The following is a 57,671-nucleotide window of genomic DNA, read 5'->3' as shown; positions in this document are numbered from 1 at the left end:
ATTTACGGCTCATGCTCGTCTTCTCTGCTTCCATCCCGGCACATCGGCGTGCGGGTTATTTTTCCTGACTGCCGGTTATATCAAAGTGTCCGCGCAATGCTACCGGCAAGTGATCGATTATACCTCTCACAAGCAACCGATCCGTTAATCGCATCCTTTACTCTTCGCTTATAAAAGCCATGACCTTGCTTTTAAAACCCGGTATCTAGGATACGAAGCGTTTGAATATTCCGAAATCGGGGGCATTTTGCGGAAAACCGGTTGCCGCAAGGGTTATATCACAGGGATCATAGTGCAGGTCATCATCGCGATGATTTTCATGACCCGCCCTGCCCTTGCTTATATGGGCCCTCATGAACTTGTCATCGGATCCTATTCCGCCGATCAGGATGATATTGACCTCGCACCGCTGATCGAACGTCTGTCAACCAAACGGCAGGTTCGAACAGCCGCCGATGTCGCCATGCTCCCGGCAGACGATTTCACACCGCTTATGGGATCAACCGGCCCCGGTTACACGCTTGAAGCCGTCTGGTACCGGATGCAGATCCTTGTCACAAAGGACGGCGAAAAACCGCTTGAACTCAAACGCTATCTTGAAATTTCACCGCCTTATCTGAACCGGATAAGGCTTGCGATCCTTGATGCCGAGACACGGATAACCGTCTGGAACGATGTCGTTGGGGATCATATCCCCCCGAACCCATCCGAAGCCCGGGGCCGCCAGCATCTAAGCGCATGGCCCAACCTTCCGGCAGGAAAATACTGGCTGGTGATCAGCGTTTCAAGCAACAGCGCCCAGCTTTTGAATGCGTCTATAAAATCCGATACATCCCTGATCACCGAAAACGTGCAGGATACGTTTCTGTTCGGGCTTTATCTTGGCATCCTTTTAATCGGCTTCATGGTCTATTTCACGCTGGGCCTGCTGATTCGCGACCGGGCGATTGTCTGGTACGGGCTTTATGTTCTGGCCCTGTTTGCCGGAACGGCGGGCATTTCTGGCTATGCCCAGCTTCTTCTGTCCGGCACATGGCAATTTGCCAGTGATGCCATCACCGGTGCCGGCACGGCCTTCTCGCTTGCGACCAGTGTGATGATGTGGGCCTACATCATTGAACTGGACAAATACAAGCGCACCGTATTCACAGCTCTTGCGGTTTACGCGGCACTTGCAAGCCTGTGTTCCCTGACATCGGTCAGCGACCTGTACATCCATTTTGCGCGCAGCTTTTTCCTGTTCCATATCGGTGTGCTGCTGATCCTCTATGGCTATCTGTTCTATTTTGGTGCGACCAAGCCCGATGCGCGAAAGCTTCGGATCTATTTCGTCGCATTGGGATTGCCCGCCGCTGCGGCAATCGTGCATCTGCTGATGCTGATGGGCCTTGTTCCGGCCAACAGATTTACCAGCAACTGCTATCAGGTGGCATCGCTTGTGCACCTGCTATTGCTCGGCATTGCGATGGCAGGCCGGACATACGCACTTGCCAGCCAGCGCGTCACAGCCGTTCAAAACAGCACGCGCGCCAATCAGCTCGCCGACGAGCAGCGCGAATTCATCACCATGCTATCCCATGAATTCCGAACACCACTGGCCATTATACAGCGCGCCGCCGAAATGGTTTCGCTTCATGTTCGCGACGCCCCGGAAGCCATAACCAGCCGTATCGCAACCATTCGCAGAAATGCGACCCAACTGTCTGAACTGGTGAATGTGTTCCTGACAAAGGAAACACTTGATAGCACCAATTTCCGTATTTCCCCCAGACCAACCGTTCTGGCACCGTTCCTGCGCGACCTTGTCCTCCGACGTCAGCGCGAGACGCCCGATCATGACATTGAGCTGGAAGAGGTGGATTTTACCGTCGCAAGCATCGACAGAACCCTGATCGAACGCGCGATATGCAATCTGATTGAAAACGCGCTTAAATATGCCCCGGATGCCAGTGTTCGCATCGGCTTCACCCACCGCAGCGATGGAAATGTCTATATCCGCGTCACCGACAATGGGCCGGGAATTTCGCCCGATGATCTGTCGCTTGTTGCCGACGCATTTTACCGTGGCAACAGATCGGGCAGCACCCATGGCGTCGGTCTGGGTCTGCATATCACCAACCGGATCATCATCGGGCATATGGGCCGCATGACAGTCAGCGTCGGCGAAAACGGTGGCACCACCATCCTGATCCGCCTGCCCTATGACCGCGAACTGACCAAAAATAACATTGAAGCGGCGCGCACCACCAATCTTGATCCCCCGACGGCACCTGCCTCCGACCCGGAAAATGCGTCATGAGTCATCCGAAAAACAGACCGATGCTTTTCTGTTTCCGGCTTCTGCTGGCGCTACTGACCATGCTGTCGGTCACGGCCCTGCTGTCCCCGGCCACGGCAACGGAGGTCGGCAAACTGACCCTTCTGCCGGACATCGCGGCCCCTGTGAATTTGCATGATCACGTTCTGTGGCTTGAAGACCGGACAAACGATCTGACACTCAATGACGTTTTGAACCTGCCAATCGATGATTTCACCCCAAGTACCGGCGTGCCAAGTTTTGGCTATACGGGCGATAGCGTCTGGTACCGGCTGCAACTGTCTGTTCCGCAGGGCCTGACACAATCCCTGCAACTTGAAATTCAGCCAAACTACATGAATTTCATCGATGCCTATCTGATCAGGCAGGGAACATCGCGCCATCTGTGGCAAAGCCATATGGGCGATCATGTCCCGGCAGGCCTGCGCCCCACCCGCGGCAGCCAGCATGTCGACCGCTTCCCGCCACTCGAACCAGGTGATTATACTCTTTTCATCCGCACCAAATCGAACAGCACCCAGTTATTGATCGCCAAACTTTGGCCAACCGATCAGCTTATTTCCAGTCTGACGCTCCGCGACGGGGCAATGAGCATCTATTTCGGTGTCATCCTGATGCTCGGCGTGGTTTACACGGTTCTGGGCTCTCTCGTCCGGGATCGTGCGATTGCGACATATGGTGTCTGCGTTATTTTGATTGGCACACTGGCATCCGCGGTCAACGGGCTTGTGCTCGCGGTCATTCAACCCGAATGGCCCTATGCCAATGACCTGATTGTCGGGGTGACCAATGTCGTCGGCTCGGCTGCCTCCATTTTTCTCTGGTTCTATATTCTTGATCTTGGCAAACAGAATGTTGTGATCACGCGGATCGCTAAAGTCTATTGCGGGCTTTCGGTTGCCTGCGCTCTAACCGTGACCACCGATTTTTATGCGCTTTACGGCACATATATCGTGCCGCTGCATGCCGCGTTACTCACGACACTGTCCCTGATTGTTGCCTACCGGATCATCCGGGCACCAAGGCAGTGGCTTTTGTGGGTCTATCTGGTTGTCATTGTGATCCCGATCGGCGGGGCCGTGCTATTGCAACTGACCCATGCCGGGTTGATTGCCGCCACGCCGTTCCGGCTTGGCCTGCATCAGTTCACACTGTTTTTCCATATGTGCGCGATGGGCATCCTCATGGGTTTCCGCCTTTCGCAGATCGAAAAGGAACGCATGAACATGCTCAGGGTTACCGCGGCAACAACATCGCTTGTCGGGGAACAGCGAAAACTGATTTCCATGCTCTCGCACGAATTCCGCACACCGCTTGCGGTTATTCAACGGTCTTCCGAAATGCTGCTGCTTCGGCTGCGCGATGCCCGCAGCGACGTCACCGACCGCCTGCAACGCATTCAGGATCAGGCACGCAAACTATCGCGTCTGGTGGATATTTTCCTCAACAAGGATGGCATCGATGACGGTGACTTTGCGCTGGCCCGCGAACTGGTGCCGGTCAATCGTCTGCTGACGGACTTTGTCGCAGATACATCGCGCGCCGATGCCGAAATCACTCTGGAATGCGTCGGGACCGAACAGCTTGAAACCTATGTCGATGCCACACTGGTCGGGCTTGCGATCACCAACCTGATTGAAACCGCACGGCGCTACGCCCAAGGATCTCCAATCCATATCACTGTTCGTCGCAATGGCGAATGGCTGGTGGAAATCGATATTCCCTGCCACGGCAAAGATTTGAACAACCAGGAAATCCTGCGCATCAGTGACGCCCTCTTCCGCCAGGATATCGGGCCAACCGCAATGCAGAATGCGCTGGGGCTTCATATCTCGCAGCGCATCGTTGATGCACATGGCGGATCGATCAAATTGCGTGACAAGGGCACCGACGGGATCGAGCTATGCCTGTTGCTGCCATGCGAAGACAGCACCGGGTCGTTCGACATCTGAACGGATAACAGTCAATCAGGCGGTTTCGCCAGCACCCACAATGATACCGGGCGAAGTAAAGGCATAGCCCCGCCCATATGCGGTCCGAACCGGCAATTCATCGCCCGTTTCGCGCAGGACTTTCTGACGAACGCGCCGGATCGCCGTATCAAGGTTACGGCAATTTTCGGCCGTATCGGCCTTGCCCAGCGCCATGACGATTTCCGGGCGTGTCAGCCACGCCCCGTTTGCTTCGACCAGCAATTGCACGATGGTGCGTTCCGTCGCGGTCAAAGTCGAAGAACCGCCGCCCGAATTGCTCAGCGTCCAGTTCAGCATATCAAGGGTCCAGGTTCCGTCTTTTTCCGGGTCTTCAACCGCATCGTCATCTTTTTTGCCAACCCGGCGCAACAACGGGCGCAGGGCCGCCTCGATCACCGAAAGCGGACTGTCTTTCGTCAGGTAAACATCCGCACCGGATTTATACCCCGTAAGATGATGATCCATCCCCGCAAGGGATGTCAGCATCATGATGCCGCAATCAAGGTTGGCGCGCGCATATTTGGCCAATTCATAGCCATCGGCATCCGGCAGCATGATATCGAAAATGACCGCCGCAGGTGTTTTGGATTTCAGCGCGCGATGAAACGCTGCGCCGGTTTCACAACCGACAACATCAAAACCGCACATCTCGAGGTATTCGCACAAATCCCGATTAAGATCGGCATTGTCCTCGACCACGAAAACACAAGTCGCCATCGTTTCCTGACCCGCAGCCTTTTCCGGCTGTTCAACGCGCGCGTGCGCGCTGTATCCATTCATTCAACTTCGCCTTCGCTGTTTGCACGAAACCAACCATTTGCGCGATCTTCCTGATCGCAATTCTCTTTATCTTTAATGGTATGTGGCGATTGGGTAAAATCCGCAAGCCCCAAGCACGATCTGTCAGAAATTGCCAGATTCACCGGACCAAAAAAGACCCGCAATTCTGGCACCCGAAAATGCACCAGAACGGCGGGCCTTTTATAATTCGTTGTTCAAACCGGTCAACCTATACATCCATAGATTGCAGGCCAAAAACAGCTATACCATCGATGTCGCAGTCGCGACCGAAATCGACTGAACCGTGTCATGAACATCATGCACCCGGATCATCTGAACACCGTGCCGCCATCCATTGACCGCCGATGCAATCGATCCGCCCAGCCGCTCTTTCGGGGATGCTGCCGGATCAATCTTGCCGATAAATGATTTGCGCGACGTGCCCAGCAACACCGGGCATCCCAACCCATGAAAAATCGCCAGACGTGATAGCAGTTCCAGATTGTGCGACAGCGACTTGCCAAAACCAATGCCCGGATCGACACAGATACGATCGCGCGCAATCCCGGCCCGTTCGCAACTTTCGATCCGGTCCAGCAGATAGTCATACACATCCAGAACCGCACAATCATATTGCGGGTTTTCCTGCATGGTGCCCGGTTCGCCCTGCATATGCATCAGCATCACGGGCCTTCCCGATGCCACGGCGACTTCCATCGACCATTCATCGCCTTCAAGCCCGGTCACGTCATTGATGATCGCCGCACCAGCCTCAATCGCGGCCTCCATCACGCTTGCATGGCGGGTATCGATGGAAACGCAATGGCCGTCTTCGGCCAGGGCCCGGATCACCGGAACAACGCGGGCGATCTCGTCGGCTTCGGACACGGCTTCCGCCCCCGGCCGGGTCGATTCCCCGCCGATATCAAGGATGGATGCCCCCTGTGCCGCCAGGGCGCGCGCGCGCGCAATCGCCTGATCGGTGCTGTTGTAATCGCCGCCATCCGAAAAACTGTCCGGCGTGACATTGACAATGCCCATCACATGACAGGACGCCATATCAAGCCCGGCAAAATCGGCGCGTTTGGTTGTCAGACGGTTCAGGACATCATTGATTTCATCCACCCGCCCGGAATTCTGGACCCAGCCTTCAAGGGCCAGCAACGGCAGGATCATGCTTTCGGCACCGCCACCGTCGCGACGGCGGATGATTTCAAGCGCGGAAAAGCCGCGGCGCGATCCGGCAAGTGGTAACGTATTGGGATCATCGGCATGGTCGATGAAACCGGTAGGTGCGTAATATAACGGTCCGTCAAAATCAGCAAAGCCCCGCACATCGGCGGGGCTTCGCAGGACCGATCCTTCGATCTTGTCCATCAGTCTCTTTCAGTTAGCTGCCCGGCTGTGGCTCCGGGGACAAATCCCCGCCACCTTCACCCGGGTTTTCCTTGCGCGCACCACCGGTGGTCGGAACCGTCGAACGGCGTCCGCCGCCCGCGTCCTTGCCACCACCATTGGAATGGCCCGCACGGTTGATTTCCTCGCCGCGCAGAAGCGCATCGATTTCCTTGCCCGACAGGGTTTCGTATTCCAGAAGCCCCTTGGCAAGAACATGCAGATCGTCAAGATGCTCGGTCAGAACCCGCTTGGCGAAAACATAGGCCTCGTCGGAATAACGACGGACTTCCTCATCGATCAGCTGGGCTGTTTTTTCCGACACATTCTTGTGCTGGGCAACGCTGTGACCCAGGAACACTTCTTCCTGATTATCCACATATTTGACATTGCCAAGCTTGTCCGAAAAGCCCCATTCGGTCACCATCTTGCGCGCATACTGCGTCACCATATTGATGTCCGAAGATGCACCCGTGGTGACCTTGTCCTTGCCAAAGATGATTTCCTCGGCAACGCGGCCACCCATGGCAACCGCCAGGTCGGAAATCAGCTGTTCGTAGGATTTGGAAACCTGATCGCGTTCCGGCAGGCGCATCACCATACCCAGCGCACGACCGCGCGGAATGATGGTTGCCTTGTGGATCGGATCGGATGCCGGGGTATGCAGCGCAACAAGCGCATGACCACCTTCGTGATAGGCCGTCAGCTTCTTCTCGTCGTCGGTCATGATCATGGAACGGCGTTCCGCCCCCATCATCACCTTGTCCTTGGCGTTTTCAAAATCGGCCATGGTGACGACACGCTTGCCAAGACGGGCGGCAAGAAGCGCTGCCTCGTTGACAAGGTTTGCCAGATCCGCACCCGAGAAGCCCGGCGTGCCACGCGCAACCGTGCGCAGGTCAACATCCGGCCCCAACGGAACCTTGCGGGCGTGAACACCAAGAATACGTTCACGACCTTCAAGATCGGGGTTCGGCACAACAACCTGACGGTCAAAACGACCGGGGCGCAGCAATGCCGGGTCCAGAACATCCGGACGGTTGGTTGCTGCCACAAGGATAACACCCTCGTTGGCCTCAAAACCGTCCATCTCGACCAGAAGCTGGTTCAGGGTCTGTTCGCGTTCATCGTTTCCGCCGCCAAGACCGGCACCACGATGGCGGCCAACGGCGTCGATTTCATCGATGAAGATGATGCAGGGCGCGTTCTTTTTGCCCTGTTCGAACATGTCACGCACACGCGATGCGCCGACACCAACAAACATTTCCACGAAATCGGAACCCGAAATCGTAAAGAACGGCACATTGGCTTCACCGGCAATCGCACGTGCCAGAAGCGTCTTACCCGTACCCGGAGGTCCGACAAGAAGCATGCCTTTGGGAATTTTACCGCCAAGGCGCTGGAATTTCTGCGGATCGCGCAGGAAGTCGACGACTTCTTCAAGCTCGCCCTTGGCTTCCTCGATCCCGGCTACGTCTTCAAAGGTCACCCGACCGGATTTCTCGGTCAGCATCTTGGCCTTTGATTTGCCAAAGCCCATGGCCTTGCCGCCGCCGCCCTGCATCTGACGCATGAAGAAAATCCACACACCAATAATCAGCAGCATCGGGAACCAGCTGATCAGCGCGCTCATAAGCGGCGACAGGCTTTCTTCCGGCTGGGCAATAATACGAACGCCCTTGTCGTTCAGACGTTCGACAAGGCTCGGATAATCAGGGGTATAAACACTAACGGTCCGGTTATCGCGGGTTTGCGCTGTAAGAGTGTTGCCCTGGATCGTAACTTCTGAAATCTGGCCGCTGTCAACTTCGGCCAGGAAGTCCGAAAACGCCAGCGTTGACTGGCCGCTCCGTCCTGATGGCGACTGAAACAGGTTAAACAAAGCCACCAAAAGGATGGCTATGATAACCCACAGTGCGAGATTTTTTCCCATATTCATTCCAAGCTACTGATCGCAATTTGTGTTCGCCATGACGCGCAATCGCCCTGCGCACGGCCTGACCATCAGATAATGATAAGGTACCTTTACGCAAGTAGGACGTCGGGTTTCGGCGACGATTTAAACCCACTTTCCCACAAAGGTGTCGGGGGTGCAAACCGCCATCGCATGCCGATTGCGTTTTCTACCCCCATCGGGGCCGTGCGGCAACCGGCGGCGGATAATACGTCGGAAATGCCTGAAACCTCAAGCCCGCCAACGGAAAGCAGAACTTCTTTATCATAAAGTGCGGGTATGGATGCAAGGGCCGCGCGCGGTAAATGATCCACAAATGGCGCGATTTTGCCAATGGCGGTCCGAAAGGCACGCGTGTGAAACGCATCACAAGCCGACAGCGGCGCAATCACAAACCGCCCCAAATCACTGTAATCCGCGGTTACCCCCGCGCCATGATCTGCGAAAAACAGCTCGAACCGATTGTCCCAACGCTGCCCGAAACCATCGCGCATCCAATCGGCGTTGATGCGAACCGGATGGGCATCCACGCGCCCGATCTCTCTATAAACCAGCAAAATGCCTCCCCGGCGATGCAACACGCATCCGCCCAGACTGACCCGCGCATCTTCCTTCTCGTTGATTTGCAGCAGGGCCGCCGTCAACGCGCCCAGTGCCGGCATATAATTTTCCCCGCCAACCACCCGGACAATATGCCCAAGGGCATAGCGTGCGGTTACTTCATCACCGCCAACATCCCGCCATTTCGAATAATCGATACGTGCAATACCGCAATTTGTAATCTGCACTGCCGATGCCAGAAGATCGGCAATCCGGTATTCCGCGGTCTGGCGTGCATCGGCACCGCTTTGAACCATCTCTTTTTTCGGGCCGTCCATCATCGGGTTGTGTCTGATGCGCACGCGCTCAAAACGGACATTGCGGTTGGACGGGTCTTCGATCCAGTCCTGCTGGCGGGTCCGAAGCGTTGCAATCAGATCAACCTTGGCCACGGGCAGCAAAGGCCGCAACACTCTTGCATTGCGCAGATAACGCCGCGCCGCCATCCCGGCCCGGCCGATCACGCCACTCTCGCGCTGTTGCCGCATCACAAGCGTTTCATGCTGATCATCGCGATGATGGGCGACCAAAAGGTGCAGGATGCCCATTTCCCCCAACGCGCGGTCCAGCAGGTCATAGCGGGCCTTGCGCGCCGCTTCCTGAATACCACTTTGCGGTTTGGCCCCGTCCCAGCGCAAAATACGATGATCAATGCCATGTTTTCGAAGCTGCTCCCCAACCCGGATCGCTTCCTCTGCCGCCTCCGCACGCAGGCCGTGATCAACCGTGATGGCGGTCAATTCGCCGCCCTTTGACCCGCACCATTCATGCGCCAGTAACGCCAACGCCATGCTGTCCGCGCCACCCGAAACCGCCACGGCAATTTTCGGCCGATCTTCAAACGGGCCAAAAACATTCATCAGGCGCGAAAAGACAACGGCGTCCAATGGGGTTCCATCGGACGCCGGATCGGGATTGATCATATTTTCAGATTGGTCTGCCATCAGACTGCGATCAGGAACAGCCGCGGTTCTTGCGTTCCTGACGGGCACGGTCAAGCACGACCGCCGACGCATTCGGGAAGTTTGAAATCAGATGGCCAAACGTCGTGCAGGCATCGTCCTTCTTGCCCAGATTGCCAAGCGACATGCCAAGTTTAAGCAGGTTATCGGCCGCTTTACTGCTATCGGGATAGGTCTGGAAACCTTCGGTAAACGCGACAGCCGCCTGATCATACTGTTCGCGAACATAAAACGTTTCGCCAAGCCAGTATTGCGCATTCCCGGCCAATGCATTGTCCGGATGGCTTTTGACAAACGCGGCAAGGGCGGTTTCCGCCGCCGCAAAGTTCTGTTTGCGCAAAAGATCAAAAGCATAACGATACTGTTCTTCCGGTGTCCCGGCCGGAAGGGCACCACTGCCACCAGATGCGGCCGCGGCAGGTGCCTGCCTACCTGCCCCTGTATTGGATGGGCCGGACGGAACAGAGGGCGGCGAACCTTCATTCTCGATCACACCGAACAATTGGGTACCACGGTCATCAACCCGTTGCCCCGTACCGGCGGTATTTGGCTGGGCATTCGATGCGCTCGCACCGTTTGCCGCCGCTCCGGCCGCCGCCGATGGGGCAACAGCACCAGTCTGCGTGCCACCAGCATTGGCGCCACCTTCAAGTTGACCAAGGCGGAAATCAACATCGGAAACCAGACGGTCAAGGCGATCTTCAATCTTGCGAATGCGGAAGTCGAATTCTTCGATCTGGCCGGTAAGCTGGGTCACCGCGCGTTCGATCTCGTTGATCTGAACCTGCTGGCGCGCCGCGGCCGGACTTCCATCACTTGAACCACCATCGGCAACACCACCCGAAGGAACACCCTCGCGGTAGACGTAACGCTGCAACAGATCAAGATCCTTGCGCAACTGTTCGACCTGACGGGTCATGTTGGATTCTTGCGCCCGTACCGGTGCACCGCCAGGAACAGTCATCCCCAGCAGCGCCGCGACGGCAAACACCGACAGATAGCCGACCGGGCGACGGCGCAGCGCCCCCTGTTTTCCCCCAACGGTTGGTGAATGCGCCGCTGCGGAAATCTGGTACGGCAGGGCGTCATTGCGATAACCGGTTTTCGGGCCAACTCGGATCATTTTCGGGTCCTTCGTCGTAATTTCGAACATCACATTCCTGATATCATCAAGGAACATCCAGGGTCAGAACCCCTTAATTTGGTTGCAATGGTCAATCAGATTTGTGCGGATACGCGAAGCAAAATCGCAGGAAGATATATATCTTTCAAGGTTTTGCGACAAAGTAGCCCGTGCAAATCTGATTGATCCGAAGGACAGGTGTTATATTTGCGAACTCCGACGTCAAATCCCTTGTCCGGGATGCCAACCCGCACCGCGGGCTTTTCCTTGGATTTCGCAAATATAACACCTGCCATTCCAATCAAATTAGGGGGTTCTGACCCTATGTTGCAACATTTTGAGGCGGCAAAAATAAGGCGCCTGTCCCTTTCGGAACAGGCGCCTTGAAATTCAGGCTTTCACCTGCACGCGCTTAACGGATAACCGAAACAGAGCGGCGGTTTTTAGCCCAGCTTTCTTCGTCGTGACCAAGCGCGACCGGACGTTCTTTACCATAAGAAATGGTTTCGACACGTGACGGATCGATGCCAAGCGCAACGAGGTAATCTTTCACGGAGTTCGCGCGACGCTCACCCAGTGCAAGGTTGTATTCACGGGTACCGCGTTCGTCGGCATGGCCTTCGACAACCACTTTGTACTGCGGGTATTTTTTCAGCCAGGCAGACTGAAGTTCCAGCGTACGGCGTGCTTCGCCCGACAGGTCATATTTGTCGAAGCCAAAGAATACGCGATCGCCAACATTAACCGCGAACCATTCCGGGCTGCTTTCCGAAAGCGTGCTCGAAGTGGAAGACGGCTGATTGGTGGTCGAAACACCTTCGCCAGCAGAAGTTGCCGAGCTGTCAGGTGCGGTTTCACAGGCAGCCAGAAGTGCGGCAGCAGCAAAAACACTCAGAATCCGAAGTTTCATTTAAGTTTTCCCCTTAACACCGGACGCATTCGCCCGATTGTGGTGTTTTCCATGTCTCGCGACACCGAAAATGCCCGCGATTAATGCGAATCGCATTCAGTGCTTCGCGATGACTATACTCTTGAGATATCAGGGAATCAAGGGTGACCATGCCGGATCCGATCCATCCGCCGGTGTCACGATCTCGCGCTCGTTAAAACCGGTCAAATCGATCGAATACAGACGATAGCGATCCTTGGTCCCGTCCCTGGACGGGTGCTGGCGGTGATACATCAACACTCTTCCGTTCGGTGCCCATGTCGGGCCTTCGACAAGGAAGCCCTCGGCCAAAAGCCGCTCTCCACTGCCATCTGGACGCATGACACCGATATAGAACCGACCTCCTTGTGACTTGGTGAATGCGATCAGGTCACCGCGTGGCGACCAGACCGGTGTGGCATAAAGACCACCACCGAAACTGATGCGCTGGACACCGCTTCCATCCGCATTCATCACGTAAAGTTGCTGTGATCCGCTACGGTCCGAGTTGAACGTAATGCGCGAACCATCAGGAGAATATGACGGCGATGTATCAACTGCAGGATGCCGCGTCAACTGGCGTTTTTCGCGCGTACGCAGATCCAGCTGGTAGATTTCACTATTGCCGTCCAAAGCCTGGGACATCACCACGGAATTGCCGTCTGGGGCAAAACGCGGGGCAAAGGTCATGCCCGGGAAATCGCCAAGCAATTCAAGCTCGCCGGTATCGATATCCAGAACATAGACACGTGGTTTATCGTTGAAGTACGACATATAAACCACTTCCTGGGCCGTCGGAGAAAAACGCGGGTTCAGAACAAGAAACTTGCCGTCCGACAGGAAACGGTGGTTCGCACCGTCCTGATCCATGATGGCCAGCCGCTTGACGCGTTTATCGCCCGGGCCCGATTCGGAGACATAAACGATACGGGTATCGAAATAACCCGATTCCCCGGTAATGCGTTTATAGATCTCGTCGGCAATCTTGTGTGCGATACGCCGCCAGTTGTTCGGCTGGGTGCGATAGGCCACCCCTGCCATCTGGTTTTCAGCCAGAACATCCCAAAGGCGGAATTCGACACGCAGAAGCCCGTTCGGTTCGGTAACAACCCGGCCATTGACGAGTGCCTGCGCATTGATCGCGCGCCACTCGGCAAAGTTCGGATTGACCGCCAGCGAACTGGCACTCTGGATAAAGGCTTTTTCGTCAATTGGCGCAAACAGACCCGATCGCGCCAGATCGGCACTGATCACCGACGTGATGTTCTGACCGACTTCGGTTTCCGAAACACCTTCACCCGGGAAACGGGTAACGGCAATCGGCATCGGTTTGACTTCACCCCGGGTGATGTCGATACGGAGTTCGGCATGCGCCGGTGCCGAGGGTACAACGGCCAGGCCAGCGACAACGGCAAGGGCACACAGTCCGGCCAGACTGCGTGTAACCCAATCTCGTTTTGATGCGTTGGTCTTGATGGTCATCCTGCCTCGCTATTTTCCACGCGTTTTGAGGGACTTATGATTTTATTCATTACAGGCCCAGCATTTCACGCATGTCAAAATTGAACGTGAATGTGCGCCACATTTCGTATTTATCCAGCGGCAGTTTTAGAGGACTGCATTGCGGATTTAGCACAGCTCGAAGAGCACTTTCTGCAATCGTACGGCGTGAAGGATCACCACCAATCTCGCCAGAGTTGCTAATTCGTGCCTGCCGGACGGTGCCGTCCGGATTGGCACTGACATGTATTTCGACCGCAAAGTTCCCGGCTTCCTTGGCTCCGGCCGGTGGGCTCCAGCAGCGTTCGATCTGTCTTTTGACGGCGTCAAGCTCGCTCATAGTCAAACGCGCGTCCAGACGGGTCGCAACCACCTCGCTTGCATTGTCTTCGGGCGTATCTTCCGGTGTATCCTGTGGTGTCGGCTGTGCGCTCGGTTCGGTTTTGCGCACATCCTTCAGAATATCGGCAAGTGTCCGCTTCGGCTCCGGGTCGGGCTGCTTCTTCGGCTCGGGCTTCGGCTCCGGCTTTGGCTCTGGCTTTTTGGCCTCAACCGGCTTTGGTTTCGGCTTTTCCGGGGTCGGGGTCGGTTCCTTCTTCACTTCCGGTTTCGGAACGGGTTTGGGTTCCGGTTTCGGCTGTGGTTTGGGCTCGACCTTCGGCTCCGGTTTCGGCTCAGGCTTCGGTTCCGGCTTGGGCTCTGGCTTTGGCGCAGGCTTGGGTTCCGGTTTAGGGGTCGGTTTGGGTTCCGGCTTCGGAACCGGCTTTGGCTCTGGCTTTGCAACCGGTTTCGGTTTCGGCTTTTCTTCGGCTTTCGGCTTTGGCAGCGCCTTGGTCGGAGCAGCCGAGAATTCATCGACTGTCACCACCTCGACCGAAATCGATTGCAGTTCCAGCGGCGTTTCCTCGAACAGTTCCGGCAGGCCTAACCAGGCAATCAGAAAGATCACCAGGTGGGCTGCCAGAGAAATCAGAACACTGCGAAACATGTCGGTTTACTTGCCCTTTGCGGGCAGCTCCGCGATCAGCGCAACTTTGCTAAACCCGGCCTCGTTGATCAGGCCCATGACTTCCATCACACGGCCATAATCAATTGCCCGGTCACCGCGCACGAAAATACGGGTATCTCGTTTATTCTCGGTAATGGCCGAAAGCTTTTCGACCAGCGTGTCCTGGGCGACTTCACTGTCCATGATATAAAGGGTGCCATCCCCCGTGACCGATACGACAAGCGGTTCGTCCTGACCGGTCATCGGGGCGGCCGATGTTTCCGGCAGGTCCACTTCGACACCGACCGTCATCAAAGGTGCCGCCACCATGAAAATCACCAGCAGAACAAGCATCACGTCAACCATCGGGGTGACGTTGATGTCGCTCATGGCGCGGCGGCGGTTGCTGCGGCGACCGCGGCGGCGTCCTCCGCCGGATCCGGATGCGAGTTGAGCGCCCATATCAGTCTCTCGCGTCGTCAAGCTGGCGTGACAGGATCGACGTGAACTCGTCAACAAACGCTTCAAGGCGATTGCCATACCGGTTCAGGTCACTGGAAATCTTGTTATAGGCCACCACCGCCGGAATTGCCGCGACAAGGCCCATCGCCGTTGCAAGCAGTGCCTCGGCAATCCCCGGTGCGACAACCGCAAGCGACGTGTTTTTCGAGGCCGCAATCGCCTGGAAGGAAACCATGATCCCCCAGACCGTCCCGAACAGGCCGACAAACGGTGCGGTCGAGCCAACAGACGCAAGGAAGGTCATATAACGTTCAACCCGGTCCATTTCACGGCCCAGCGTGATTTCCATCGACCGTTCCAGGCGCTGCTGAAGGCGGGCGCGCATTGTTTCGCCCTTGACCCCGCGCGCGTTCGAACGACGCCATTCGCGCATGGCCGAAACGAAAATCGCCGACATCGGATCGCGCGGCTGATCAGCAATTCGGTCATACAGGTCTTCAAGCGACCCGCCCGACCAGAAGGCTTCTTCAAATGTGTTTGCCTGGGCGCGCAATTTGCGCAACCGGATCAGCTTTTCAATGACAATTGCCCAGACCCAAACCGATGCCAGCATCAGCCCGATCATCACCGTTTTGACGACAATCCCGGCCTGCATGAACAGACCCCACATGGACATGTCATGGGCCATGACCGACTGCCCCAGCGTTACCGCGTCGACCACCTGATTTTCCATATTCTCTTCAGTCCTCGTTCACATCCAGATAGGTTGCGTAAGCCGTTCTCAATTCATCGGGCATCCGTTGCGCCCGTAACTCTTGCAGCGACACGCAGGCGAGATATATCTCGATAACCACGAGCACCTCGCCGTCCCGCATGATCTTCTGTTCGAATCCCAGCGACGCGCCCCCCAGTTTGATCAGCCGAGTATCCACAATCAGCCTGTCTTCCAACCGGGCCGCCCGGCGAAAATCGAGCGTACAGTGTCGAACGGCTATGGCAACTTTGTGGCGCTCTGCAAGGCTACTATTGCTAACGCCCAACAGGTTAAGCATCGCTGAACGTGCCCGCTCGGCAAAGGCGAGATAGTTGGCGTGATATACAATTCCACCTGCGTCGGTATCCTCGTAAAACACCATTAACGGGAAAATATGCCGCTTGCCCTCGATATGACCGAGCAGGCTGTTTTCGCACTTATTCGTCATTCCTCTGTCCCGTCTGCGGCCTTGGTCGCGCGCTGATCAAACAGGTCCGCCAACGGCACACCATTGCCTTCGCGCGGTGGCACCAGCCCAAGATGCTTGTATCCCTTGATGCCCAGCATCCGGCCCCGCGGGGTGCGCTGTATCAATCCCTGCTGCAAAAGATACGGTTCGATCACGTCTTCAATCGTGTCACGTTCTTCCGACAGGGCGGCTGCCAGCGTATCGACACCAACTGGCCCGCCGCCGTAATTCCCTGCAATACAGTTCAGATAACGCCGGTCCTGGCTATCAAGGCCAAGGTTATCGACCTCAAGCCGTGTTAGCGCCGCATCGGCGATGAATTTATCGACGGGCGATTTTCCGGCAACCACCGCAAAATCACGCACCCGGCGTAACAACCTCCCGGCAATACGTGGTGTTCCCCGTGACCGGCGGGCAATTTCCATCGCCCCTTCACGCGTCATATCGAAACTCAGCAACCGCGCACCGCGCGCCACGATCTCGACCAGCTCTTCGGGCTCATAGAATCGCAACCGCAACGGAATACCAAACCGGTCACGAAGCGGCGTCGTCAAAAGCCCCGACCGTGTCGTTGCCCCGACAAGCGTAAAGGGCGGCAGATCAATCCGCACCGAACGTGCAGCCGGTCCCTCGCCGATGATCAGATCAAGCTGGAAATCTTCCATCGCCGGATACAGAATTTCCTCGACCGCCGGGTTCAGGCGATGGATTTCATCAATAAACAGAACATCGCGCGGCTGAAGATTGGTCAGAAGGGCGGCAAGATCACCGGCCTTGGCGATCACCGGACCGGACGTCGCCCGGAAACCGACGCCAAGCTCGCTGGCAACAATCTGCGACAGTGTCGTTTTCCCCAAGCCCGGAGGCCCGAAAAACAGCACATGATCCATGGCCTCTTCGCGGCCACGCGCGGCCTGAATGAACACATCAAGATTTTCGCGCACTTCTTTCTGGCCGGTAAAATCGTCCAGCCGACGCGGGCGCAAAGAGCCGTCCTGATAATCCTCTTCGCGGCGTTCCCCGCTAAGCAAACGGTCTTCTTCCTCGCTCACGCGCTAAGCTCCTTCAATCCCAGACGGATCAGGCTATCAAGTGTCTTGTCCTCACCGGCCTGCTGGGCGGCCTTGCCAACCGCGCCAAATGCCTCGGACCGGCCATAGCCCAGATTGACCAGCGCTGAAACCGCATCGGCCAGAACCGCGCCATCATCGACAACCGGCGCGGCATCGGCTTTGTCGATGCTCACATCAGCAAGCGGTTTGGCCGATTTTGCAGATTTTTTTGACGAAGTTGCGGCGGGCGGTGCCACAGGTGCCGCCGGGGCCGCAACCGGGCCAAGGTTAAGGCGCGCGGCCTTGTCTTTCAGTTCACCCACAACACGGGTCGCCACCTTCGGGCCAATCCCCGGTGCCCGGCAAAGGGCCGTGGTATCCTGCGCGGCAATCGCACGCAAAAGATCGGTCGGGCTTAAAACCGACAAAAGGGCCAGCGCAACCTTGGCCCCCACCCCCTGAACCGTCGTCAAAAGGGCAAACCACTGCTTTTCGGCGTTATCGGCAAAACCATAAAGATGAATGTGATCTTCGCGGACATGGGTTTCGATCATCAAGCCCGCCTCGCCGCCTTTTGGCGGCAGCATGGTCAATGTTCTGCGCGACGCAAAAACAAGGTATCCGACCCCGTTCACATCGATGATGACACTGTCCTCGCCAATGAAATCGACAATTCCGCGAAGTTTTGCGATCACCTGTATTTTCTCCCCGGTCCGGCTGTTATCCCCGCAAGCGCGCGGGTTCCGGCATGTTGTGCATGACAAATCGCAACCGCCAGTGCATCGGCCGCATCTGCGCCATGGATCTGACATCCCGGCAGCAGGGTGGATACCATCATTTCAACCTGCTGCTTGGCCGCATGACCCGCACCCACCACCGTCTTTTTGACGGCATTGGGTGTATATTCCGTTACCGGAATGCCACAACGTGCTGGCGCAAGCAGCGCAACACCGCGCGCCTGCCCCAGTTTAAGCGTCGAAACAGGGTTTTTGTTAACGAAGGTTTCCTCGACCGCGGCCTCATCGGGCGTCCAGGCCGCAATCACGTCCATAAGCCCGCTATGAAGCTGATCAAGCCGTTCCGCCAGCGATAGCGACTGTGTCGAGGTCACGACACCATTGGCAACATGACGCATCCGGTTGTCTGTAAGGTCGATCACCCCCCAGCCCGTGCGTTGAAGACCGGGATCGATACCTAGAACCCTGACCACGTCGCCTCACCTTATTATCATAAGCAAAATAAAATACGCCCGTCATTCAAAAGGGAATGACGGGCGTAAGCAAGCGTAATCAGTTATCAAGCGCAGCAGCGATCTCGTCGGTCCAGTTAACGTTGGTCCAGACATTCTGGACATCATCGTTATCTTCAAGCGCATCAACAAGCTTCATGATGCTCTGTGCCTGATCGATGCTGATGTCGGCTTCGGTCACCGCGCGGAAGACAAGCTTCGCACTTTCCGGATCCCCGAACTTCTCGGTCAGCGCTTCACGCACATTGTTAAGCTCTTCGATCTCGGTTTCGATGACGTGGCTCTCATCATCCGATTCCACGTTTGCAGCCCCTGCTTCAAGGGCGGCCTCAAACATTTCATCCGCACCGGCCTTGTCCGCCGGATAAACGATTTCGCCAAGACGGTTGAACATGAAGCCGACCGAACCGGTTTCACCAAGGTTTCCACCGCTTTTGGCGAATGCGGCACGCACTTCGGATGCGGTACGGTTGCGGTTATCCGTAAGCGCCTCGACGATCACGGCAACACCGGCCGTCCCGTAGCCCTCGTAACGGACCTCTTCATAATTGTCGCCCTCGCCTGCACCGGTCGCCTTTTTAATCGCGCGATCAATGTTGTCTTTGGGCATGTTCTGCACACGCGCGGCGGCAATCGCTGCACGCAGACGCGGGTTGCTGTTGATATCATCACTGATTTTCGCCGAAACCGTGATTTCACGGGCGAGTTTGGTGAAGATTTTGGCGCGCTTTTTATCCTGCGCGCCTTTGCGGTGCATGATGTTCTTAAATTGGGAATGGCCGGCCATAACCTGAAACCTGTATTCTTTTCGTGTTGTCGATCAGTGCAAATCGGGCACCGGCCGGTAACTGCGGGATCTTCCCGCGCAGACCGGTCTCGCGATGATTGCGCGCCAGTCCGGCGGACCGAACCGGACCGGACAAACTGACAGGCAGAAATTTCGACCGCTCCTATATCCTGTTTGCGCTTCAAGGTCCAGCTATCCGTCATCTGCCCGCATTCATCAACCGGCGCGCACCGAAACCGCGGGCGCATCACCTCTGATTTATACAACTTATGGATTTAACCGTGATTTTTTGTCGCAGAACTGCTTACGCCTTGCAGTTCTGTGAATAATATTTCAATAATGTCCCTTAATAAGAAAAAATAACTCTAAAGTATAACTCTTCGGGGGTTACAAACTGGGCGACGAAAAGAACAAAACACCCGTTGCCTGATCCAAGAAACCCGGACGGACACAGAAGCCGCTCGGGGAAAACAGCACAAGAAGGTAGGACAGAATGGGAATTAAGTTCGGGGTCCAAAGCAAACTTCTGATATCGTTTGCATTGGTCGGATTGATGGCGGTGGTTTCTGCCGTTGTGGGTGCCGTGTCTTTCAACAAGTTCGGCGAAGCTCTGACCACCATTACAGAAGAAAAACTGCCGCCGATCGCCGCGGCACAGCAACTGGCGACCGAAAGCGCGGAAATCGTCGCGATTGCGCCGCGCATCGTCGCATCCAATTCCACAGATGAAGAACTGGCGATCAAGGAAGAACTTGATTTCCGCCTGCTGGAACTGGTCAACAAGATCAACGAAATCGAATCAACCGGCTTCATGCCCGACGTGATTGCCACGATCAATGACAACCGCATTCAGTTGCAGGACACCCTTGGTCAATTGCACACAGTCACCCAGGAACGTTTTGCCATTTCGACCGAAAAGGCCGAAAAACTAAGCGAGTTCCAGGACCTTGCAAAACGCTATGGCGATACGCTGAAACCGGTTCTGTCCTATACTCAGAATGACATCGCGCAGGGCAACGCCTATGCGCAGTCATTAAAGGACGATCCGTCCGCCAAATACACGGCAAGCACCGAAGAAGTCATTGAAAACTTCATCAAGATGAACGAGGCCATCAGCGCACGTTCACCGGTTCTGGAAATCGAACGTCTTGGTTCGTCTGCTGCCAACATGATCATCGCGTCAACCACCGAAACACAGGCCGTGCGTCTGTCGATCATTCCGGTGCGTATTCGCGGCACCTATGCCGATGCACTGGCCGCCCTTGATTCCATCGGGAACGAGCGCCTGAAGAACTTCTATGTCGAACTGATCGACAAGATGCAGAAGCTCTCGGTCGGGGATGACAGCCTGCCGGAGCTTCGCAAACGCGAACTTGCCGCCGCCGAGGAAAGCCAGCGTCTGGTCATCCAGAGCGGTGAATACGCCAACGCAATGCGCAGCGGCGTTTCCGAACTGGTCGCCGCCCTGAACTCCGAAGTCGATGACGCCGCCACACAGGCAAAAGTCGTCGAAAAACAGAGCCTGACGGCACTGGCCGTTGTCGCCATCGCCGCCATCCTGATCTCGCTGATCATTTATGTGGTCTATGTGCGTGGCAACCTTCTGCGTCGTCTGGCAGGTCTGCAAACCACCATGGTCACACTGGCCGATGGCAATCTTGATATCGACGTCCCGGTCAAGGGCAATGACGAAATCACCGCCATGGGCCGCGCGGTCGAGGTGTTCAAGGACAACGCCCTTAAGGTGCGTGAACTTCAGGCCGAAGAAGAACGCCTGAACCGTGAACGCAACGAAGCACTCCGCGATGAACTGCTTGGCCTTGCCGATACCCTGCAAAACGAAGTCGAAAGTGCGGTCGGTGAAATCGCCGCCCTCGCCGAACAGCTTCAGGGTGTGTCGGGCCAGATGAGCCAGAGTGCCGAACTGGTTTCCGGCCAGACCGAAGATGTCGCATCTTCGGCCCAGGAAGCCACCGGCAACGTCGAAACCGTTGCTGCCGCCACCGAACAGCTTTCGGCCTCAAACGCGGAAATCAACCGCCAGATGGCGGAATCGACCCGCATTTCCAACAATGCCGCCGACCGCGCACAGGAAACCAACCAGCTGGTGGTCAGCCTGTCGCAATCGGCAAACCGCATCGGCGAGGTCATCGCACTGATCACCGACATCGCCGAACAGACCAACCTTCTGGCCCTTAACGCCACCATCGAAGCGGCACGTGCCGGCGATGCGGGCAAGGGCTTTGCGGTTGTCGCCGCCGAGGTCAAAAACCTCGCCAACCAGACCGAAAAGGCGACCGAAGAAATTGCCGGTCAGATTTCCGGCATCCAGAAGGCGACCGGGGAATCCGTTACCGCCATCGAGGATATCGGTCGCATCATCGAAAACATCAACGAGATTGCCACAACCATTTCGGCTGCAGTCGAAGAACAGGGTGCGGCAACCGACGAGATCACGCGCAACGTGCGTAGTGCGGCTGATCGCACCCGCACCGTTTCGTCCTCGATCAATGATGTGGCAAGTGAAACCGGCAAAACCGGCGAACTTTCCGGTCAGGTTCTGGCAACGGCACAGACCGCATCCGAAAAGGTCGAAAATCTGCGTTCGCGGATCAACGGCATCCTCGAGGATCTCCGTCAGCAGGCACGTGATCGCGCCTCCTGATCTGCCGAAATCTGCCAAACCTTCTTCTGTGCAAGGCCCGCCACCCGGCGGGCCTTTTCTATTGGTCAGAATGGCCACAAGCTTTTGTACAAAGGACTTATCCAGATGGACAGGGCTGCCACATTAGAGAAACATTTGGGTTATTCTGCACCGGCGCGTGTGCTATAGAAATTTTCAACATAAGAAAAACAAGAACTTCCGCCTTCAATTGTCGCGCATCCTTATCGTTCCTAACCGATATCGCGGGACTCCCCGAATGCGGAAACCACAGGAAGGTTTCATCCAGGAAAATCAAACAGACGCGTGTTACCGGCATGACAGATGCCGGTGCACTGCTTATGCGTAATCGGGGTTAGGTGAGTAATGGGAAAGACTATCAAATCTGATGATCGCCAGAAGCCGGTCAACAAGACCGCAAAAGGCTTCGGCGTTCAGGGGAAACTGGCGGCATCATTTGCACTTGTCGGCCTGATGGCCGTCGTGGCGGCCACCGTCGCCGTCATATCCTTCGACAAGTTCGGCTCCGAACTTGCGGACATCACGCATTCGAAACTGCCGCCGATGTTTTCGGCACAACAACTCGCGACCGACAGTGCAAAGATCGTGGCCATCGCGCCGCGGATCATCGCATCGAAAACCCCCGACGAAGAACAGGCTGTCAAAGCAGAACTTGATACGCTGCTGGCCGCGCTTGACGAAAATGTCGCGCAATTGCGCGAAACAAATCTTCAAGCCGAAATTCTCGATGGTATAGATACCAACAGTGCCAATCTGCGCGACGCGCTGGAAAATCTGCATGCAATGACCCTGAACCGGTTTGCCATCGCCGATGACATTGCCGGAAAACTGAACAAGTTTCAGCAGCTAAGCGGGCGTTACAGCAGCATGATCACCCCGCTCCTGTCTTTCACCCAGACAACCATTGCCGGGATCAATGCCTCCGTCGAAGATCTGCGCAAATCAGGCGATCCCCTGCCCTACGAAGATCAGGTCCGCACAACCAAACTGCTTTATGACCTTGACGATGCCGTTGCATCGCGCGGACCGGTTCTTGAACTCAGCCGGATGGGCAGCGACATCGTCAACACGATCCTGACATCAAGCTCGCTCGACGACCCGACCCGGCTTTCGGTCATCAGCGTGCAGGTCCGCGGCAGCTTCACATCGCTGCAAAAATTGATCGAAGGTCTCGACAACGAAAAACTCAAAAAGTTCTACTCCAACATCGTCAGTGACATGCTTGAACTCTCTATTGGCGATGGCAGTCTTCCTGACTTGCGGATCAAGTATCTTGAAGCCGCCGCAACCCAGCAGCAGATCGTCGATCAAAGCACCCAATACGCCGCTGACATGGAAAACAGCGTCAAGGCACTGGTCGAAAGCCTGCAATCGGATGTCGACGCGGCCGCCGGATCGGCCCAGACCCTGAATGCGCAAAGCTCGCAGATCATGTATGGCGTTGCCGGTGCGGCCATCCTGATCTCGCTGATCATTTATGTGGTCTATGTGCGTGGCAACCTTCTGCGTCGTCTGGCAGGTCTGCAAACCACCATGGTCACACTGGCCGATGGCAATCTTGATATCGACGTCCCGGTCAAGGGCAATGACGAAATCACCGCCATGGGCCGCGCGGTCGAGGTGTTCAAGGACAACGCCCTTAAGGTGCGTGAACTTCAGGCCGAAGAAGAACGCCTGAACCGTGAACGCAACGAAGCACTCCGCGATGAACTGCTTGGCCTTGCCGATACCCTGCAAAACGAAGTCGAAAGTGCGGTCGGTGAAATCGCCGCCCTCGCCGAACAGCTTCAGGGTGTGTCGGGCCAGATGAGCCAGAGTGCCGAACTGGTTTCCGGCCAGACCGAAGATGTCGCATCTTCGGCCCAGGAAGCCACCGGCAACGTCGAAACCGTTGCTGCCGCCACCGAACAGCTTTCGGCCTCAAACGCGGAAATCAACCGCCAGATGGCGGAATCGACCCGCATTTCCAACAATGCCGCCGACCGCGCACAGGAAACCAACCAGCTGGTGGTCAGCCTGTCGCAATCGGCAAACCGCATCGGCGAGGTCATCGCACTGATCACCGACATCGCCGAACAGACCAACCTTCTGGCCCTTAACGCCACCATCGAAGCGGCACGTGCCGGCGATGCGGGCAAGGGCTTTGCGGTTGTCGCCGCCGAGGTCAAAAACCTCGCCAACCAGACCGAAAAGGCGACCGAAGAAATTGCCGGTCAGATTTCCGGCATCCAGAAGGCGACCGGGGAATCCGTTACCGCCATCGAGGATATCGGTCGCATCATCGAAAACATCAACGAGATTGCCACCACCATTTCGGCCGCGGTCGAAGAACAGGGTGCGGCAACCGACGAGATCACGCGCAACGTGCGTAGTGCGGCTGATCGCACCCGCACCGTTTCCGCCTCGATCAATGATGTGGCAAGTGAAACCGGCAAAACCGGTCAACTGTCGGGCGAAGTCCTGACCACAGCACAGGATGCCTCGCACAAGGTCGAAGCCTTGCGTGCCCGCATCAACGGCATCCTCGAAGACCTTCGCCAGCAGGCCCGCAGTCGCGCAGCCTGATCACAACCGACTGTCTTTTTGTGCTGAAAGGCCCGCCATCCGGCGGGCCTTTCATTTTTTTTGTCGCTTTGGCATGATCGTCCCCGCCCATGCAGGCAGGATTTCAACATATTGAAAATGTTTGGATTTTACGCGCTGGGCCAGCTGCCCTTAAGCCGCCCGCCGATCCGGACCGGCTCGATCCGTTTGGCAAGGCCGGTGGCATCGTCGGTTTCGACATAAACACCACACACCGTTGCCGGGCCGTCTGCCGGTTCGAACCGGCCGGTCGGCATTTTGGTGATGAATTTGCGGACCGAATTTTCCTTTTTCATCCCGATCACGGAATCAAAATCGCCGCACATGCCAACATCGGTCTGATAGGCCGTTCCGCCCGGCAATATCTGGGCATCCGCCGTCGGCACATGGGTGTGCGTCCCCAGAACAAGCGATGCCCGCCCGTCGCAATGATGGCCAAACGCCATCTTTTCCGACGTGGTTTCGGCATGGAAATCGATGATGATCGCATCAACATTCTTGCCAAGCCTGTGTTTGGCAAAAAGTTTGTTCGCGCCCTGGAACGGGCACGAAAGCGGGTCCATGAACAACCGCCCCATCATGTTAACAACGCAAACTTTTTTGCCCGAACGGGTTTTGAAAACATAATCGCCCTTGCCCGGTGTCCCGTCGGGGAAGTTCCACGGGCGCAGCAGTTTTTCATCTTCATCGATATAGGCAATGATTTCGCGCTGGTCCCAGACATGGTTGCCCGTCGTCAGAACATCGGCACCGGCATCATAGAATTCCTTGCAGATTTTCGCCGTCACACCAAAACCGTGCGCCGAATTTTCCACATTCACCACGGCAACATCGACCGAAAGACGGTCCCGCAGCATCGGTAACGCTTCAAGTGCTGCAGTACGACCGGATTGGCCAAGAACGTCGCCAAGATGGAGTAAACGCATTGTATTTCCCGTTTCGTCGCACGCCCGAAATCCGGACATGCCTGTAACCGATGCCCCTGTCAGACGCACCGATTGATGCACAACATAGATAAATTGGGGATATGAATTAAGTGGGAGCCACCGCTGCCGTTGGCCATGTGGTAATTCCTCGTGACCTGCGTGTGCAGGTGGGCGCCGTATAACGAGACCACGGCCTCGACAGGGACAGCTCCCTAGAGAAATGAGCATCGGCCCCGGGAATTAGCGAACCTGACGAACAGGGCAGCCCCCGATTTGCCGCTGCACCCGATCACCGCGAACGGCGCATCGAAAACAGTCAGCGTCCGGAACTTAGTCCTGCGAAAGCTTTTGCGCAATAGCTTCGATGCGAACAGCCATGCTTTCCATGTTTTCCGCAATCGCGTCACCTTCGGCCGCACTTACGCTGCCGGGTTCCGGTTCGACGGCTGTCTGGCCCTTGCGCAATTTTTCATGCATGTCGCCCAGCTCGTCGGCAATCAGAAGACTGGTCATCACCAAAAGGCGCTGTTCGCCAATCTGGCCAACCGCACCGGCAATCTCGCGAACCCGCTCATCGACATATTGCGCAAGGTTCATCAGGCGTTCTTCCTGACCATCGTCGCAGGCAACATCATAGCTGCGCCCGTTAATTCGTACTGAAACCTGTGCCATGGAATTTATGCCTGCCTTTGTTCGCGATCATCATCAAGGACCAGACGCAACTGCCCCACGGCACCGTCAAGACGGGCCGAGACGGTCTGGGTTGCTGTTGCGAGCTTGTCATAATCCTGACGCACGGCTGCCAGCTGGCTTTTCAGGGTTTCGACTTCACCGGCAGCATCGGATTGATTTCCGATATCCTTGGCCATACGCGACTCCACGGCAGCATCAAGACTGTCGATGGCCGCTTTAAGTCGGATACTCGCTTCTAGCAAACGCGACATATTCAATATCCAGCTTTGTTAAACTACCCGGTCGGCACAGGCAAAACCCGTACCCAATCGCAAGATTGGCCACCCTGCCAACCGACTTTGTCATGAAAAAGGCTGATTTGTTGCCGAACAAACCCGTGGCATCAAATATCTGCCCCACGGAATAATGCCCGGAAACCGTATGGAAAAGCCCGTCATGACATGCGCAACGTTACCCGCTCCGTTCACCGAACCGAAAGGATACAGGGAACGCCGGGCCAAACGGCAACATAGGGGGCAGGATCAGGACGCGTCAACATGCACCTTGGCAACCCGGCATGTTTGTCGTTTTCGTTAACCACAATTAGGACAATTGGCGCAGTTTTTCGACAGAAGCGGTTGACGGATGCCCCCCGTACGGGCATGTTCCGCGCGAATTCCGTTAACATGGAATACATGTATCAAAAGTGTTTTCATCGCCCGACCGCGAAACCCCCAGGAACCGCATCCAATGACGACGCAAACAGAACACAACCGCATGGCCAATGCCATCCGCTTTCTTTCGGCCGACGCCGTCGAAAAAGCCAATTCCGGACATCCCGGCATGCCGATGGGCATGGCAGACGTCGCGACTGTTCTTTATACCAAATTCCTGAAATTTGATCCAAAGCACCCGCACTGGCCCGACCGCGACCGTTTCATCCTGTCCGCTGGTCACGGCTCAATGCTGCTTTATTCGCTTCTGCACCTTACGGGTTACGAAGATTTCGATCTGGATCAGATCAAGAATTTCCGTCAGATGGGTTCGCGTACTGCCGGTCACCCGGAATTCGGCCATGGTGCCGGTATCGAAACCACCACCGGCCCGCTGGGTCAGGGCATTGCGACCTCGGTTGGTTTCGCGCTTGGCGAACGCATCATGAATGCGCGCTTTGGCAATGATGTTGTCGATCACTTCACCTATGTGATTGCCGGTGACGGCTGCCTGATGGAAGGCATTTCCCAGGAAGCCATTTCGATGGCCGGTCACATGAAACTGTCGAAACTGATCGTCCTGTTTGACGATAACGGCATTTCGATTGACGGCCCGACCTCGCTTTCGACGTCCGAAGATCACAAAAAACGTTTCGAAGCCGCCGGCTGGGACGTGCAGCAGATTGACGGCCACGATCCGGTCGCCATCGAAGCCGCGATTGCCAAGGCAAAAACCACCAATACCCCCTCGATGATCGCCTGCAAAACCGTTATCGGTTTTGGCGCTCCGACCAAGGGTGGCACCTCGGCAACGCATGGTTCGCCGCTTGGCGCGACCGAACTTGCCGGTGCGCGTGAAAAACTTGGCTGGACGTCTGAGCCGTTCGACATTCCCGCCGACATTCTCGGCGCATGGCGCAATGCCGGTGCGCGTGGCAAGGCCGATTTCGATGCATGGGGTGCGCGTTTCGAAAATCTCGAAGCCTCCCTCAAGGACGAATTCGAACGCCGCGTCGAAGGCAAACTGCCGGAAAACTGGATCGATGCGTTCAACGACTACAAAAAGCAGATCACCGCTGAACTGCCGAAAGTCGCAACCCGCAAATCGTCCCAGAACGTTCTTGAAGTTCTGACCAAGGCAATCCCGGAAATGATCGGCGGCTCTGCCGACCTGACCGGTTCGAACAACACCAAAACCGGCGTTCAGGCCCCGATCACCGCTGATGGCGGCTATCATGGCGGCTATATCTATTACGGTATCCGTGAACACGGCATGGCGGCGGCCATGAATGGCCTTGCCCTGCATGGCGGCGTTCTGCCTTATGGCGGCACCTTCCTGGTCTTTACCGACTATTGCCGCCCGGCAATCCGCCTTTCAGCCCTGATGAACCAGCGCGTTGTCTATGTCATGACCCACGATTCCATCGGTCTTGGCGAAGACGGCCCGACCCATCAACCGGTTGAACATGTTGCATCACTGCGCGCGATGCCGAACGTTACGGTCATCCGTCCGGCCGATGCGGTTGAAACCGCCGAAGCATGGGCAATGGCAATCACCAACGAAACCGGTCCGACCGTCATGGCGCTGACCCGTCAGAACCTGCCGACCCTGCGCACCGAATACCGCGAAGACAACCTTGTCGCGCGCGGCGGTTACGTGATTTCCGATTGCGACGGTGATCGTCAGGTCACCCTGATCGCGACCGGCTCCGAAGTCGAAATTGCCGTAAACGCCCAGGCGAAACTCAAGGCCGACGGCATCAATGCCGCCGTCGTCTCCCTGCCAAGCTGGGAACTGTTCGACGCACAGTCACCGGAATACCGCAAGGAAGTCCTTGGCGACAAACCGCGTATCGCCATCGAAGCCCTGTCGGTCTTCGGCTGGGAGAAATACGTTGGCGACAACGGCAAAGTCATTGGCATGCACGGCTTTGGTGCCTCGGCACCGGCCGAAGTCCTTTACGAGCATTTCGGCATCACCGCCGAGGCGCTGGTCAAGGCGGCCAAAGAACTCGTTTAATTCAAGGGGCCGGATCGGTAATATGCCGATCCGGCCTTTTTTCTATGGGGTTAAACCCCAAGCCGTGATTGATACTCCCCAGGTACCAATCATCATAATTTTGGAGGGATGAATGGCTATTCGCGTAGCGATTAATGGTTTTGGTCGTATTGGCCGTCTGGTTCTGCGTGCCATCGTTGAAAGCGGCCGTACCGATGTTGAAGTCGTGGCCATCAACGACCTGGGTGACGTCGCCACCAACGCACATCTTCTGAAATACGATTCCGTTCATGGCGTTCTGGCAAATGACGTCAAAGCCGAAGGCAACGACCTTGTCATCGACGGCAAGGCGATCAAGGTCTGCTCGGAACGCGATCCGGCGAACCTGCCGTGGGGCGCACTGAATGTCGATATCGCATTCGAATGCACCGGCATCTTCCTTGACGAAGCGGGTGCAGGCAAACACCTGACCGCCGGTGCCAAACGCGTTCTGATTTCCGCCCCGGCAAAGGGCGACATCAAAACCGTCGTTTACGGTGTCAACAGCGATACCCTGACCGCATCCGACATCATAGTTTCGAACGCGTCCTGCACCACCAACTGTCTGGCACCGGTTGCAGACGTTCTGAACAAGACCGTTGGCATCACCAAGGGCTTCATGACCACCGTTCACGCCTTCACCGGCGACCAGAACACGGTCGACAGCCTGCACAAGGATCTGCGCCGCGCCCGTGCAGCATCGCTTTCGATGATCCCGACCTCGACCGGTGCGGCCAAGGCCGTCGGTCTGGTTCTGCCGGAACTCAAAGGCAAGCTTGACGGCACCGCCATCCGTGTCCCGACCCCGAACGTTTCGATGGTTGACCTGACCTTCGTTGCCGGTCGCGACACCACGGCTGATGAAATCAATGCCGCGATCAAGGACGCCGCAAACGGCCCGCTCAAAGGCGTTCTGGGCGTTTGCGAAGCTCCGCTGGTCTCGATTGACTTCAACCACAACCCGAACAGCTCGACCTTTGATGTCACCCAGACCCAGGTTATCGGCGGCAACTTCGTCCGTATCCTGTCCTGGTACGACAACGAATGGGGCTTCTCGAACCGTATGTCTGATACCGCCGTTGCAATGGCAAAGTTCCTTTAATCGGAACTTGAAGGTATCTATCCGGATCAAGGGCGGCCTTCGGGTCGCCCTTTCTGTTTGGCAAATCCCGACCCGGTGATATTTTGCCCCGATGAAAGACACCACAAACCTTTTCATTCGCATTCATGGCATGGCAGGCGGGCAATCGGCCTGCCGCGTTGCAGGGCGTGCGCGGATCAATCTGCTGTCGCCGGAAAATGCCGGGGCGTCGCTTGGTGCACAATGGTTTGCCACCCTGATCGCCAGATTACGAACCGACTTTCCTGATGCCCTCATCCACGGCATCCTTGATTGTCGCGGACGTCGCGCATCGGCCTTGGCCGCGATGGAGGCCGGAATTGATGCGGTCCTGATTGATGACGATCTACCCGATGATCTGAAAACCCGGCTTGAAAATCTCGGCTCGAAGTCGGGATGCCGGGTCATCACCACCCTGCCCGACCCGGACCGGATTTACGAAACCGGTGACGATCATCTGCCCGATGCGGAACTGGACCGGCGGCTTTCGGCGTTTTTGGCTGGGTGATTGCCAAAAGGGTGATGAAACGTTACATGATACGCAGTTTTTGATCAGGAATGACCATCGTGAACGCAGACGACCAAACCGGCCTTTATCTTCTGACACCGCCAAAAATCGATCTCGCCGTATTTCCGGACCTTCTGAAATCCGTGCTTGATACCGGTGCGATTGATTGTCTGCAGCTTCGTCTCAAAGACGTTTCCGATGATGAAATCCGCAAGGCGATTGATGCGATCCTGCCGCTGTGCTCAGAACGCGACATTCCCCTGATCCTGAATGACCGCCCTGACATTGCCAAAAAATCGGGCGCTGACGGTGTGCATGTCGGCGAAGAAGACGCCAGCTACGCCGAGGCGCGCGCCATCATGGGCGAGGAACACATTGTCGGCGTGTCCTGCTATGACAGCCGCCACCGCGCCATGGAACTTGGCGAAAAAGGGGCTGATTACGTCGCGTTTGGCGCGTTCTATCCGACCCAGACCAAAGAAGCCAAAACCAGCGTCACCCCGGAAATCATCGAAATCTGGACGACCTTTACAACCGTCCCCTGTGTCGCGATTGGCGGTATCACGGCTGATAACCTTGGCCCGATCGTCGAAGCCGGTGCCGATTTCATTGCCGTCACGGGCGGAGTCTGGAACCATCCGGACGGCCCAGAGGCCGGGGCGAAGGCAATCAAGGCCGCGATTGCTGCTGCTTCGGACTGAAACCCGACGCGGTTCAATACCCTTTTGACCTAGGCGATTTCGCGACAGCCATGCGCGAATGACGGTTTGCCATGCACGCAAACCCTGATCAATCTGCTTGCAGCAAATTCGCCAAACTGGTAGTTAAGCCCGACTTTAATGGGACAGGTGTCCCGCTTACATCGTGAATCTGTGATCTGAAAGAACGGTTGGTGCCATGAAAATCAACGGCAACGAAATCCGTCCGGGTAACCTTATCGAACATAAAGGTGCCCTGTGGCGTGCGGTAAAATGCCAGGCTGTGAAGCCGGGTAAAGGCGGTGCGTTTAACCAGGTTGAACTCAAAGACATTCGTACCGGCACCAAGCTGAACGAACGTTTCCGGGCGTCGGAAACCGTCGAACGTGTTCGTCTGGAACAGAATGAATATACCTATCTGTTTGCCGATGGTGACATGATCACCTTCATGGACAGCGAAACTTTCGAACAGATCACAGTCAATGCAGAACTCGTCGGCGAACCGGCAGTATTCCTTCAGGATGGAATGGTTGTTACCATCGAATCCTTCGAAGGCGAACCGCTTGCCGTTACCCTGCCCGAACATGTTGTCTGCCAGATCGTCGAAGCCGACGCGGTTGTCAAAGGGCAGACCCAGTCTTCTTCCTTCAAGCCGGCCGTTCTTGATAATGGCGTTCGCATTCTCGTTCCGCCGCATATTGAATCCGGTACGCGCGTTGTCGTGAACACGACCGAATGCACCTATCTCGAGCGTGCAAAAGACTAAGGACATTCGTCCCTAGGCCTTCCTTTTTTACTTTCAAACACCGGGAGATGAGCCGTGCGTGGCGCCGCCCGTCGTTCAGCAAATATCAATGTCATGTTCAAGGCCGTCGAAAAGGCGGCCTATGGACTTAAACGCGACTTCGGTGAAGTCGAAAACCTTCAGGTATCGATGAAGGGCCCGGCGGATTTCGTCTCTGCGGCCGATCATCGTGCCGAAAAACGCCTGCGCGAAGAACTCGAACGTGCGCGTCCGGGCTATGGTTTCCTTATGGAAGAAGGCGGCGAAATCAAGGGCTCCGATCCGGAGCACCGCTGGATCATCGATCCGCTTGATGGCACCACCAACTTCCTGCACGGCATTCCGCATTTTGCGATTTCCGTGGCCCTGCAAAAGGGTGAAGAAATCATCGCTGGCATCATTTACGATGTCGCCAAGGATGAATTCTTCTGGGCCGAAAAAGGCGTTGGTGCCTATCTTGATAACCGTCGCCTGCGTGTTTCGGGCCGCCGTCGCCTGAATGAATGCGTTCTGGCATGTGGCGTTCCGCATATCGGACATGGCGATCATGCCGCGTTTGAAAAGCAGCTGCATTCTGTCATGGATCGTTGTGCCGGTGTGCGTCGTATGGGTGCTGCATCGCTTGATCTGGCCTATGTTGCCGCCGGTCGCTTTGACGGTTACTGGGAATCTCATCTTAACGCGTGGGATATCGCCGCAGGCCTTCTGATGATCACCGAAGCAGGCGGCTATGTCCGCGATGCCAAAGGTGGCACCAACATGCTTGGCACCGGCAGCGTCGTTGCCGCCAACGACTATATCCAGCCCGTGCTGGCCAAGACGCTTAAAAAAGCCGTTACCGAGTAAGTATCAGCTTTTATTACCGTTTTTTGAAAGGGCATCCCTGCTTTGGCACGGATGCCCTTTTTGCATTCACATGCATGTGCCGGTCAAAGCGGTTGTTCATCATCAAGCTCTAAGCTATGGTACTTGCCGTCTGATCATGGATTTATCCGCGTGAGCAGACCGGGGTGGCACACCAAACAAAACGATGTGCCAAAAGATCGACACAAAACTGTGCGTTATAAAAAAACGTGTTCAAACACAGGGTAACAAGGGGCCTGCGATTTGATGATGGGGTATTCCAAGATTTCGGTGCTGGCATTCATGGCCGCACTGGGCGGTAACGTGGTTGTCAGTGGCGGCGCATCCGCACAGCAATACACCCCCGTATCCGTTGACAGCAACGTACAGGTAAACTGGGATGTTGCCGACGGGTTTGGCGGACAACCGACCGTACCGAACTATCTTTCACCCTCGGTTCCGCGTGACCATATTTCGATTGCCGGCAGCGACCTGATCTATCCTGAAACCCGCCCGCATTCAGAATTCCTTGCCGCCGACCGCTTTGCGCAGAATGTCGGTGGCGCGACCTATGGCGACGGATTTGAAACCGTTGTCATCGACGGTTCGGGCAGCAACGATATCCCGACCCAGTCGCAGTTTTATGGCGTCCCCGGTGTCACCACCAGCCCATCCTACGATGATGGTGCAAATCAGGTGATCGCCCTTAACCGGCCCGAACCCACCGCTGCACCGCGCGCCAAACCGGCCAGCCCGGCCGCCGCACAGTCTGGCAGCTCACCGGTCCCGCTAAGCAAACCGACCCCGGCCCCAAAACCGGCCCCCGCGCCAGTTGCGGAAATGGCCGAGGCCCCCAAGGCCGAACCAGCCCCGAAAGTCGAAACCAAACCGGCCGAGGTCGAACCACCCAAAGCCCCGCCGCTTCCGGCCGAGGAAACCAAACCGGCACCACCGCCACCCGCACCTGTGCCGGTTGTACCGAACAAATCAAACGTGCCAGAGGCCCCAAGCCCGGCACCTGACACCACAACCTCTCCGCAGGAAATGCTGGAACAGCGTTCAAGTAATGAACCGTCCACGCCTCCTGCACCTGCACCGAAACCGGCTGCGGAAACCGCGGCTGTTCCGCCTGCGGCCAAGGACCCGGTTGCATCCGCACCATCTGGTGCCGGTGAATACAGCCTTGCCTTCGGTTCCGGCAGTTTCGAGCTGAACAACGCCGCCCGCGCCCAGCTTGACAGCATCGTCAAGAACATGGGCAGCGATGAAAACATGCGTATCCAGCTTCAGGCCTATGCCGAAGGTGATTCCAACAACGCCAGCAAGGCACGCCGTCTGTCGCTTTCGCGTGCCCTGCAGGTCCGTTCCTACCTGATCGACAAAGGTGTGCGGTCCACGCGCATCGATGTCCGTGCGCTGGGCGCCAATGTGCCGTCCGGTCCGGCTGATCGTGTCGATATCAAAACCGTTCAACGCTAGGATTGATCCGTCATGAGCAATAATTCGGCCAACGGCATGGCAACCCTTCCTGTCGTGACCAAACCGGGAAGCTACCTGACGCGGATGGGGATTTTCATCGCCATCATCGCCGCCGTCGGTGCCTTGCTGTTTCCGGCACTTTCCGATGCGTTCATGGCCAACGCCGTTCTGAACGGACTGATCCTTGGCGTGTTTGTTGTCGGTGTGATCTATACCTTCCGCATGGTTGCGGGCCTGTCGGCCGAAGTCACCTGGATCGAAGATTTCCGTCGCAACCGTCCGGGTCTGACGTCTCAGGTCCCGCCGAAACTGTTGCTGCCGATGGCTCGCATGATGGCCGAACAGCGCCGCGACCGTCCGCAACTTTCGACCATGGCGACCCGCACCATTCTGGACTCGATCCGTTCGCGTCTGGATGAAAGCCGCGAACTGTCACGCTATGTGGTTGGCCTTCTGGTCTTCCTTGGCCTGCTTGGCACCTTCTGGGGCCTGCTTCAGACCGTCAACTCGGTTGCCAATGTGATCGGTGATGTCAATGTTGGTTCGGGCCAGAATATCGATCTGTGGTTCAACGAACTGAAACAGGGCCTTGCCGAGCCGCTTGGCGGCATGGGAACGGCGTTCTCGTCATCCCTGTTCGGTCTGGCCGGTTCGCTCGCCCTTGGACTGATCGACATGCAGGCTGGTCAGGCCCAGAACCGCTTCTTTAACGAACTTGAAGAATGGCTTTCGGGCTTTACCCGCCTGTCTTCCGGCGGTCCGGTGTCGGACGGGGAACAGTCGGTTCCGGCCTATCTTTCGGCCCTGATCGAACAGATGGCGGACAATATGGAAGGGTTGCAAAACTCGATCCAGCGGTCCGAAAGCTCACAGATCAAGTCACATAACACCCTGATCGATCTGGCCGACAAACTTTCGACCCTGACCGATCAGATGAAGGCCGAACAGCAGCTTATGGTCAAGCTGGCGGAAAACCAGATGCATCTGAAACCCGTGCTTGATCAGCTTTCCGATTCCATGAAAATCGGCAGCTTCGGCATCGATGACAACACACGCGCCCATATCCGTTCCCTCGATAACACCCTTGCCCGCGTTGGCGAGGAACTGACCATGGGCCGTCAGCAATCGACCCAGGAAATCAGAAGCGAGATCAAGCTTCTGGCCCGCACCATCGCCGCGATCGCCGAGGAGGGCTGATCGCATGACCGGGTTGTCACGCCGCCGAAATCGCGACGTCAACACCTGGCCTGGCTTTGTTGATGCCTTGGCCACGCTGTTGATGGTGATCATTTTCCTGCTGATGATTTTCGTCGTCGCCCAGGTCTATCTGGGTGCTGCCCTTTCGGGACGTGATCAGGCATTGAATGACCTGACCGCACAGGTGAACGAGCTAACCAATCTTTTGTCGCTCGAACGCACCAACAATCAGCGCATGGAACTCGAACTGACACAGCTCACGACCGAGCTTTCCAACACCAGCGACCAGCGCGACGATTTGCGTGACCGTGCCGCCGCCCTCGCAAGCCAGCTTTCCGCCGCCGAACTGTCTGCGGACGAGATGGAAAAGAAACTTCTGGCAGCGCTTGTCAATCTTGAGGAAAAAGAGGCCGAGCTCAGCACCGCACGCGAAAAAGCCGACGAACAGCTTGCCGATCAGGAAACCCGCATCGAAGAGCTTTCCGCCCTGCTGGCCTCGCGCGCCGCCGAACTCGAAGACGAGAAAAAGCTCAGCACCGAGGCACAGGCACAGGTCGCCGCCCTGAACCAGCAGATGCTGGCCCTGCGTCAGCAGCTTGCCCGCATCGAAGCCGCCCTCGAAGCGTCCGAGCGCGAGAACGAAGACGCCCAGGCCCAGATTGTCAATCTCGGGCAGCGCCTGAATGCCGCCCTCGCCACCAAGGTCGCCGAATTGCAGCGTTATCGTTCGGAATTCTTTGGCCGCCTGCGCGAAGTTCTGGGCGACCGTCAGGATATCCGCGTGGTGGGTGACCGCTTTGTCTTCCAGTCCGAAGTCCTGTTCACATCCGGCTCCGCCGATCTTGGCGAAGACGGTCAGGAACAGCTGGCAAAGCTTGGCGATACCCTGAAAACCATTTCGGCCGAAATCCCCGACGATATCGATTGGGTCATGCGCGTTGATGGTCACACGGATAAAGTACCGATCCGTAACCTGAAATTCGCGTCAAACTGGGAGCTGTCGGCGGCGCGTGCCATTTCGGTGGTCAAATTCCTGATCGAACGCGGTGTGCCGCCAAACCGGTTGGTTGCTGCGGGCTTTGGCGAATATCAGCCGCTTGATAACCGCGACGACGAAATCGCCTATCGCCGCAACCGCCGTATCGAATTCAAGATCACCGAACGGTAAGACCGGCACCATAAAGATCACCAACGGCACCCCTAGTGGGTGCCGTTGTCTTTTCTGGCGCATTTCACTGGACCGAGAAAAAATATTCCGGCGAATTGCAGGACGAACTGGATCATGGTGGTTTGCTGCTGTGGGTACAGACACCCGACGAAACAAAGGAAAACCGCGCCAAAGACATCCTTGCCCGTCATCAAGCCAAACAGATCGGCACCCACGAGGTGGCAAATCAGCACACCAAACGCGATATGCTGTAACGGGTATTTTTCGCCCAATTTACGGTAATTAGATATCAACCAAGCCAATCAATCCAAAAAGAAAAACCCGCAGGCATTCGCCTGCGGGTTTTTCTTTTCAAGCACTATTTAAAGTGGAAATCATTGCATGATTTTTGCAATACTCTTGTTAATCCTACTTTAGAAAAAGGAACATTTCTTGTTTAAGCATGTTATCGCTGCAGGGTTTCTTCTATCACTTGCTAGCTGTGCGTCGGATCATGGCTTAACCGACGCTGGCGGTCGATCACTCAGCTTGTCTCCCAGCGGGGGCATCCAACCATCGGAAAGCCGTTTCAATACGTTTTTGTTTCTTGAACCATCTGTTGCTTACCTAACGGAATCTTTTGAGCGCGATAACGGTCGCGGATATATCGAAGAGGTCTATACAAAGGGTCGCGGAACCTTTTTCTCTATCGAATTTGTCAATACTGCATGGTTCTCATTCTCTACTGAAGACAGGATGCTTGATCAGTCTCAATTCCGGAAACTGGCAAACAACTTTTACATCCCGGAAAGCAGCTACGTAAAAATTGATCAGATATCTCCACGCATAAAAGGCTGGATTGCGACAACAGGAAAATGTTCGGTCGGAGAATTTGCTAAACGTCTGAAGATTGGTACGTCTTATGACAACGATCGCGGCTACGCAGATGCGGTCATTCGATTTGGCAGTTGCAGCAGAATTATCGCGCCACCAAAAGAAATTGCCCAACGTATCGGCCTTATTACCGAAGCAGAAAAGCAGCAGCTTAGGATTACATATCAGTCAATCGGCACACTTAAAGCACCTGCTCCGAAGGGTAGTGAGACGGTTCGCTCCGAACCAGAAGTTTTTGACGCTCAGTGGGAGGGTATTTCCAACTCCTTGACTGGAAGCGTTACACGCAAAGGAGCAGCACAGTACAATTTCGATTTCGACGTTGCCGAACAGAAAACATCCTGTACCGGTACAGCGGTAACAGCCAAAAGTTCGCGCCTTACTGGAACTTGGCAGTTCAGTTGCGAAAACGGCCTTACTGCTAAGGGAATCTGGAACGGCAAAACCGATCAGCCAATTACAGGCGAAGGTTATGATCAAAACAAACGCAAGATCACCTTCAAGCTCGCAGATACTGCTTAGTCACTATCAAGTTCACTCTTTAACCATTCGATATTTGTGGTAACAGGTCTTTTCACTCGCCTGCCTAGCAAGACATCAACAAGTTAAGGTCGACAGAATTCCATGCTGCGCGATATCTCGCCCCAAAATCTGTTCATGGGCATTCTTGCCGCCTTTGTCGGATCGGCCAGTTCCTTTGCCGTCGTCCTTCAGGGGCTTGGTGCCGTTGGTGCAACGCCCGATCAGGCAGCATCGGGCCTGATGGCGCTATCGGTCGCGATGGGGCTGTGTTCGATCTATCTGTCACTGCGCACCCGCATGCCGATCAGCATCGCATGGTCCACCCCCGGTGCGGCATTGCTGGCAACATCGGGCGCGATCGACGGTGGTTTTGCCGTGGCCGTCGGGGCATTTATCATCTGCGCAGTTCTGATCATCATCTGCGGCATCTGGAAGCCGTTGGGCCGTGCGGTTGCCGCCATTCCCGCCCCGCTTGCCAATGCCATGCTGGCCGGTGTTTTGCTGGGCCTGTGTCTGGCACCGATCAAGGCGGTTGCGTTCAATCCGCTTCTGGGCCTGCCGATTGTCATTGCCTGGCTGGTGGTCGGGCGGATCAATCGCCTGTTTGCCGTGCCTGCCGCCTTGCTGGCCTTCATCATTGTCATGGTGGTCGGCGTGGACTTCCCCGAAAATACGCTTGGCAGTCTTGGCGGTGCCATCGTGCCGCCGGTCGAATTCGTCATACCGGAATTCACATTGGCCGGTCTGGTCGGCATTGCCCTGCCTTTGTTTATCGTCACCATGGCATCACAAAACATTCCCGGCACGGCAGTTTTGCGCGCCAATAACTACGATACCCCGCCCGGTCCGCTTTTTGCCACCACCGGCTTTTTCTCGTTGCTGGCCGCCCCCTTTGGCGGGCACGCCGTCAACCTTGCCGCGATCATCGCCGCCCTGTGTGCGGGCGAAGACGCCCATCCAGATCCGAAAAAACGGTATTGGGCGGCGGCCTTTGGCGGGGTGTTTTACATCCTGTTCGGATTGCTGGCCGGGCTTGTCACCGCCTTTGTCAGTCTCGCCCCCTCGATCCTGATCGAAGCGGTCGCAGGCCTCGCCCTGATCGGGGCGTTTTCCGGGTCTGTGGTTGCCGCGTTCAAGGATGATGACGCCCGCGAAGCCGCCGCCGTAACCTTCCTTGTCACCGCCGCCGGTCTATCCTTTTTCGGGGTTGCCGGGGCGTTCTGGGGATTGCTGGCCGGTGGGCTGATCTATTTCCTGACCCATCTGCGCAAAGATAAAGCCAGTTAAATACAAAAGGCCCTGCGGATAACCGGCAGGGCCTTTTTTAGTGCCGCAGTTAAAATCAATCCGGCTTCGGGATCGTCAGATTACCCTTGGCATCCAGTTCCCAGAACGGGTTATACGCCACTTCCCAGGCATGGCCGTCGGGATCGCGGAAATATCCCGAATACCCGCCCCAGAACACCTTTTCCGCCGGTTTCTGAATGACCGCACCGGCTTTTTTCGCCTCTGCCATCACCGCATCGACCTCTGCCTCGTCACGTGCGTTATAGGCAATCGTCAAACCGGCAAAACGGGCACCTGTATCATCATCAAACAGCCCATCCTTGATCAGGTCTTCCCGGCCAAACAGGCCAAGGGCAAGCCCGTTGGACAGTTGATAGAAAACCACCTGTCCCTCGACCATCTGCGTGACTTTCCAACCAAGCCCGTCTTCATAAAACCGCCGCGAGCGGTCAAGGTCGGCCACGCCAAGCGTAATCAGCGATACACGCTGTTCCATTTCATGCTCCTGCTCAAAGAAGCACCCAAAACCCGACACGAGACTAACACCCCATTTTCAGATTGCCGAGCATGGACTCGATCACATCGGCAATTTCGCACCGCAGCACACCCGCAATAAAATTGCGCGCAAATCGGTACCGGAATAAGTAAATATCAAGTTGACCCAACGTCAACCAGTGCAATCAGGCGTTTTGCACATTGCAATGCGAGTTGATTTGAAAAAAGGTCAGCATTCATTACCATTATCCTGTCAGACAGCGATCCGTCCCGTCCAAACGCCAAAGCCGGAACGCCAATGACAGCAAAGAGAATTTTACGGGCCATACCAAAACGCTGCGCGTAAACTTATATCAATAAAAGCAGCGCAACTGGCCCACACGACCCCGCAATCAGAGAGAGATCCCGAGGGAGACTGGTCATGGCACAATTGGCGGCAATTAGCCTTGATGACAAATATACGCTTGAAGAAGGCCGGGTCTATTTGACCGGTATCCAGGCGTTGGTTCGATTGCCCCTGATGCAGCGCCAGCTTGACGCGCGCGCAGGCCTGAACACTGCCGGATGCATTTCCGGTTATCGCGGATCACCGCTGGGCGGCCTTGATCAACAGCTTTGGCGCGCCAAAAAATTCCTGACCCGACAGCAGATCGAATTTCAGGCCGGTGTGAACGAAGACCTTGCCGCCACCGTCGTCTGGGGCAGCCAGCAGGTCAATATGTACAAGGACGCCAAATATGATGGCGTCTTTGGCATGTGGTACGGCAAGGGGCCGGGTGTTGACCGGTCGGGCGATGTTTTCAAACACGCCAACTATGCCGGTACCTCCAAACATGGCGGTGTTCTGGTTCTGGCCGGTGATGACCATTCCTGCAAATCATCCACCCTGCCCCATCAGACCGAATATGCCTTTATCGATGCGCAAATCCCGGTTCTGAACCCGTCGGGGGTGCAGGATATCCTTGATTTCGGGATCCATGGCTGGGCCATGAGCCGCTATTCCGGCTGCTGGGTCGCCATGAAAACCATCGCCGAAACGGTTGAAAGTTCGGCGGCGGTCGATGTTGCGCCCGATCGCATCACACCGATCATTCCTGATAATTTCGACATGCCCGAAGGCGGGCTCCATATCCGTTGGCCCGACACGCCAAAGGATCAGGAACACCGCCTGATGAAATATAAACTCTATGCCGCCCTTGCCTATGCGCGCGCCAACAAGCTGAACAAAACCGTCATCGACAGCCCGAATGCACGGCTTGGCATCATCACCACCGGCAAGGCCTATCTTGATGTCATGCAGGCATTCGATGACCTTGGCATATCCGAAGCCGATGCCGCAAAAATCGGCATTCGTGTGCTGAAAGTCGGCATGAGCTGGCCGCTCAACCGCGACGATGTGCGCGAATTTGCCATGGGGCTTGAGGAAATCATCGTCGTCGAAGAAAAACGCGCGGTGATGGAAAATCAGGTCAAGGAACAGCTTTATAACTGGCGCGAAGATGTCCGCCCGACCGTGATCGGCAAATTCGATGAAAAGGGCGAATGGATTCTGCCCTCGATGGATGAACTGACCCCGGCGCGCATCGCGGTTGTCCTCGCACAGCGCATCAAACGTTTCTATGACAGTCCGAAAATCCACGAACGCATCGACTGGCTGGAACAGAAAGAACGCGAAATCGCCGAACCGCGCCCGGATGTCGCGCGCATTCCGTGGTTCTGCCCGGGTTGCCCGCATAACAGCTCCACCAAGGTCCCCGAAGGCAGCCGCGCCATGGCCGGGATCGGGTGCCATTACATGGTCAACTGGATGGACCGTTCGACCGAAACCTTTACCCATATGGGCGGCGAAGGTGTCACCTGGATCGGGCAGGCCCCGTTTACCAACACAAAGCACGTTTTCCAGAATCTCGGTGACGGCACCTATTACCATTCCGGGTCGCTTGCGGTGCGCGCCGCCGTCGCGGCCGGTGTCAACATCACCTATAAAATCCTGTTTAACGATGCGGTCGCCATGACCGGCGGACAACCGGTTGACGGCCCGCTGACCGTGCCGCAAATCACCCGCCAGATGGCCGATGAAGGCGTGAAACGCATCATCGTCCTGTCCGATGAACCCGATAAATATCCGGTCGCATCGCATTTCGCCGACGGTGTTGATATCCGCCACCGCGACGAACTGGACAATACCCAGAAAGAACTGCGTGAAATCGAAGGTGTGACCATCCTGATCTTTGATCAGACCTGTGCGGCCGAAAAACGCCGCCGCCGCAAACGCAAACTGATGGTCGATCCGCCCAAACGGGTCTTCATCAATGATCTGGTTTGCGAGGGTTGTGGCGATTGCGGTGAAAAATCCAACTGCTTGGCCGTTGTGCCGGTCGAAACCGAATTTGGCCGCAAACGCGCCATTGACCAATCGGCCTGTAACAAGGATTTCTCCTGCCTGAATGGCTTCTGCCCAAGCTTCGTCACCATCGAAGGCGGATCGCTGCGCAAACCCGAAGCCGCCGCCAAAAGCGGCAATGCGGGCGATGCTGTTTTCGCCAGCCTGCCGCGCCCGGCCCTGCCCGATATCACCGAACCGTGGTCGGTTCTGATTACCGGTGTTGGCGGCACGGGTGTCGTCACCATCGGGGCGTTGCTTGGCATGGCCGCCCATATCGAGGGCAAGGGCATTGTCGGCCTTGATATGGCGGGACTGGCGCAAAAAGGCGGTGCCGTCGTAAGCCATATCCGCTTTGCCGATACGCAGGACAAACTCCATGCCGCCCGCATTCCGGCGGGCGAGGCCAATGTGGTGCTGGGCTGTGATCTTCTGGTCGCGGCAAGCTTCGAAGGCCTTGCCAAGATGCGCCGCAACTTTACCCAGGCGGTCATCAACACCCACGAAACCGTCACCGGTGCCTTCACCCGCAACCCCGATTTCCAGTTGAAATCGAACGAGCATATGAAGGTCATTTCCGATGCATGTGGTGCCGATGCGGTGAACTTCGTCGAAGGCAGCGATATCGCCACCCGCCTGATGGGCAATTCGATTGCGACCAACCTGTTCATGCTGGGTGTCGCATGGCAGCGCGGCCTGATCCCGATCACCGAAGAAGCCCTGATGCAGGCGATTGATCTGAACGGTGTCGCGATTGATATGAACAAGCAGTCCTTCTATTGGGGCCGCCTGTTTGCCCATGATCCGAAACGCGTGCTTGATGTCATCGGCCCGAACGAGGCCGAAGCACATCCGATTGCCACCACGCTTTCGGAAATTGTCGCCAAACGCAAAGCCTTCCTTACCGATTATCAGAACGCGGCCTATGCCAACCGGTTTGTCGCACTGGTCGACAGGGTTGCGGCGGCTGAAAAACGCCTTGATGATGGCGATGATCTCGCCCGGACGGTGGCGAAATATTACTTCAAACTGCTCGCCTATAAGGACGAATATGAAGTCGCCCGCCTTTATACCGATCCGGCTTTCAGGGCCAAACTCGCCAAAAACTTCACCGGCGATTACAAAATACGTTTCCATCTCGCCCCACCGGCCTTCGCCGACAAGGACCCGGAGACCGGCCATCTGAAAAAGCAGGCCTTCGGCCCCTGTATGATGAGCGCCTTTGGCATTCTTGCCAAATTCAAATTCCTGCGCGGCACGGCAATCGACCCGTTCGGTCGTACCCATGAACGCAAAATGGAACGTCAATTGATTGCCGATTACGAGGCACTGGTGGAGGAGGTCATCAACGGTCTTAACCATGACAATGCCCGCATTGCCAACGCCCTTCTGGCCCTGCCCGAACAGATCCGTGGTTACGGCCATATCAAGGATCGCAATATCGACAAGGTCAAAACCCGCAAGGCCGAACTGCTTGAACAGTTCCGCAACCCGCCGGAACATCTGAAAGCCGCCGAATAACCCTGCCTTCCAAAATCAAAGGGGCCGCATGATCAGATCAGCGGCCCCTTTGTTTGATGATGTTACTTACGCCAATCTTGGCCGTGGCCCACCAAACGGGAAATGCAGATCGGGCAGAACCCGTGCCGCACGACGGCGCAGATCACGCACCGGATGCTCGCGAAGCTGTCGGCTGCGGTAACTGGCGATCATGTCATCGGTCGCCTGATAACCGTCATCAATCCCGCGATCAAGGTTCTCCCACGTCCAGTCATAATTGATATGGGGTGAAACCGGGATTTCGATGATGTCGATCTTCCGCCCGCTTTCGGCGACTTCACGCTTGAACGCCTTGACCGCATCCTCGCTTGCCGATGCGGCAAACAGCATGATCAGGTTATTCAGCGCGTCATAAAGATTTTCCGGCTGACGCACCTGCTTAAGGTCCAGAATACGGCTGACCCAGACTTCCTCGACATCAGGATGATGATGCAGGAAATCAAAGAAATTGACCGTATCAACCGTCGCCCCCTCGCAATAGGTATCGCCGTTTATTTCAACCGGTTCCTCGATAAACGGCAGGGCCGAACAGGCACAAAGCGTCTGCGCATTCATCTGCGGCAGATTGTAATGATCGGGCTTGTTGGTAAACAGTTCCAGCCGCTGTTGTGTCAGGTTATAGGCATTATGGAAAAGTGCTGGTTTATCGGGCTGATACAGCCGGTCGAAATCAAGCCGATCCAGGAACATGCTGTCTGGCGAATAGATTTTCGCCAATCCCTTGGTTTTGGTCTGGTACATCGCGCCCACCATAAAGCGCGACAGCGGATTGACCGCCAGAATACCGTTCAACAGCACATCGTTAAGGTTATGGGGCGTCCAGTATTTCGGATTGCCCATGAAATGGCGGACATGCTCGGCGGCTTCGGCCATCGCCTCGGGGACGATCAGCCCCTGATAGCTGTCCGGGTTAAAGAAATAGGAAAGCCGGTTGGCGAAATCGGAAAAGAAATCCGGCGCAAAGGCCGATGCAATCGGAAAGCGGTCATAGACGCTTGCCGGACGGAATATCTTGCGGAAAAACCCGATCGTCTGATCAAGTTCCTGTCCCTCGTCCGCCTGATGCCAGGCCACAGATAACCACGCACCGATGCAGGCAGACGACCAGATATCGAACGTGATATCGGGTTCCTGCTGAAGTCGTTTCAGAACCCCGATACTGAGCCCGACAGCAGGTCCACCGCCGGACAAAAAGATTGCCCGTTTGACTTTTCTCACAGCTATCTCCCACTCATTTGCCGTTAAACGGCTGAACACCCGAACGCTGCGTTGGAATAACGCCGCAGTTGCCAGCGCTTCCACCCAGGAGATATCGGCCCGTCTTGCGCGAGCCTATGAAGCTAAGAACGATTATAACCTATTCAATATTTAAGATAATTTACCATTCGACATCAATCTTATGAAAGTTTGGAACAAATATAGACCATCGAATAGTGTGAAATCGCAAATGACTATACCAGTAAAATGCTTCGTAACTTTTATTTCACTATTGATGTGACGGTCGTCACAGGCAGAAATATACTTCCATGATCGCCAATCTCATAAATAAAGAAGGCCGCCACTTGGGCGACCTTCTGTAATTCCACGATTCGGCAACCCGTTATTCGTAATAACCGACCATAAAGATTTTGCCGTCATGGGGTTTTACCCAGGTTTTCTTTTCGGCAAGTTTCTTGGTTTCCGGGTGGGTCCAGGTATAGTTGGACCAGCCGCCATCCGGGTTCGTCTTGCCGGTTTCCACCATGTCGCGAATGATGAAATTGCTGTTCACATCCTGAAGATCCCAGATTTTCGGATTATTGATCAGCTTCGGATTGATCGCATGCGTCAGGAACGTGCCCTTTTCGCCGTCGGCGACAATCACATAATATTCGTCAAAAACATATTCGCCGTCCTTGTCATTGAACGCGCTAAAGGACTGGTCCTGTCCGACCTGATCGTAAAGTGCGATGGCCTTGTCGACCAGTTCCTGTGCGGTTGCCGCCTTGTCCTGGGCCTGTGCAAGGCCGGTGGTCAGGCAAAGTGCGGTCACGGCAGAAACAAAAAGACGCATAAGTGTTGTCATCAGGTAATCCCCTTTGATGAACCTGTTGGAAGAAAAATGGAAAATGGATCAGACCGCCCGCAAACGGGCAACAAGCCCGTCCACAGATGAACTCAAACCGGTCATCTGACGGCCAAGCTCGCCGGTTGCCTGCCCGACAGAATCCGCGGACTCGCGGGTGGCACGGGCAATTTCACGCACATCGCCAATCCCGCCCGAAACGGTTTCGGCGTAACCGGCGGCCTCGGAAATGCTGTTACTGATCTGGCCGGTGGCCGTCCCCTGCTCCAGCACCGCATCGGCAATGGCTTTGAGGATACCGTTGACGTCATTGACACTGGCAACAATCGTCTGGATCGCCTCTACCGCAAGAACGGTTTCCGTGCGAACATTGGCGATTTCGGATGCGATTTCCTCGGTCGACCGTGCCGTCTGGCTGGCAAGGTTCTTGACCTCGTTGGCGACAACGGCAAAGCCCTTTCCGGCATCCCCGGCACGGGCTGATTCAATCGTCGCGTTAAGGGCCAGAAGGTTGGTCTGTTCGGCAATATTGCCAATCAGTGCCGCCACATCCTCGATCCGGACACTGGCTTCTTCAAGCTTGCGGATTTTGGCATCTGCATCCAGTGCCTGCTCGCTTGCGGCCTGTGCGCGTCGGCTGCTTTCCTGGATTTCGTTGCTGATCTGGGAAATGGCGGCGGCAAGGCTGTTTGCCGCTTCGGAAATCTCGCCCATATTGCGGCTTGATTTGCCCGACGCATCAAACGCGTTCTCGCTTTGCTGATCGGTGCGTTCCGCATTGGTCAACATTGCACTGGCCGATGCGCCGATTTCCTCGATCGCGGCACTGACTGCGGTTGCCGTACCCTTGACCGATGTTTCGATCTCAGCGGCAAGTTCCTGCATGATCCGGCGTTTTTCCTCGGCCGCCTTGGCTTCGTCCTCTATGCGTTTGCGCTCGGCTTCCTGAAGGCTTTGCGCATTCTGGCGGAACACTTCAACCGCCCCTGCCATGCTGCCCATTTCATCGGTCCGCCCGGTAAAGGGCACATCGATATCGGCCCTTCCATCGGCAAGTTCGCGCATCACCGCCGTCAACCGTTTGACCGGCACCCCGATCACGCGCGTGATGGCAAAACTGATCAACACCATCGCAAGGACGGCAACAACCGATGCAATGATTGTCTGGTTCTGGGCTGTCATGCCGGCTGCCATCGCATCCGAACTGGCAACATCCATGCGGTTTTCCGCCGTTTCACGAAGCTCGGCCAATGTCGCCATCAGGCTTTCGTAATCCGACTGTGCCGACCACGAAAAACTCAGCGCCCCGGTATACTCGATATCAAGCATCCCCAGAACCTGGTCGATCTTGGCAAGGTAACCTTCGTAAAGCTTGGCCGCGCCTTCCGCGATTTCGCGTTCCGGCCCCTGCATGTTTCGATCACCCAGCATCTGGGTAAAGGCATCGCGGGCCGCCGTAATCTGCGACTGCAATTCCGCATTCACGCTGCTCATGCGGTCTTCGTCAACGCCTGCCGCCGACCATGACAGCAGACGATAGACCGTCTGATGAACCTTTGTGACATTGCGGTCGATATTGCTGATGTCGCGGACCTCCGGATAGGCCTCCGAAACGGCAAATTCCAGACCGTTGCTAAGTGATACAATCGCGCGTCCCCCGATGACGCCCACAATGGCAATGGCGATAACCCCGATCAGCGGCAGAACCGCCAACTTGGTACCGATATTCAGATTGACGAAAGTTTTCATTCTGTAACGTTCTAACCAATTGTAACTACAAGGATATCAGGCAACTGCCCCAACAGTTTCCCGGAAGACGGTGACTATGGCGTCACCCTTGTTTTTGCGATGTCCCTTAACCAGCTCATTGGCGACACAACGATCATTCGCCGGCCCCATTCCACCAGATGCGAAATGCGTGCGCGGCAAATGCCGATTGTTTGTTTTTATTGAAAATCTGATGACATGCCGGACTTGGATAGCCACAAGCAGATGCGCAGTCCCGCACCGGATAAAGTTCGGATCGGCATATCGGATGCAACGCCCCCGCGTCCCGATGCCGTCCCCCGATACAAGCCCAAAGCTTGCAGCCGCTCTCGCAGCACGTCCCATCCCCGCCATCGTACCCCCACGATCCGACAGGCGCGCAAAAATGCACCCCGTCATACAGGTTTCCGCGGCATGAACCGATCTTGATCGTTTCCAGGGATATTTTCTTCTATCACCTGACCGCGCGGCAGAGTGTAGTCAGCGACCACTAGCGCAACCAAGTGACATGTTTGTTAGGATATTAGTTCAAAAATGAGACAAGAAATACTACCCTAAGGTATCCGTTTCCTATCGGGGTATCGTATAAGTATTACATAGCAAAGACTTATACATTCACAGATTTATACTATTCTCTAATTTAGTTTTCCATAACTTACAGAACAAAGATTTCACTATCCGCTTCCGGAGTCATCCGGCCTGCTGCCGTCCTTCCGAATGAAATCAGTAATTTCTTTCTGCGCGCTGCTGACAGTTTCCGGTCCGGCTCAGGTGCCGCGCGCACAATGGCTGCTTCAAACCTGTCGGCAACGATCAATCCGACATCAACCGGGATCAGGTCGCGCGGAAATTCCATCGGCACGGCAAAGAAAAACCGGTCGCAATAATCAAGATAGCTTTCCCACTTCTGATCAACGCGAAAATCCTCGATTGATGATTTGACCTCAACCGCCCAAAGATCACCCTTTTCCCCAAGGGCCAGCACATCAAGCCTGCGCCCGTTACCAAGCCTGATCTCGGTCAGGCAGGCCATGCGATGATGATACAAAAGACGGCAAACGCCTTCTGTGACTTCATTGGTGATTTTGGGGCGGGTCCGGTCATTCATCGCCACAGGATACAAAAACCAAAGCCCGCTCGAAAGCGGGCTTTGCAACTTGGCGCGACACTCCTGACAAAGCTGATCAGCTCATGCCAAGCGCACGTTTGTAAACCTCAAGGATTTCTTCCTGTTCAGTGCGTTCGTGGTCTTCCATTTTGCGCAGACGGATGATCTGGCGCAGGATTTTCACGTCATAACCAAGCGCCTTGGCTTCACCGTAAACTTCCTTGATATCAGCCATCAGGTTGGCTTTTTCTTCTTCAAGGCGTTCGATGCGTTCGACATAGCTCGCAAGCTGATCGGCTGCGATTCCACCGACTTCGGTCATTCCTGATATTCTCCGATCATGTTTGCGCAGCGGAAACCGGTGCGCTGAATTTTAATGCGGCGCGACGATACTCAATGCGCTTTGCCATGACAAGACCCGTTCGCCCGGCAAATTTCAGACGGCTTTCAAACTGCCGATTTTTCGCCGGGCACCGTATGCATGATCAGGTGATCGGCCACCGCAAGCAACGCATCGCGCGGGCTGGCACCCTTTTCCACCGCATCGGTATAAATCTCGCGCTGGCGGCGTGCGCTTGTGCCGCGTTTGATAATGGTGCGCGCATGTTCGACTTCCGCGACACAGCCGAAATGCTCCGCATCCGGGCGGATCAGTTCGATGATTTCTTCCAGCAGATCGGCATAGGGCACAATCTCTGCCCGGCCAAAATCGATCAGCCCGGTCTTATCCCCGGCGTCACTGCCATACCGGCACGCCCGCCAGCGGTTTTCACGCACCAGCATGTTCGAATAAATCCGCCACCGCTGGTTATTGCGCCGCAAACGATACAGCATCCGCATCAGGCATCGCGTGATCGATGCGACACAGACCGCATCTTCCAGATCGGTGCAAACATCGGCAATCCGCATTTCAAGCGTCGGCCAACGGTCACTGGGCCTCAAATCCCACCAAAGCTTGGTGCCATCTTCGATCACCCCTGCCTGGATCAGCATATCGACATGGCGACGATATTCCGCCCACGATCCGAACACTTCAGGCAACCCGGTACGCGGCAAATTATCAAACACCGACAGCCGGAAGGTCTGAAGCCCGGTATCCCGCCCGCGCCAGAATGGCGAACTGGTCGTCAGCGCCAGAAGATGCGGCAGAAAATAGCTCGCCTGCGCCATCAGTTCGATCCGCAGATCGTCATCCTCGATCCCGACATGCACATGCATCCCGCAAATCAGAAGCCGGTCGACAACCGTGCGCAGGTCACGCGCAATCGTGCTATACCGCTCGCCCTCGGTGTGTTTCTGGCTGTCCCATTGCGCAAACGGATGGGTCGATGCCGCCAGCAACGCCATATCATAGCGCGCGGCTATATCGGCAACCGTGCTGCGCATATGCGTTAGCTGGTCACGCGCCTCGCTGGCACTGTTGCAAACCTTGGTGCCGGTTTCGACCTGGCAGCGCATGAATTCGCTTGAAACCTGATCGCCCAGCGCATTCTTGCAATCTTTCAGAAACCCCGCTGCCGGGTCCGTCGCCAGATCGCGACTTTCGCGGTCCACCAGCCAGAATTCTTCCTCGATCCCGATGGAAAAGCCCGGTTCGCGCGAATGGGACACCGCCAAATCAGTCTCTCCTGATTTTATAAAGGTTCGGGTCGGCCAGGATGTCGACAAACGCATCGCCAAGGATTTTGGCCCATTTTTCACATCCCGCATCAGTATCAATCAGATCCTGGCGGATTTCAATCGACACACAGGGCAACCCGCCCGCTTCGCCGTGATGATCGATGGTGTAATCGGCCATATGCTGCCCGGAATAGGGTTCGTTATCGCCAATCGTCAAATCGGGATTCTGTTCGCGCAATTTCGCCAGCAACGGCACGGGAATACGATCATCGCGATCCCAAAGAATGCCGATTTCCCACGGGCGTTCAAACCCTTGGAAAACCGGGGTAAAGCTATGAATGGCGATCAGGGCCGGGACGATTTTATGGGCATGGAAATTGGCAATCCGTTCTTCGATGGCCCCGTGATAGGGCAGGAAAATCTCGCGGATGCGTTTCATATGCTCCGTCGGGGAAACGTTTTTGTTTCCCGGCACGACGGTCTGATCGGCGATTTCGGGCATCCCGGTCGGGTCCCAAAGCTGCCGGTTGCAATCAATCACCAGCCGCGAATAACCGCCCAGAACCGCCGGGCAATCAAACCGCTCCACCAGAATTTCGGTCACCTTGCGCGCCCCGATATCCCAACCGATATGGCGTTTGCGTTCTTCTTCCGGCAGGCCCAGCGTACCAAGGCTTTTGGGGATTTCGCGCGACGCATGGTCACAGACAAAAAGCGAATGCCCCTTGCCGTTCTCGTTCAAAACCTCAAACGGTGCGGGATCATCATGGCCCAGCAGCGACCCGGTATGGTGGCTCACGCGAATTCTCCTGAAATTGGGGCAGCTTGAAATTTTCGGGTCCGGAACCGGCACGGACCGGCAATCGGACCCCGTTGAACTATCAATTTATTGCAGGACTGACAAGCGCGCCCGCACGCCCACTTTACAACAGTTCAACGGACACTTTGCAGCAACGCCAAACATCCCGTAAAGTGGTATGACCAATAAAACGAAACGCATTGTCGGCTGGTCTCGGTCGCTGCTGGAGTGTTCAAAACATGCCGCCTGTCAAACCTGCACAATCTTCCGACACGGTTGATGCCAGCCGGCCCAAAAGGATTGCCGATCAGGTTGCCGACAAGCTTCTCGACATGATCACTGCGGGCATGTTCCTGCCCGGTGATCGCCTGCCGGGTGAACGCCAGCTTGCCGAAGACATGAAAGTCAGCCGCGTTTCGGTCCGTGCCGCCCTGCAAAAGCTTAAAACCCGTGGTTACCTGCGCGCGGTTCAGGGCGGCGGCACCGAAGTCCTGTCATCCACCGGGGTCGAAATGGACACCGCGATGACCGACCTTGTCCGGGATTCGCTCAATAACCTGCGCGACCTGCAGGAAATCCGCTGCACGCTGGAAACATGGGCCGCACGGCGGGCCGCCATCAATGCCAGTGACGAGGATATCGAACTTCTGCGCATCGCCTACCGACAGGCCCACGACCCGCGTCGCGCGCCAAAATACCGTGCTGATGATGACCATCGCCTGCATATGATGATCGGCCGCGCCAGCGGATCAATCATCTATTACCACGTCATGAAAATGCTTCACGATGTTCTGCAGGCCGCCCTGACCGAAATCCGCTTTAACAATCTTTCCGGCCCGTCCTTTGACCGGATGGTGCAGGAACATCATTATGCGATTGTCGAAGCCATCGCCGCCCGTGACCCGGACGCCTCGGAAAAAGCCATGTCCGAACATTTACAGGCGGTCATCGAATATTTCAAACTGGCCGCAGTGAACAAACCGAACTGAGCCGCAAATACAAAGACAATTACAAGAACGATAAAAATACGACCAATCAGGGAAACCAGACATGACGACATCGCGCGACACGCTTTTGCAGTTGATGGATGCCGCCCTAAAGGCCGCCGATCCTGCGGTCCAGATTCCGCGCAACCTGCCGACAAAGCCCAAGGGCAAAACCATCGTCATCGGTGCGGGCAAGGCATCTGCCAATATGGCGCAGGCGTTTGAAAATGCATGGGATGGCGATATGACCGGTCTGGTCGTCACCCGCTATGGTCATGCCGTCCCGTGCGAGAAAATCGAAATTGTCGAAGCCTCCCACCCGGTCCCCGATGCCGCCGGGCAAAAGGCCGCCCAGCGTATTCTTGATATCGTCAAATCCGCTGGTCCCGATGATCTGGTGGTCTGCATGATTTCGGGCGGCGGATCGGCCCTGCTGGCCCTGCCCGGTCCGGGTCTGACACTCGAAGACAAACAGGCCATCAGCAAGGCATTGCTTCATAGTGGTGCAACCATTTCCGAAATGAACTGTGTGCGCAAACATCTGTCGGCGATCAAGGGCGGCAGGCTGGCCGCCGCCTGTGCCCCCGCACGCATGGTGACCTATCTGGTGTCCGATGTGCCGGGCGACGATCCGGCGATCATTGCATCGGGCCCCACGGTTGCCGATCCGACAACCGGGCAGGACGCGCTTGATATCATCCGCCGTTACCGGATCGAAATCCCGCTTGCCGCGACCGAACTTTTAAACAACGACATCCATGAAACCGTCAAACCGGGCGACAAATGCTTTGACGGGCATGAAGTGATCATGCTGTCACGCCCGCAGGATAGTCTGGAGGCCGCAGCAAAGGTCGCCCGCGACCTTGGCATCAATCCGGTCATTCTGGGGGACGCCATCGAAGGCGAAGCCCGCGAGGTCGCCATCGTCCATGCCGGGATCGCCCATCAGGTCGCCAATCACGGCCAACCCGCCGCCAGACCCTGCGTGCTGCTCTCGGGCGGTGAAACAACCGTCACGGTCCGCGCCAAGGGGGGGCGTGGTGGCCGCAACAGCGAATTTCTGCTCTCCCTCCTGATCCAGTTCCGCGATCACGAAGGGTTCAGCGCGCTTGCCATCGATACCGATGGTATTGACGGCAGCGAAGATAACGCCGGTGCGATCATCGACCCGACAAGCTGGCAAAAGGCGATTTCGGCAGGCGTCGATCTGCGGGAATATCTGGCCAATAACGACGCCTATAGCGCATTTGCCAAAATCGACGATCTCCTGATCACCGGCCCGACGCTGACCAACGTAAACGACTTCCGCGCCATCCTGATCGAATAACCCCGATCAGGATTTCGGCATCCACGGGCGGATCCACTCCAGCCCCGCCACAGTATCGCCATGCGGCTTGTATTCGCAGCCGATCCAGCCGTCATACCCGACCCGATCCAGCATATAGAACAGGAACGGATAATTAAGCTCGCCACTATCGGGTTCACGGCGGCCCGGCACACCGGCAATCTGGATATGGGCGGTTTTGTCCAGATGCCTGTCCAGACGCGCGGCAATATTCCCGCCGACAATTTGCGCATGATAAATATCGAATTGCAGCGCCAGATGGGGATGATCAAGCTGATCAAGGATCACGGCGGCCTGTTCGACCGAATTAAGCAGATAACCCGGCATATCGACCGGATTGATCGGCTCGATCAGGATTTTGACCCCGGCCTGCTCGGCCAGATCGGCGGCATAAAGCAGATTGTCGCAATAAAGCCGCGCCAGTTCCCCGGCATCTTCGCCCTTGCCCATCACACCCGCCATGCAATGCACCATCCTGCATCCGGTCGCGGCTGCGTAATCAAGCGCCTTGACCACGGAATCGCGAAACGCATCTTCGCGCCCCGGTCGGCAGGCAAGCCCGCGTTCACCCTTTTCCCAATCGCCGGTCGGCATGTTGAACAAAACCTGTTCAAGGCCATTATCGCTCAGCAACGATTTGACACTGGCCATCGGCATGTCATAGGCGCCGACATATTCCACCCCGCCAAACCCGGCCGCCGCCGCCGCGGCAAACCGTTTTTCAAACGGCAGATCGGCAAACAGGAATGAAAGATTGGCACTAAAACGGGGCATCGGGCACCTGCTTGGGGGATGATTTCGGAATATCATGGTTTCGCATCGCCGCCGCCGCGTCAATGCCAAAGCAGGACGGCACCCCGGACACCTTCATCACACGGCACCATCTTTGGCAATTTCGTCCGCCAGCCACGCACCGAATGCCTCGATTTCCTTGATGTTCGCACTCCTGCCGGTATGGATCAGGTGATAATGATGCCCTTCCATCACCGGGCCGAATGGCTGCACCAGAAGCCCTGCGGCGATTTCCGAGCGCACCATTTCCGAACTGGCCAGAACAACACCCTGCCCCGCAATCGCGGCCTGAATGGCATGGGTATCGTCACTGAAACTAAGCCCGCTTGATAAATCGACATCATCCAACCCGGCCCGCTTGCACCACCGCGCCCAGGTCGGCGTTGCCTCGTCCGGGCGCAACCATTCCAGATGCAAAAAGGTCTGCCCGCGCAGGTCGTTGGGCTGTCGGATGTTTAACATCGGGCTGCAAACCGGCGCGAACCGGTCGGCAAACAGGGTTTGCACCACCATCCCCGGAAATGGCCCCCTGCCATATCGCACCGCCGCATCGGCCATCCCCGAATGAAGGTCAACCGTCTCAGCCGATGTATGCAGCCGCAAATGAATATCGGGATGTGCTGTCTGAAAACCGCCAAGGCGCGGCAACAGCCATTTGGCGGCAAACGATGCCAGCACCGATACCGTCAGCCCGCGTTGGGGTTTGCGCGCCTTGACCCGGTCAATCGCCACGGCAAAACCGGCAAAGCCGTCGCGCAACGTCGGATAAAGTTCCTGCCCGGCGGCGGTCAGTGTCACCTGCCTTGGCTTGCGATCGAACAACCGCACACCAAGCGTTTCTTCAAGCAATCGCACCTGATGGCTGATCGCGGTTGGCGTCACGGCAAGTTCGGACGCCGCCCGCTTGAAACTAAGGTGTCGGGCGGCGGCCTCAAAAGCACGCAGCGTCGCAAGCGGGGGTAAGGGCATATGGATGAACTCAATTCATCTATTGGCTGAGATATTCGATTTTGATCAAAACCTGTATCCAAGTCAAATATGGGGCAACGCAAATCGAAACAGATGAACACAGATTATCACAGATCATCATTAACGATCAAAGGTGCCCCATGACAACCATCCTTCATATCGACAGCAGCGCCCGCCCCGGCCGATCCGACACCCGCGCCCACGGCTCCCACTCCCGCCGCCTTACCGCCAAATTCATCGAACAATGGCGCGCCACCCGCCCGGATGACGAAATCATCTATCGCGATGTCGGCGCCAATCCGCCCAGCCCGGTAACCGGTGACTGGGTTCACGCCGCCTTCACCAAACCCGATCAGCGCGAAGACTGGATGCATCAGGCACTGGCCGAAAGCGACGAACTGCTTGCCGAATTGCTGCGTGCCGATGTGATTGTTGCCGGGGTGCCGATGTATAATTTCGGCATGCCTGCCCAGATGAAGGCATGGATCGAAAATATCGTCCGCGTCGGCGTCACCTTCGGCTTTGACCGGTCGCGTGATGGCGTCCCCTACTGGCCGATGCTGACCGGTGGCAAATCACTGGTGGTTTTATCCTCGCGCGGCGATTTCGGATATGATCCGGGCGGACGTGTCGCCCATCTTAACCATGTCGAAGGCGGCGTCTTTGCCCCGCTGGAATATATCGGCATCACCGATCAACATAGTGCCGCCATCGAATATGACGAATTCGGCGATGAACGCACCCAAAAATCCATCGCCGATGCCGAGGCAAAGGTTACCGATATCGTCGTGGAATTGCAGGCACGTCATACGCAGGTTTCCGATATCGCCATGACGGCCTGAACAACATGACGGCACCATCACCGGGGGACGAACGCCCCTCATTCTCCCGGTGGTGTTTTTGCCGTTTTTTGTGCCGGTTTTTGCGCTGGACTTATTTGTTCCGATACCTCTCCCGCCATCAATCCGGTGATCAGGCGCGCACCCTTTTTACGAAACAGATAACTCCACACCCACTGCACCATCACAAGGGCGGGCGCGCGCAAACCAATCAGGAAATAGATATGCGCAAGCCCCCAGAACCACCACGCCAGCCAGCCGCGCAGCTTGAACCCGTTCAGGTCAATCACCGCCCGGTGACGGCCAATCGTCGCAAGATTTCCGGCATGACGATAGGCGAATGGCGGTGTTTCACGGCTTGCCATATGATCAAGAATACGCCCGCCAACATACTTGCCCTGCTGCTTGGCTGCTGGCGCAATCCCCGGCACCGTCATGCCATCGCGCCACGGCACATGCGCAGCATCACCGATGACAAAAACATCCTCATATCCCGGCACCGACAGATCGGTATTGACCATCACCCGGCCACCCCGATCACATTCCCGCCCGGTCCAGTCGGCCAGATGATCAACCCGGACACCCGCACCCCAGATCACATTGGCGCTCGGAATGAATTCATCGCCGATCTGCGCACCCATCGCGGTAATGTCTGAAACCTGCTGATTGACCCGGACCTCGACCCCGATTTTTTCAAGGGATTTTCGGGTATATTCCGATAGATCTTCCGGGAATGCGCCCAGCAATCTGGGGCCACCTTCCGCAAGGATGATGCGTGCATCACGCGGGTCAATCCGGCGGAAATCATGGGACAATGCCTGCTTGGCAAGCTCGGCAATCGCCCCGGCCATCTCAACCCCGGTCGGCCCGCCGCCAACCACAACAAAGTTCAGCAACCGACGCCGTTCTTCCGCATCCTCGCTGTTTTCCGCGCGCTCAAACGCCAGAAGCAGGCTTTTGCGGATATCGGTCGCCTCGGTAATGTTTTTAAGGCCGGGTGCCACCATCGCCCAGTGATCATTCCCGAAATAGGATGTCACCGCCCCGGTCGCAATCACCAGATAATCGTACGAAAGGTCGCGATCCCCCGCGATGATCCGCTTGCCTGGCAAATCAAGCCCGGTGACCTCGCCCATGAAGACGGAAACATTGGGATAGCGGCTGAAAATACTGCGGATCGGCCAGGCGATTTCGGCCGGTGACAGGTCGGCCGTCGCCACCTGATAAAGCAGCGGCTGAAACAGATGATGATTGCGTTTGTCGATCAGGACAACGTCAACATCATCCTTGCCCGCAAGTTTCCTGGCGGCACTCATGCCGCCGAAACCTGCGCCAACGATTACCACCCGCTTTCTGTCCGCCATGCCGGTCATGCTCCTGTATCGCATTTGTCCGACCCCGGCTCTAGCTACGCACAAACCACGATTATTGCAAGTTATTCAAAAACAACAATTGGATGGACATTTTTGTCCTCTTACCGGAACGCACGACAAGCTGATGCGTTCCGATTATAAGATTTTACATTCATCCGCCCCAAGCCCCCCAAGCCCCAAAAG

The 57,671-nt window shown here is 56.1% G+C and carries 50 protein-coding genes and 1 other RNA gene (1 of these 51 running past the window's edge); 20 read left to right on the top strand and 31 right to left on the bottom strand.

What is annotated here, in order from left to right:
* Nucleotides 1-13: the 5' portion of a phosphoglucosamine mutase gene (glmM, locus tag BC440_RS03815; RefSeq protein ID WP_007092124.1), read on the bottom strand. The gene continues 1,337 nt to the left of window position 1, outside the view; 13 of the gene's 1,350 nt are visible here — the first part of the coding sequence; its start codon is at nt 11-13; the stop codon falls past the left edge of the window.
* Nucleotides 14-292: 279 nt separating this feature from the next.
* On the opposite strand from glmM, the gene BC440_RS03810 reads away from it, so the two are divergent.
* Nucleotides 293-2,299 carry a sensor histidine kinase gene (locus BC440_RS03810; protein ID WP_071239556.1) on the top strand — a complete coding sequence of 669 codons (2,007 nt, stop codon included), beginning with the start codon at nt 293-295 and terminating at the stop codon, nt 2,297-2,299.
* On the top strand, nt 2,296-4,269 hold the full coding sequence (locus tag BC440_RS03805; RefSeq protein WP_071239555.1) for a sensor histidine kinase: 1,974 nt from the start codon (nt 2,296-2,298) through the stop codon (nt 4,267-4,269). Before BC440_RS03810 ends, BC440_RS03805 begins: the two co-directional genes overlap by 4 nt.
* 15 nt (nt 4,270-4,284) lie before the next feature.
* Here the strand turns inward: BC440_RS03805 and BC440_RS03800 are convergent, their stop codons facing one another.
* The 15 genes from BC440_RS03800 to BC440_RS03725 form a co-directional block, all read right to left on the bottom strand.
* A complete protein-coding gene (locus tag BC440_RS03800) occupies nt 4,285-5,070 on the bottom strand; it encodes a response regulator transcription factor (protein ID WP_071239554.1) in 786 nt (261 codons plus the stop codon).
* A 261-nt stretch (nt 5,071-5,331) separates the two neighbouring features.
* Complete coding sequence (gene folP, locus BC440_RS03795) at nt 5,332-6,447, bottom strand: dihydropteroate synthase (protein WP_071239553.1); 1,116 nt, start codon at nt 6,445-6,447, stop codon at nt 5,332-5,334.
* Nucleotides 6,448-6,460: 13 nt separating this feature from the next.
* Nucleotides 6,461-8,398: an ATP-dependent zinc metalloprotease FtsH gene (gene ftsH, locus BC440_RS03790; RefSeq protein ID WP_269451301.1), complete on the bottom strand. Its 1,938-nt coding sequence runs from the start codon at nt 8,396-8,398 to the stop codon at nt 6,461-6,463.
* 92 nt (nt 8,399-8,490) lie between these two features.
* The gene (tilS, locus tag BC440_RS03785) at nt 8,491-9,963 is read right to left on the bottom strand and encodes a tRNA lysidine(34) synthetase TilS (protein ID WP_071239552.1); all 1,473 of its coding nucleotides are present in this window, start codon (nt 9,961-9,963) and stop codon (nt 8,491-8,493) included.
* Nucleotides 9,964-9,973: 10 nt separating this feature from the next.
* Nucleotides 9,974-11,161 carry a tol-pal system protein YbgF gene (ybgF, locus tag BC440_RS03780; RefSeq protein WP_071239551.1) on the bottom strand — a complete coding sequence of 396 codons (1,188 nt, stop codon included), beginning with the start codon at nt 11,159-11,161 and terminating at the stop codon, nt 9,974-9,976.
* Nucleotides 11,162-11,516: 355 nt separating this feature from the next.
* The gene (gene pal, locus BC440_RS03770; protein ID WP_007092132.1) at nt 11,517-12,014 is read right to left on the bottom strand and encodes a peptidoglycan-associated lipoprotein Pal; all 498 of its coding nucleotides are present in this window, start codon (nt 12,012-12,014) and stop codon (nt 11,517-11,519) included.
* Between the two features lie 129 nt (nt 12,015-12,143).
* Nucleotides 12,144-13,514, bottom strand: a complete 1,371-nt coding sequence (gene tolB, locus BC440_RS03765; RefSeq protein WP_007092133.1) for a Tol-Pal system beta propeller repeat protein TolB — start codon at nt 13,512-13,514, stop codon at nt 12,144-12,146.
* Nucleotides 13,515-13,563: 49 nt separating this feature from the next.
* Nucleotides 13,564-14,520, bottom strand: coding sequence for an energy transducer TonB (locus BC440_RS03760; RefSeq protein ID WP_071239549.1), 957 nt, complete (start codon nt 14,518-14,520; stop codon nt 13,564-13,566).
* Nucleotides 14,521-14,526: 6 nt separating this feature from the next.
* Nucleotides 14,527-14,982: a protein TolR gene (gene tolR / locus BC440_RS03755; protein ID WP_007092135.1), complete on the bottom strand. Its 456-nt coding sequence runs from the start codon at nt 14,980-14,982 to the stop codon at nt 14,527-14,529.
* A gap of 1 nt (nt 14,983) precedes the next feature.
* Nucleotides 14,984-15,715, bottom strand: a complete 732-nt coding sequence (gene tolQ, locus BC440_RS03750) for a protein TolQ (RefSeq protein WP_007092136.1) — start codon at nt 15,713-15,715, stop codon at nt 14,984-14,986.
* A gap of 7 nt (nt 15,716-15,722) precedes the next feature.
* A complete protein-coding gene (locus BC440_RS03745) occupies nt 15,723-16,184 on the bottom strand; it encodes a YbgC/FadM family acyl-CoA thioesterase (RefSeq protein WP_071239548.1) in 462 nt (153 codons plus the stop codon).
* On the bottom strand, nt 16,181-17,257 hold the full coding sequence (ruvB, locus tag BC440_RS03740; protein WP_007092138.1) for a Holliday junction branch migration DNA helicase RuvB: 1,077 nt from the start codon (nt 17,255-17,257) through the stop codon (nt 16,181-16,183). Before ruvB ends, BC440_RS03745 begins: the two co-directional genes overlap by 4 nt.
* Nucleotides 17,254-17,952, bottom strand: a complete 699-nt coding sequence (gene ruvA, locus BC440_RS03735) for a Holliday junction branch migration protein RuvA (protein ID WP_071239547.1) — start codon at nt 17,950-17,952, stop codon at nt 17,254-17,256. The genes ruvB and ruvA overlap by 4 nt, the downstream gene beginning before the upstream one ends.
* Complete coding sequence (gene ruvC / locus BC440_RS03730) at nt 17,949-18,467, bottom strand: crossover junction endodeoxyribonuclease RuvC (RefSeq protein WP_037987931.1); 519 nt, start codon at nt 18,465-18,467, stop codon at nt 17,949-17,951. Before ruvC ends, ruvA begins: the two co-directional genes overlap by 4 nt.
* Before the next feature lie 79 nt (nt 18,468-18,546).
* Nucleotides 18,547-19,293 (bottom strand): YebC/PmpR family DNA-binding transcriptional regulator, encoded by a 747-nt coding sequence (locus BC440_RS03725; RefSeq protein ID WP_007092141.1) that lies wholly within the window; start codon nt 19,291-19,293, stop codon nt 18,547-18,549.
* 493 nt (nt 19,294-19,786) lie between these two features.
* Between BC440_RS03725 and BC440_RS03720 the strand changes: the two genes are divergently transcribed.
* Complete coding sequence (locus BC440_RS03720) at nt 19,787-21,958, top strand: methyl-accepting chemotaxis protein (protein WP_071239546.1); 2,172 nt, start codon at nt 19,787-19,789, stop codon at nt 21,956-21,958.
* Between the two features lie 363 nt (nt 21,959-22,321).
* A complete protein-coding gene (locus tag BC440_RS03715; protein WP_071239545.1) occupies nt 22,322-24,541 on the top strand; it encodes a methyl-accepting chemotaxis protein in 2,220 nt (739 codons plus the stop codon).
* Between the two features lie 128 nt (nt 24,542-24,669).
* Here BC440_RS03715 and BC440_RS03710 read toward each other — a convergent pair whose 3' ends face one another.
* The 4 genes from BC440_RS03710 to BC440_RS03695 form a co-directional block, all read right to left on the bottom strand.
* Nucleotides 24,670-25,485, bottom strand: a complete 816-nt coding sequence (locus BC440_RS03710) for a TIGR00282 family metallophosphoesterase (protein ID WP_037990851.1) — start codon at nt 25,483-25,485, stop codon at nt 24,670-24,672.
* A gap of 110 nt (nt 25,486-25,595) precedes the next feature.
* A non-coding RNA gene (gene ssrS, locus BC440_RS03705) (6S RNA) lies at nt 25,596-25,756 on the bottom strand.
* A 59-nt stretch (nt 25,757-25,815) separates the two neighbouring features.
* The gene (locus BC440_RS03700) at nt 25,816-26,157 is read right to left on the bottom strand and encodes a cell division protein ZapA (protein ID WP_071239544.1); all 342 of its coding nucleotides are present in this window, start codon (nt 26,155-26,157) and stop codon (nt 25,816-25,818) included.
* Nucleotides 26,158-26,162: 5 nt separating this feature from the next.
* Entirely contained in the window at nt 26,163-26,429 is a 267-nt protein-coding gene (locus BC440_RS03695) for a DUF4164 family protein (RefSeq protein WP_007092439.1), read from the bottom strand.
* 478 nt (nt 26,430-26,907) lie between these two features.
* Between BC440_RS03695 and tkt the strand changes: the two genes are divergently transcribed.
* From tkt to BC440_RS03635, 12 genes are all read left to right on the top strand, one after another.
* Nucleotides 26,908-28,890, top strand: coding sequence for a transketolase (gene tkt / locus BC440_RS03690; RefSeq protein ID WP_071239543.1), 1,983 nt, complete (start codon nt 26,908-26,910; stop codon nt 28,888-28,890).
* Nucleotides 28,891-29,002: 112 nt separating this feature from the next.
* Nucleotides 29,003-30,010, top strand: coding sequence for a type I glyceraldehyde-3-phosphate dehydrogenase (gene gap, locus BC440_RS03685; protein ID WP_071239542.1), 1,008 nt, complete (start codon nt 29,003-29,005; stop codon nt 30,008-30,010).
* Between the two features lie 91 nt (nt 30,011-30,101).
* Nucleotides 30,102-30,536: a hypothetical protein gene (locus tag BC440_RS03680; RefSeq protein ID WP_071239541.1), complete on the top strand. Its 435-nt coding sequence runs from the start codon at nt 30,102-30,104 to the stop codon at nt 30,534-30,536.
* Nucleotides 30,537-30,586: 50 nt separating this feature from the next.
* Complete coding sequence (gene thiE / locus BC440_RS03675; RefSeq protein ID WP_071239540.1) at nt 30,587-31,237, top strand: thiamine phosphate synthase; 651 nt, start codon at nt 30,587-30,589, stop codon at nt 31,235-31,237.
* A 196-nt stretch (nt 31,238-31,433) separates the two neighbouring features.
* Nucleotides 31,434-32,000, top strand: a complete 567-nt coding sequence (gene efp, locus BC440_RS03670; RefSeq protein WP_037990860.1) for an elongation factor P — start codon at nt 31,434-31,436, stop codon at nt 31,998-32,000.
* 54 nt (nt 32,001-32,054) lie between these two features.
* A complete protein-coding gene (locus BC440_RS03665; RefSeq protein WP_210766344.1) occupies nt 32,055-32,864 on the top strand; it encodes an inositol monophosphatase family protein in 810 nt (269 codons plus the stop codon).
* 264 nt (nt 32,865-33,128) lie between these two features.
* A complete protein-coding gene (locus tag BC440_RS03660) occupies nt 33,129-34,340 on the top strand; it encodes an OmpA family protein (RefSeq protein WP_071239539.1) in 1,212 nt (403 codons plus the stop codon).
* Between the two features lie 12 nt (nt 34,341-34,352).
* Nucleotides 34,353-35,537 carry a hypothetical protein gene (locus BC440_RS03655; RefSeq protein ID WP_007092447.1) on the top strand — a complete coding sequence of 395 codons (1,185 nt, stop codon included), beginning with the start codon at nt 34,353-34,355 and terminating at the stop codon, nt 35,535-35,537.
* Between the two features lie 4 nt (nt 35,538-35,541).
* Complete coding sequence (locus BC440_RS03650) at nt 35,542-36,705, top strand: peptidoglycan -binding protein (protein WP_071239538.1); 1,164 nt, start codon at nt 35,542-35,544, stop codon at nt 36,703-36,705.
* A 35-nt stretch (nt 36,706-36,740) separates the two neighbouring features.
* Nucleotides 36,741-36,959: a hypothetical protein gene (locus BC440_RS03645; protein WP_071239537.1), complete on the top strand. Its 219-nt coding sequence runs from the start codon at nt 36,741-36,743 to the stop codon at nt 36,957-36,959.
* Between the two features lie 178 nt (nt 36,960-37,137).
* On the top strand, nt 37,138-38,100 hold the full coding sequence (locus BC440_RS03640) for a hypothetical protein (protein WP_071239536.1): 963 nt from the start codon (nt 37,138-37,140) through the stop codon (nt 38,098-38,100).
* A 102-nt stretch (nt 38,101-38,202) separates the two neighbouring features.
* Nucleotides 38,203-39,387, top strand: a complete 1,185-nt coding sequence (locus tag BC440_RS03635) for a benzoate/H(+) symporter BenE family transporter (RefSeq protein ID WP_071239535.1) — start codon at nt 38,203-38,205, stop codon at nt 39,385-39,387.
* Nucleotides 39,388-39,442: 55 nt separating this feature from the next.
* Here the strand turns inward: BC440_RS03635 and BC440_RS03630 are convergent, their stop codons facing one another.
* Nucleotides 39,443-39,883 carry a VOC family protein gene (locus tag BC440_RS03630; protein WP_071239534.1) on the bottom strand — a complete coding sequence of 147 codons (441 nt, stop codon included), beginning with the start codon at nt 39,881-39,883 and terminating at the stop codon, nt 39,443-39,445.
* 420 nt (nt 39,884-40,303) lie between these two features.
* Between BC440_RS03630 and BC440_RS03625 the strand changes: the two genes are divergently transcribed.
* On the top strand, nt 40,304-43,786 hold the full coding sequence (locus BC440_RS03625) for an indolepyruvate ferredoxin oxidoreductase family protein (protein WP_071239533.1): 3,483 nt from the start codon (nt 40,304-40,306) through the stop codon (nt 43,784-43,786).
* A 66-nt stretch (nt 43,787-43,852) separates the two neighbouring features.
* Here the strand turns inward: BC440_RS03625 and BC440_RS03620 are convergent, their stop codons facing one another.
* From BC440_RS03620 to BC440_RS03585, 7 genes are all read right to left on the bottom strand, one after another.
* A complete protein-coding gene (locus tag BC440_RS03620; protein WP_007090955.1) occupies nt 43,853-45,043 on the bottom strand; it encodes a patatin-like phospholipase family protein in 1,191 nt (396 codons plus the stop codon).
* A 382-nt stretch (nt 45,044-45,425) separates the two neighbouring features.
* Nucleotides 45,426-45,890, bottom strand: a complete 465-nt coding sequence (locus tag BC440_RS03615) for a cache domain-containing protein (RefSeq protein WP_071239532.1) — start codon at nt 45,888-45,890, stop codon at nt 45,426-45,428.
* 48 nt (nt 45,891-45,938) lie between these two features.
* Nucleotides 45,939-47,639, bottom strand: coding sequence for a methyl-accepting chemotaxis protein (locus BC440_RS03610; protein WP_071239531.1), 1,701 nt, complete (start codon nt 47,637-47,639; stop codon nt 45,939-45,941).
* A 673-nt stretch (nt 47,640-48,312) separates the two neighbouring features.
* On the bottom strand, nt 48,313-48,813 hold the full coding sequence (locus BC440_RS03600; protein ID WP_247643524.1) for an MmcB family DNA repair protein: 501 nt from the start codon (nt 48,811-48,813) through the stop codon (nt 48,313-48,315).
* Between the two features lie 28 nt (nt 48,814-48,841).
* Complete coding sequence (locus tag BC440_RS03595; RefSeq protein WP_007090950.1) at nt 48,842-49,087, bottom strand: DUF2312 domain-containing protein; 246 nt, start codon at nt 49,085-49,087, stop codon at nt 48,842-48,844.
* 125 nt (nt 49,088-49,212) lie between these two features.
* Nucleotides 49,213-50,382: a carboxylate-amine ligase gene (locus BC440_RS03590; RefSeq protein WP_071239529.1), complete on the bottom strand. Its 1,170-nt coding sequence runs from the start codon at nt 50,380-50,382 to the stop codon at nt 49,213-49,215.
* 1 nt (nt 50,383) lies between these two features.
* Complete coding sequence (locus BC440_RS03585; RefSeq protein WP_037990879.1) at nt 50,384-51,184, bottom strand: N-formylglutamate amidohydrolase; 801 nt, start codon at nt 51,182-51,184, stop codon at nt 50,384-50,386.
* Nucleotides 51,185-51,423: 239 nt separating this feature from the next.
* Here BC440_RS03585 and BC440_RS03580 point away from each other — a divergent pair, with 239 nt between their 5' ends.
* Entirely contained in the window at nt 51,424-52,173 is a 750-nt protein-coding gene (locus BC440_RS03580; protein WP_071239528.1) for a FadR/GntR family transcriptional regulator, read from the top strand.
* 61 nt (nt 52,174-52,234) lie between these two features.
* Nucleotides 52,235-53,497 (top strand): glycerate kinase, encoded by a 1,263-nt coding sequence (locus tag BC440_RS03575; RefSeq protein ID WP_071239527.1) that lies wholly within the window; start codon nt 52,235-52,237, stop codon nt 53,495-53,497.
* 6 nt (nt 53,498-53,503) lie between these two features.
* Here the strand turns inward: BC440_RS03575 and otnI are convergent, their stop codons facing one another.
* Nucleotides 53,504-54,289: a 2-oxo-tetronate isomerase gene (gene otnI / locus BC440_RS03570; protein ID WP_071239526.1), complete on the bottom strand. Its 786-nt coding sequence runs from the start codon at nt 54,287-54,289 to the stop codon at nt 53,504-53,506.
* Between the two features lie 96 nt (nt 54,290-54,385).
* On the bottom strand, nt 54,386-55,276 hold the full coding sequence (gene gcvA / locus BC440_RS03565; RefSeq protein WP_071239525.1) for a transcriptional regulator GcvA: 891 nt from the start codon (nt 55,274-55,276) through the stop codon (nt 54,386-54,388).
* Nucleotides 55,277-55,416: 140 nt separating this feature from the next.
* Here gcvA and BC440_RS03560 point away from each other — a divergent pair, with 140 nt between their 5' ends.
* Nucleotides 55,417-56,118 carry an NAD(P)H-dependent oxidoreductase gene (locus tag BC440_RS03560; RefSeq protein WP_071239524.1) on the top strand — a complete coding sequence of 234 codons (702 nt, stop codon included), beginning with the start codon at nt 55,417-55,419 and terminating at the stop codon, nt 56,116-56,118.
* A gap of 38 nt (nt 56,119-56,156) precedes the next feature.
* On the opposite strand, the gene BC440_RS03555 is transcribed toward BC440_RS03560, so the two are convergent.
* Nucleotides 56,157-57,479, bottom strand: a complete 1,323-nt coding sequence (locus tag BC440_RS03555; RefSeq protein ID WP_247643523.1) for an NAD(P)/FAD-dependent oxidoreductase — start codon at nt 57,477-57,479, stop codon at nt 56,157-56,159.
* Nucleotides 57,480-57,671: the final 192 nt, after the last annotated feature.

Source organism: Thalassospira sp. MIT1004 (assembly GCF_001858545.1).
Taxonomy (GTDB): Bacteria; Pseudomonadota; Alphaproteobacteria; order Rhodospirillales; family Thalassospiraceae; genus Thalassospira; species Thalassospira xiamenensis.
Note: the sequence above shows the minus strand (reverse complement) of the source record. Positions and strands in the feature narration are given on the sequence as shown.

Excerpts from the sequence above, each read along its gene's own strand:
- BC440_RS03680 (WP_071239541.1), top strand. The coding sequence starts at position 30,102 with ATGAAAGACACCACAAACCTTTTCATTCGCATTCATGGCATGGCAGGC.
- BC440_RS03635 (WP_071239535.1), top strand. The coding sequence starts at position 38,203 with ATGCTGCGCGATATCTCGCCCCAAAATCTGTTCATGGGCATTCTTGCC.
- BC440_RS03660 (WP_071239539.1), top strand. The coding sequence starts at position 33,129 with ATGATGGGGTATTCCAAGATTTCGGTGCTGGCATTCATGGCCGCACTG.
- ybgF (WP_071239551.1), bottom strand. The coding sequence starts at position 11,161 with ATGTTCCTTGATGATATCAGGAATGTGATGTTCGAAATTACGACGAAG.
- BC440_RS03580 (WP_071239528.1), top strand. The coding sequence starts at position 51,424 with ATGCCGCCTGTCAAACCTGCACAATCTTCCGACACGGTTGATGCCAGC.
- BC440_RS03800 (WP_071239554.1), bottom strand. The coding sequence starts at position 5,070 with ATGAATGGATACAGCGCGCACGCGCGCGTTGAACAGCCGGAAAAGGCT.
- BC440_RS03575 (WP_071239527.1), top strand. The coding sequence starts at position 52,235 with ATGACGACATCGCGCGACACGCTTTTGCAGTTGATGGATGCCGCCCTA.
- ftsH (WP_269451301.1), bottom strand. The coding sequence starts at position 8,398 with ATGGGAAAAAATCTCGCACTGTGGGTTATCATAGCCATCCTTTTGGTG.
- BC440_RS03715 (WP_071239545.1), top strand. The coding sequence starts at position 22,322 with ATGGGAAAGACTATCAAATCTGATGATCGCCAGAAGCCGGTCAACAAG.
- BC440_RS03560 (WP_071239524.1), top strand. The coding sequence starts at position 55,417 with ATGACAACCATCCTTCATATCGACAGCAGCGCCCGCCCCGGCCGATCC.
- BC440_RS03610 (WP_071239531.1), bottom strand. The coding sequence starts at position 47,639 with ATGAAAACTTTCGTCAATCTGAATATCGGTACCAAGTTGGCGGTTCTG.
- pal (WP_007092132.1), bottom strand. The coding sequence starts at position 12,014 with ATGAAACTTCGGATTCTGAGTGTTTTTGCTGCTGCCGCACTTCTGGCT.
- tolQ (WP_007092136.1), bottom strand. The coding sequence starts at position 15,715 with ATGGAAAATCAGGTGGTCGACGCGGTAACGCTGGGGCAGTCGGTCATG.
- efp (WP_037990860.1), top strand. The coding sequence starts at position 31,434 with ATGAAAATCAACGGCAACGAAATCCGTCCGGGTAACCTTATCGAACAT.
- BC440_RS03745 (WP_071239548.1), bottom strand. The coding sequence starts at position 16,184 with ATGACGAATAAGTGCGAAAACAGCCTGCTCGGTCATATCGAGGGCAAG.
- BC440_RS03630 (WP_071239534.1), bottom strand. The coding sequence starts at position 39,883 with ATGGAACAGCGTGTATCGCTGATTACGCTTGGCGTGGCCGACCTTGAC.
- gcvA (WP_071239525.1), bottom strand. The coding sequence starts at position 55,276 with ATGCCCTTACCCCCGCTTGCGACGCTGCGTGCTTTTGAGGCCGCCGCC.
- tilS (WP_071239552.1), bottom strand. The coding sequence starts at position 9,963 with ATGGCAGACCAATCTGAAAATATGATCAATCCCGATCCGGCGTCCGAT.
- BC440_RS03760 (WP_071239549.1), bottom strand. The coding sequence starts at position 14,520 with ATGTTTCGCAGTGTTCTGATTTCTCTGGCAGCCCACCTGGTGATCTTT.
- BC440_RS03710 (WP_037990851.1), bottom strand. The coding sequence starts at position 25,485 with ATGCGTTTACTCCATCTTGGCGACGTTCTTGGCCAATCCGGTCGTACT.
- BC440_RS03805 (WP_071239555.1), top strand. The coding sequence starts at position 2,296 with ATGAGTCATCCGAAAAACAGACCGATGCTTTTCTGTTTCCGGCTTCTG.
- BC440_RS03595 (WP_007090950.1), bottom strand. The coding sequence starts at position 49,087 with ATGACCGAAGTCGGTGGAATCGCAGCCGATCAGCTTGCGAGCTATGTC.
- tolB (WP_007092133.1), bottom strand. The coding sequence starts at position 13,514 with ATGACCATCAAGACCAACGCATCAAAACGAGATTGGGTTACACGCAGT.
- tolR (WP_007092135.1), bottom strand. The coding sequence starts at position 14,982 with ATGGGCGCTCAACTCGCATCCGGATCCGGCGGAGGACGCCGCCGCGGT.
- folP (WP_071239553.1), bottom strand. The coding sequence starts at position 6,447 with ATGGACAAGATCGAAGGATCGGTCCTGCGAAGCCCCGCCGATGTGCGG.
- BC440_RS03695 (WP_007092439.1), bottom strand. The coding sequence starts at position 26,429 with ATGTCGCGTTTGCTAGAAGCGAGTATCCGACTTAAAGCGGCCATCGAC.
- thiE (WP_071239540.1), top strand. The coding sequence starts at position 30,587 with ATGACCATCGTGAACGCAGACGACCAAACCGGCCTTTATCTTCTGACA.
- BC440_RS03725 (WP_007092141.1), bottom strand. The coding sequence starts at position 19,293 with ATGGCCGGCCATTCCCAATTTAAGAACATCATGCACCGCAAAGGCGCG.
- otnI (WP_071239526.1), bottom strand. The coding sequence starts at position 54,289 with ATGCCCCGTTTTAGTGCCAATCTTTCATTCCTGTTTGCCGATCTGCCG.
- BC440_RS03700 (WP_071239544.1), bottom strand. The coding sequence starts at position 26,157 with ATGGCACAGGTTTCAGTACGAATTAACGGGCGCAGCTATGATGTTGCC.
- BC440_RS03720 (WP_071239546.1), top strand. The coding sequence starts at position 19,787 with ATGGGAATTAAGTTCGGGGTCCAAAGCAAACTTCTGATATCGTTTGCA.
- BC440_RS03650 (WP_071239538.1), top strand. The coding sequence starts at position 35,542 with ATGACCGGGTTGTCACGCCGCCGAAATCGCGACGTCAACACCTGGCCT.
- BC440_RS03655 (WP_007092447.1), top strand. The coding sequence starts at position 34,353 with ATGAGCAATAATTCGGCCAACGGCATGGCAACCCTTCCTGTCGTGACC.
- gap (WP_071239542.1), top strand. The coding sequence starts at position 29,003 with ATGGCTATTCGCGTAGCGATTAATGGTTTTGGTCGTATTGGCCGTCTG.
- BC440_RS03615 (WP_071239532.1), bottom strand. The coding sequence starts at position 45,890 with ATGACAACACTTATGCGTCTTTTTGTTTCTGCCGTGACCGCACTTTGC.
- BC440_RS03625 (WP_071239533.1), top strand. The coding sequence starts at position 40,304 with ATGGCACAATTGGCGGCAATTAGCCTTGATGACAAATATACGCTTGAA.
- tkt (WP_071239543.1), top strand. The coding sequence starts at position 26,908 with ATGACGACGCAAACAGAACACAACCGCATGGCCAATGCCATCCGCTTT.
- BC440_RS03555 (WP_247643523.1), bottom strand. The coding sequence starts at position 57,479 with ATGGCGGACAGAAAGCGGGTGGTAATCGTTGGCGCAGGTTTCGGCGGC.